At 41.4% G+C, this 52,278-nt stretch carries 54 protein-coding genes and 2 tRNA genes; 55 read left to right on the top strand and 1 reads right to left on the bottom strand.

The genetic code is table 11. The annotated features are described in order from the left end of the window. The first annotated feature begins 560 nt into the window (after positions 1 to 560). The 10 genes from PFZ69_RS20375 (at position 561) to rsmI (ending at position 7,487) form a co-directional block, all read left to right on the top strand. Positions 561 to 758 (top strand): sigma factor G inhibitor Gin, encoded by a 198-nt coding sequence (locus PFZ69_RS20375; protein WP_270182925.1) that lies wholly within the window; start codon positions 561 to 563, stop codon positions 756 to 758. Between the two features lie 148 nt (positions 759 to 906). Next, complete coding sequence (locus PFZ69_RS20370) at positions 907 to 2,343, top strand: aminotransferase class I/II-fold pyridoxal phosphate-dependent enzyme (RefSeq protein ID WP_270182924.1); 1,437 nt, start codon at positions 907 to 909, stop codon at positions 2,341 to 2,343. 4 nt (positions 2,344 to 2,347) lie between these two features. Beyond that, positions 2,348 to 2,989, top strand: coding sequence for a dTMP kinase (gene tmk, locus PFZ69_RS20365; RefSeq protein WP_270182923.1), 642 nt, complete (start codon positions 2,348 to 2,350; stop codon positions 2,987 to 2,989). A 33-nt stretch (positions 2,990 to 3,022) separates the two neighbouring features. Continuing rightward, complete coding sequence (locus PFZ69_RS20360; RefSeq protein ID WP_224885500.1) at positions 3,023 to 3,352, top strand: cyclic-di-AMP receptor; 330 nt, start codon at positions 3,023 to 3,025, stop codon at positions 3,350 to 3,352. Positions 3,353 to 3,378: 26 nt separating this feature from the next. Further along, a complete protein-coding gene (holB, locus tag PFZ69_RS20355; RefSeq protein ID WP_270182922.1) occupies positions 3,379 to 4,365 on the top strand; it encodes a DNA polymerase III subunit delta' in 987 nt (328 codons plus the stop codon). 4 nt (positions 4,366 to 4,369) lie between these two features. Then, positions 4,370 to 5,197 carry a PSP1 domain-containing protein gene (locus tag PFZ69_RS20350; RefSeq protein WP_270182921.1) on the top strand — a complete coding sequence of 276 codons (828 nt, stop codon included), beginning with the start codon at positions 4,370 to 4,372 and terminating at the stop codon, positions 5,195 to 5,197. Between the two features lie 16 nt (positions 5,198 to 5,213). Continuing rightward, on the top strand, positions 5,214 to 5,558 hold the full coding sequence (yabA, locus tag PFZ69_RS20345; protein WP_270182920.1) for a DNA replication initiation control protein YabA: 345 nt from the start codon (positions 5,214 to 5,216) through the stop codon (positions 5,556 to 5,558). Positions 5,559 to 5,634: 76 nt separating this feature from the next. Next, positions 5,635 to 6,372 carry a tRNA1(Val) (adenine(37)-N6)-methyltransferase gene (locus tag PFZ69_RS20340; RefSeq protein ID WP_270182929.1) on the top strand — a complete coding sequence of 246 codons (738 nt, stop codon included), beginning with the start codon at positions 5,635 to 5,637 and terminating at the stop codon, positions 6,370 to 6,372. Beyond that, positions 6,362 to 6,661, top strand: a complete 300-nt coding sequence (locus PFZ69_RS20335; protein WP_270182919.1) for a GIY-YIG nuclease family protein — start codon at positions 6,362 to 6,364, stop codon at positions 6,659 to 6,661. The genes PFZ69_RS20340 and PFZ69_RS20335 overlap by 11 nt, the downstream gene beginning before the upstream one ends. Further along, positions 6,621 to 7,487, top strand: a complete 867-nt coding sequence (gene rsmI / locus PFZ69_RS20330) for a 16S rRNA (cytidine(1402)-2'-O)-methyltransferase (RefSeq protein ID WP_270182918.1) — start codon at positions 6,621 to 6,623, stop codon at positions 7,485 to 7,487. The genes PFZ69_RS20335 and rsmI overlap by 41 nt, the downstream gene beginning before the upstream one ends. Positions 7,488 to 7,537: 50 nt before the next feature. On the opposite strand, the gene PFZ69_RS20325 is transcribed toward rsmI, so the two are convergent. Then, the gene (locus tag PFZ69_RS20325) at positions 7,538 to 7,819 is read right to left on the bottom strand and encodes an AbrB/MazE/SpoVT family DNA-binding domain-containing protein (protein ID WP_270182917.1); all 282 of its coding nucleotides are present in this window, start codon (positions 7,817 to 7,819) and stop codon (positions 7,538 to 7,540) included. A gap of 530 nt (positions 7,820 to 8,349) precedes the next feature. Here PFZ69_RS20325 and metG point away from each other — a divergent pair. The 45 genes from metG (at position 8,350) to lysS (ending at position 51,969) form a co-directional block, all read left to right on the top strand. After that, positions 8,350 to 10,290, top strand: a complete 1,941-nt coding sequence (metG, locus tag PFZ69_RS20320) for a methionine--tRNA ligase (protein WP_270182916.1) — start codon at positions 8,350 to 8,352, stop codon at positions 10,288 to 10,290. Between the two features lie 250 nt (positions 10,291 to 10,540). Beyond that, complete coding sequence (locus PFZ69_RS20315) at positions 10,541 to 11,311, top strand: TatD family hydrolase (RefSeq protein WP_270182915.1); 771 nt, start codon at positions 10,541 to 10,543, stop codon at positions 11,309 to 11,311. Positions 11,312 to 11,520: 209 nt separating this feature from the next. Beyond that, positions 11,521 to 12,759: a G5 and 3D domain-containing protein gene (locus tag PFZ69_RS20310; protein WP_270182914.1), complete on the top strand. Its 1,239-nt coding sequence runs from the start codon at positions 11,521 to 11,523 to the stop codon at positions 12,757 to 12,759. A gap of 146 nt (positions 12,760 to 12,905) precedes the next feature. Then, on the top strand, positions 12,906 to 13,463 hold the full coding sequence (gene rnmV, locus PFZ69_RS20305) for a ribonuclease M5 (protein ID WP_270182913.1): 558 nt from the start codon (positions 12,906 to 12,908) through the stop codon (positions 13,461 to 13,463). Continuing rightward, positions 13,460 to 14,338, top strand: a complete 879-nt coding sequence (gene rsmA / locus PFZ69_RS20300) for a 16S rRNA (adenine(1518)-N(6)/adenine(1519)-N(6))-dimethyltransferase RsmA (protein WP_270182912.1) — start codon at positions 13,460 to 13,462, stop codon at positions 14,336 to 14,338. The genes rnmV and rsmA overlap by 4 nt, the downstream gene beginning before the upstream one ends. Positions 14,339 to 14,489: 151 nt before the next feature. Continuing rightward, complete coding sequence (gene yabG, locus PFZ69_RS20295; RefSeq protein ID WP_270182911.1) at positions 14,490 to 15,368, top strand: sporulation peptidase YabG; 879 nt, start codon at positions 14,490 to 14,492, stop codon at positions 15,366 to 15,368. A 214-nt stretch (positions 15,369 to 15,582) separates the two neighbouring features. Further along, a complete protein-coding gene (gene veg / locus PFZ69_RS20290) occupies positions 15,583 to 15,840 on the top strand; it encodes a biofilm formation stimulator Veg (protein WP_270182910.1) in 258 nt (85 codons plus the stop codon). 145 nt (positions 15,841 to 15,985) lie between these two features. Continuing rightward, positions 15,986 to 16,168 carry a small, acid-soluble spore protein, alpha/beta type gene (locus PFZ69_RS20285; protein ID WP_224885480.1) on the top strand — a complete coding sequence of 61 codons (183 nt, stop codon included), beginning with the start codon at positions 15,986 to 15,988 and terminating at the stop codon, positions 16,166 to 16,168. A gap of 530 nt (positions 16,169 to 16,698) precedes the next feature. After that, entirely contained in the window at positions 16,699 to 17,565 is an 867-nt protein-coding gene (ispE, locus tag PFZ69_RS20280) for a 4-(cytidine 5'-diphospho)-2-C-methyl-D-erythritol kinase (protein ID WP_270182928.1), read from the top strand. 59 nt (positions 17,566 to 17,624) lie between these two features. Then, positions 17,625 to 18,479 carry a pur operon repressor gene (gene purR / locus PFZ69_RS20275; RefSeq protein WP_270182909.1) on the top strand — a complete coding sequence of 285 codons (855 nt, stop codon included), beginning with the start codon at positions 17,625 to 17,627 and terminating at the stop codon, positions 18,477 to 18,479. Further along, the gene (locus PFZ69_RS20270; RefSeq protein WP_270182908.1) at positions 18,476 to 18,850 is read left to right on the top strand and encodes a RidA family protein; all 375 of its coding nucleotides are present in this window, start codon (positions 18,476 to 18,478) and stop codon (positions 18,848 to 18,850) included. Before purR ends, PFZ69_RS20270 begins: the two co-directional genes overlap by 4 nt. Positions 18,851 to 18,989: 139 nt before the next feature. Beyond that, positions 18,990 to 19,280 (top strand): septation regulator SpoVG, encoded by a 291-nt coding sequence (gene spoVG / locus PFZ69_RS20265; protein WP_224885464.1) that lies wholly within the window; start codon positions 18,990 to 18,992, stop codon positions 19,278 to 19,280. A gap of 208 nt (positions 19,281 to 19,488) precedes the next feature. Then, positions 19,489 to 20,856 (top strand): bifunctional UDP-N-acetylglucosamine diphosphorylase/glucosamine-1-phosphate N-acetyltransferase GlmU, encoded by a 1,368-nt coding sequence (gene glmU / locus PFZ69_RS20260; RefSeq protein WP_270182907.1) that lies wholly within the window; start codon positions 19,489 to 19,491, stop codon positions 20,854 to 20,856. Positions 20,857 to 20,952: 96 nt separating this feature from the next. Next, positions 20,953 to 21,903: a ribose-phosphate diphosphokinase gene (locus PFZ69_RS20255; protein WP_270182906.1), complete on the top strand. Its 951-nt coding sequence runs from the start codon at positions 20,953 to 20,955 to the stop codon at positions 21,901 to 21,903. Between the two features lie 92 nt (positions 21,904 to 21,995). Then, complete coding sequence (locus PFZ69_RS20250) at positions 21,996 to 22,649, top strand: 50S ribosomal protein L25/general stress protein Ctc (protein ID WP_270182905.1); 654 nt, start codon at positions 21,996 to 21,998, stop codon at positions 22,647 to 22,649. Between the two features lie 123 nt (positions 22,650 to 22,772). Further along, a complete protein-coding gene (gene pth, locus PFZ69_RS20245; protein WP_270182904.1) occupies positions 22,773 to 23,330 on the top strand; it encodes an aminoacyl-tRNA hydrolase in 558 nt (185 codons plus the stop codon). 57 nt (positions 23,331 to 23,387) lie between these two features. Next, the gene (locus PFZ69_RS20240; protein WP_270182903.1) at positions 23,388 to 23,618 is read left to right on the top strand and encodes an anti-sigma-F factor Fin family protein; all 231 of its coding nucleotides are present in this window, start codon (positions 23,388 to 23,390) and stop codon (positions 23,616 to 23,618) included. A gap of 86 nt (positions 23,619 to 23,704) precedes the next feature. Then, positions 23,705 to 27,238: a transcription-repair coupling factor gene (gene mfd / locus PFZ69_RS20235; RefSeq protein ID WP_270182902.1), complete on the top strand. Its 3,534-nt coding sequence runs from the start codon at positions 23,705 to 23,707 to the stop codon at positions 27,236 to 27,238. Positions 27,239 to 27,383: 145 nt separating this feature from the next. After that, positions 27,384 to 27,914, top strand: a complete 531-nt coding sequence (gene spoVT, locus PFZ69_RS20230) for a stage V sporulation protein T (protein ID WP_270182901.1) — start codon at positions 27,384 to 27,386, stop codon at positions 27,912 to 27,914. A gap of 101 nt (positions 27,915 to 28,015) precedes the next feature. After that, positions 28,016 to 29,599 (top strand): putative polysaccharide biosynthesis protein, encoded by a 1,584-nt coding sequence (locus tag PFZ69_RS20225; RefSeq protein ID WP_270182900.1) that lies wholly within the window; start codon positions 28,016 to 28,018, stop codon positions 29,597 to 29,599. Positions 29,600 to 29,603: 4 nt separating this feature from the next. After that, positions 29,604 to 31,064 carry a nucleoside triphosphate pyrophosphohydrolase gene (gene mazG, locus PFZ69_RS20220; protein WP_270182899.1) on the top strand — a complete coding sequence of 487 codons (1,461 nt, stop codon included), beginning with the start codon at positions 29,604 to 29,606 and terminating at the stop codon, positions 31,062 to 31,064. A gap of 13 nt (positions 31,065 to 31,077) precedes the next feature. Beyond that, positions 31,078 to 31,338, top strand: a complete 261-nt coding sequence (locus PFZ69_RS20215) for an RNA-binding S4 domain-containing protein (RefSeq protein ID WP_270182898.1) — start codon at positions 31,078 to 31,080, stop codon at positions 31,336 to 31,338. Positions 31,339 to 31,464: 126 nt separating this feature from the next. Continuing rightward, positions 31,465 to 31,773, top strand: coding sequence for a sporulation protein YabP (yabP, locus tag PFZ69_RS20210; RefSeq protein ID WP_224885451.1), 309 nt, complete (start codon positions 31,465 to 31,467; stop codon positions 31,771 to 31,773). Beyond that, positions 31,770 to 32,360, top strand: coding sequence for a spore cortex biosynthesis protein YabQ (yabQ, locus tag PFZ69_RS21055; protein ID WP_442865234.1), 591 nt, complete (start codon positions 31,770 to 31,772; stop codon positions 32,358 to 32,360). The genes yabP and yabQ overlap by 4 nt, the downstream gene beginning before the upstream one ends. A gap of 12 nt (positions 32,361 to 32,372) precedes the next feature. Beyond that, complete coding sequence (locus tag PFZ69_RS20205; RefSeq protein WP_270182897.1) at positions 32,373 to 32,756, top strand: FtsB family cell division protein; 384 nt, start codon at positions 32,373 to 32,375, stop codon at positions 32,754 to 32,756. A 75-nt stretch (positions 32,757 to 32,831) separates the two neighbouring features. Continuing rightward, positions 32,832 to 33,284 (top strand): S1 domain-containing RNA-binding protein, encoded by a 453-nt coding sequence (locus tag PFZ69_RS20200; protein WP_270182896.1) that lies wholly within the window; start codon positions 32,832 to 32,834, stop codon positions 33,282 to 33,284. 154 nt (positions 33,285 to 33,438) lie between these two features. Next, positions 33,439 to 33,515, top strand: a tRNA-Met gene (locus PFZ69_RS20195). Between the two features lie 11 nt (positions 33,516 to 33,526). Then, positions 33,527 to 33,601, top strand: a tRNA-Glu gene (locus PFZ69_RS20190). A 388-nt stretch (positions 33,602 to 33,989) separates the two neighbouring features. Further along, a complete protein-coding gene (spoIIE, locus tag PFZ69_RS20185) occupies positions 33,990 to 36,449 on the top strand; it encodes a stage II sporulation protein E (RefSeq protein WP_270182895.1) in 2,460 nt (819 codons plus the stop codon). A 75-nt stretch (positions 36,450 to 36,524) separates the two neighbouring features. After that, on the top strand, positions 36,525 to 37,259 hold the full coding sequence (locus tag PFZ69_RS20180) for a VWA domain-containing protein (RefSeq protein ID WP_270182894.1): 735 nt from the start codon (positions 36,525 to 36,527) through the stop codon (positions 37,257 to 37,259). Then, complete coding sequence (locus PFZ69_RS20175; protein WP_270182893.1) at positions 37,228 to 38,196, top strand: serine/threonine protein kinase; 969 nt, start codon at positions 37,228 to 37,230, stop codon at positions 38,194 to 38,196. Before PFZ69_RS20180 ends, PFZ69_RS20175 begins: the two co-directional genes overlap by 32 nt. A 66-nt stretch (positions 38,197 to 38,262) precedes the next feature. Beyond that, positions 38,263 to 39,660, top strand: a complete 1,398-nt coding sequence (gene tilS / locus PFZ69_RS20170; RefSeq protein WP_270182892.1) for a tRNA lysidine(34) synthetase TilS — start codon at positions 38,263 to 38,265, stop codon at positions 39,658 to 39,660. Beyond that, positions 39,654 to 40,193 carry a hypoxanthine phosphoribosyltransferase gene (gene hpt / locus PFZ69_RS20165; RefSeq protein ID WP_270182891.1) on the top strand — a complete coding sequence of 180 codons (540 nt, stop codon included), beginning with the start codon at positions 39,654 to 39,656 and terminating at the stop codon, positions 40,191 to 40,193. The genes tilS and hpt overlap by 7 nt, the downstream gene beginning before the upstream one ends. Positions 40,194 to 40,263: 70 nt before the next feature. Continuing rightward, a complete protein-coding gene (ftsH, locus tag PFZ69_RS20160; protein WP_270182890.1) occupies positions 40,264 to 42,192 on the top strand; it encodes an ATP-dependent zinc metalloprotease FtsH in 1,929 nt (642 codons plus the stop codon). Between the two features lie 153 nt (positions 42,193 to 42,345). After that, positions 42,346 to 43,131 (top strand): type III pantothenate kinase, encoded by a 786-nt coding sequence (locus tag PFZ69_RS20155; RefSeq protein ID WP_270182889.1) that lies wholly within the window; start codon positions 42,346 to 42,348, stop codon positions 43,129 to 43,131. 181 nt (positions 43,132 to 43,312) lie between these two features. After that, positions 43,313 to 44,194, top strand: coding sequence for an Hsp33 family molecular chaperone HslO (gene hslO, locus PFZ69_RS20150; protein ID WP_270182888.1), 882 nt, complete (start codon positions 43,313 to 43,315; stop codon positions 44,192 to 44,194). Between the two features lie 87 nt (positions 44,195 to 44,281). Further along, a complete protein-coding gene (gene cysK, locus PFZ69_RS20145; RefSeq protein ID WP_270182887.1) occupies positions 44,282 to 45,205 on the top strand; it encodes a cysteine synthase A in 924 nt (307 codons plus the stop codon). A gap of 228 nt (positions 45,206 to 45,433) precedes the next feature. Then, positions 45,434 to 46,852, top strand: coding sequence for an aminodeoxychorismate synthase, component I (gene pabB, locus PFZ69_RS20140; protein ID WP_270182927.1), 1,419 nt, complete (start codon positions 45,434 to 45,436; stop codon positions 46,850 to 46,852). Continuing rightward, the gene (gene pabA, locus PFZ69_RS20135; RefSeq protein WP_270182886.1) at positions 46,849 to 47,433 is read left to right on the top strand and encodes an aminodeoxychorismate/anthranilate synthase component II; all 585 of its coding nucleotides are present in this window, start codon (positions 46,849 to 46,851) and stop codon (positions 47,431 to 47,433) included. Before pabB ends, pabA begins: the two co-directional genes overlap by 4 nt. After that, the gene (pabC, locus tag PFZ69_RS20130; protein ID WP_270182885.1) at positions 47,424 to 48,284 is read left to right on the top strand and encodes an aminodeoxychorismate lyase; all 861 of its coding nucleotides are present in this window, start codon (positions 47,424 to 47,426) and stop codon (positions 48,282 to 48,284) included. The genes pabA and pabC overlap by 10 nt, the downstream gene beginning before the upstream one ends. A gap of 64 nt (positions 48,285 to 48,348) precedes the next feature. Beyond that, positions 48,349 to 49,176 carry a dihydropteroate synthase gene (folP, locus tag PFZ69_RS20125; RefSeq protein ID WP_270182926.1) on the top strand — a complete coding sequence of 276 codons (828 nt, stop codon included), beginning with the start codon at positions 48,349 to 48,351 and terminating at the stop codon, positions 49,174 to 49,176. Positions 49,177 to 49,188: 12 nt separating this feature from the next. Beyond that, on the top strand, positions 49,189 to 49,554 hold the full coding sequence (gene folB, locus PFZ69_RS20120; protein ID WP_270182884.1) for a dihydroneopterin aldolase: 366 nt from the start codon (positions 49,189 to 49,191) through the stop codon (positions 49,552 to 49,554). Continuing rightward, entirely contained in the window at positions 49,547 to 50,071 is a 525-nt protein-coding gene (gene folK, locus PFZ69_RS20115) for a 2-amino-4-hydroxy-6-hydroxymethyldihydropteridine diphosphokinase (protein ID WP_270182883.1), read from the top strand. The genes folB and folK overlap by 8 nt, the downstream gene beginning before the upstream one ends. Continuing rightward, positions 50,023 to 50,241, top strand: a complete 219-nt coding sequence (locus PFZ69_RS20110; RefSeq protein WP_270182882.1) for a helix-turn-helix domain-containing protein — start codon at positions 50,023 to 50,025, stop codon at positions 50,239 to 50,241. The genes folK and PFZ69_RS20110 overlap by 49 nt, the downstream gene beginning before the upstream one ends. Positions 50,242 to 50,475: 234 nt before the next feature. Beyond that, the gene (gene lysS, locus PFZ69_RS20105) at positions 50,476 to 51,969 is read left to right on the top strand and encodes a lysine--tRNA ligase (protein WP_270182881.1); all 1,494 of its coding nucleotides are present in this window, start codon (positions 50,476 to 50,478) and stop codon (positions 51,967 to 51,969) included. Positions 51,970 to 52,278: the final 309 nt, after the last annotated feature.

Below are 52,278 nucleotides of genomic sequence, written 5' to 3'. Positions count from 1 at the left end.
AGAACACGGAAGTTAAGCTCGCGCGCCGATGGTAGTTGGGGGCTCTCCCCCTGCAAGAGTAGGACGTCGCTAGGCAAATGAGAAGTCAGAGCATTGAGCTCTGGCTTTTTTGTTTTGTCTGAAGGCGGTGGTGAGTTATTAGGGGTCTTGATTTGGGGTTTCGCGGATATAATCTTTGAATCGCGGATAAAAGCCCCGATTTCGCGGATATAAATCGAAAAGCGCGGATATATCATGATTATCGCGGATAAAATGAAAATTTCGCGGAAATCCCACGGATTCCCGCCCTCAAAAGGTTTTATCTAAATGTGCTTTTAACAAAGCAATCGTTACAAACAACGCTTCGCTGATAAAAGCACTTTTCCATCCCGATCAACCTCCATTACACCACTCCAGCACCCTATTTTGTTATTTTTTATCTCTTTTACCTTAAGACAGACACGGGATAGGCAGGTGTAACATATCCTTAGAAAGGAACCTTATATTCCTGCTGAGAAATGATAACTGTAATGTATATCTAACATACAATTGGGCAAAGCTTTTATCATGGAGGTGGGACGATGGAGAATTCGGTAAGACAGAGTAAGGGAGAAATCTGTCTTGTTTGTGAAGAAACGCGTTTAAAAGGAATTCATATTTGTGAGCGTTTTATTTGTTATGATTGTGAGAGAAAGGTTATTGAAACCGATACAAGTCATGCAAATTATCAGTACTACTTAGAAAAACTACGTAAATTACGACTCAGTCGTTTAGCATAAGGGGATAGCTGAAAAAGCTGTCTTTTTTTTGTTTATAAAACTGATACATACCCGTGTTATCCCTCTACCTTTACTTCTCGTCTTTGCTAGATAATGATAGAATAATAGTATATGGGTAACGATATTTTAATAGATAGAAGTGGGATAGATGAGAGACCAAAACAGAGTACCACTACTAGAAGCATTATCAGTTTGGAGCAAGAGGGATCCAATATCTTATCATGTGCCAGGTCACAAAAATGGTGCGATCATTCCAGCTATGGAACAGGCAGAAGAAGTATTTAAGCATGTGATGGCGATCGATGCAACGGAGCTTACTGGGCTTGATGATCTGCATGATGCATATGGAGTGATAAAAGAAGCTGAAGAGTTAGCTTCTGAACTATACGGCAGCGCACAAACTAGATTTTTAGTTGGAGGTTCAACAGCAGGAAATCTAGCGATGATGATGGCGGTATGTCAGCAGGGTGACACTGTTTTCATTCAAAAAAACTGTCACAAGTCTATAATAAATGGACTGAGGTTAACAAAAGCAAAGCCTGTCTTTATTTCACCGGAAATGGAACATAGGAGTCAGGTTGCGACTGGGATTACAGTTGGAAGTCTTAAAGAGGCAATAAGAATATACCCAGAGGCACGTACACTAGTGCTAACAAACCCTAATTATTATGGAATGTCGGTTGAAATAGAGAAAGTGATTGCGCTCGCTCATGAGCATCATCTTACAGTAATTGTAGATGAAGCGCACGGAGCCCATTTTGGAAAGTCTGGCTATTTCCCAAAGAGTTCGATCGCACATGGTGCGGACCTTGTTGTCCATTCTGCTCATAAGACCCTTCCTGCGATGACGATGGGAGCGTACTTGCATGTTGTGAATGAAGACTACCGTTCGAAGGTAAACGACTATTTACAAATCCTTCAGTCTAGCAGTCCATCTTATCCGATAATGGCTTCACTTGATTTAGCTAGATATCACCTTTCGTCCTTAACTCATGAACAGTTAACACAGATTGTTTCTGAGGTCGATTGGTTTAAGAAAAGTCTAAATCATATAGATGGTGTTACTGTAATCGATCATGCTACTTCATCAGTCAGTACGATTGACCCGTTGAAAGTAACGGTTCAAGTGAAGGGGTTATCAGGCTTTCAATTAGCTGATGAGTTAGAACAAGAATCTATTTTTCCAGAGCTAGCAGATTCGTTAAACGTTCTCCTCGTTTTACCACTTGCGCCAAAACAAGAAAATTATAAGAAGACGATTCAAGTATTCAAGGAAATCGCATTAAAATCTCGAACGAATCCCGTGATTTCCTACAATATAGAAATAGATAAAGAAATCTCGACTCCTGCTTATTCTTTTGAAGAATTGGAGAAAATGAGCAAACGAGAGATCGAAGTAAAGGAAGCAATAGGAAAGATTTCTGCAAAAGCAGTGATTCCATATCCCCCAGGAATTCCGGTAGTTATGCCTGGTGAACGTTTTACAAGTAAACATGTTAAGTTCCTTCTGAACGTTTTATCCGAAGGTGGTCATGTACAGGGGATGATGGGGAATACTATAACGATTGCACTAGAAGAGGAGTAAAGCATTGAAAGGTTTATTTATAACGTTTGAAGGTCCTGATGGAGCAGGGAAATCGACACAGGTCCAAAAGCTTGCCGAGTATTTAAGTGAGGAAAACATCCCTTTTATTCATACAAGAGAGCCAGGAGGAACCGCGATCAGTGATAAGATCCGATCGCTCATTCTAAATCCTGAGCATGCCGAAATGGTTGATGAAACAGAGGTATTATTGTATGCCGCTTCTCGATCTCAACATGTAAACGAAAAAATCATTCCAGCACTAGAGGAAGGTTATGTTGTGTTATGTGATCGTTTTGTTGATGCATCGATCGCCTATCAAGGTGTTGGCCTTGGTCTGGATGTCGAATCGATCAAGATGATCAATGAATTTGCGACAGGGGGGTTAACCCCAGATCGGAGTTACATGATCGATCTTCCTGTAGCAATAGGGAAAGAACGTATGGTTGCTAGGAACCAACTCGATCGTATCGAGCAAAAAGGAACAGACTATCATGAGAAAGTGCGCGGCGCTTTTCTAGAACTATACGACCAAAATCAAGAAAGAATTACACTTGTGGATGGCGATAACGAAGCGAATCAGATTTTTCAGGTGATAAAAGAGGATTTTGTAGCGCTTTGGGATAACTATTGTAGTAACAAAAAATAACGAGGTCATGCTCGCCGCCGAGGAGGGATTATCATGAAATTAGTGATGGCAGTCGTACAGGATAAAGATAGTAATCGCTTATCGAATGCCCTGGTTGACCATAATTTTCAGGCGACCAAGCTTGCGACGACCGGTGGATTTTTACGAGCAGGTAATACGACGTTCCTTATAGGAACTGAGGACCACAGGGTGCAAAAGCTTCTTGATATCATTAAGGACAATTGTCAGAGCAGGGATCAAATGGTGGCACCTGTTTCACCTATGGGTGGAAATGCTGACTCTTACGTGCCGTACCCAGTTGAAGTATCGGTTGGAGGCGCTACTGTTTTCGTATTACCTGTAGAAGCGTTCCACCACTTCTAAAATGTGTTTGGAATGAGTGATTGAAAATGACGGATTGGAAGCAATTAGAAGAGCGACAGCCAACTGTCGTACGGATGGTTATGAATAGTTTCAAGAAGGATAGGCTCTCTCATGCGTATTTATTCGATGGGGGAGCTGGCACTGGCAAAAAGGATATTGCCGTGCACATGGCAAAAACCTACTTCTGCCAAGAGAGAGATGGTATCGATCCTTGCCAAACGTGTAAAGATTGTAAACGAGTCGATTCGGGTAATCATCCAGACCTTCATCTGGTTGAGCCTGATGGCCAATCGATTAAAATAGATCAAATTCGTAAGCTTCAAAAAGAATTCTCTTATTTAGGTGTAGAATCGAATAAGAAAGTTTATATCCTTAATCATTCAGATAAAATGACGACGCAGGCTGCTAATAGCTTGCTAAAGTTTCTAGAAGAACCTGGTAAAATGACGATGGCTATCCTTTTAACGGAACAAAAGCAGCATATACTTCCAACGATTTACTCGAGGTGCCAAGTGCTGACGTTTCGACCTTTATCGGTTAGTAATATCGAAAAAGAACTAGTAAACGAAGGAATCACGTCACAGTTAGCGAAACTAGCGTCACAATTAACGAACGATAAAGGAAAAGCGAAGGAACTTGCGACCGATGACTGGTTTGCACAGGCAAGAGCGATAGTGATACAATTGACTGAAGAGTTAAAGGAACGGCCTCATCAGGTTTTTCTTACGATCCATGATAAATGGCTCGCGCATTTTAAGGAAAAATCACAGCTAGACATGGGGCTAAACCTTATGCTGTTTTGGTACAAAGATTTGATGAAGATACAGCTGCAAGATGAGCGGATTGTCTATGCAGATTATAAAGATAAGCTCGAACGTTATGCCCTTCAATTCCCAAGGAAGAGAATAAGCGAGCATATGATGGCGATACTTGATGCCAAAAGACGTCTGAGCGCCAATACGAACCCGCAGTTTGTAATGGAACAGTTAGTGCTCAGGTTACGGGAGGGATAAGTTTGTGTATGAAGTAGTCGGGGTCCGTTTTAAAAAAGCGGGAAAGATCTATTACTTTGACCCGAATAACCTCCAGGTCTCTAACAAAGAATTTGTAATTGTAGAGACAGCACGCGGAGTCGAGTTCGGAAAAGTAGTAATAGCAAATAAGAAAGTTGACGAAGAAGACGTAGTTCTTCCGTTAAAGAAAGTGATACGCATCGCTGATGAGAAAGATCGTTTAGCGGTTGAAGATAATAAGAGCGCAGCAGAAGAAGCATTTGAAGTATGCGGTGCAAAAATTGAAGAGTACAAGCTGGATATGAAGCTTGTTGATGTAGAATATACATTCGATCGCAATAAGATCATTTTCTATTTCACAGCCGATGGAAGAGTAGACTTTCGTGATTTAGTTAAAGGTTTAGCTTCAATCTTTAGAACGCGAATCGAACTTCGCCAAATCGGTGTACGAGATGAGGCGAAGATGCTTGGCGGTATCGGTCCTTGTGGCAGAATGCTATGCTGTTCGACTTGGTTAGGAGATTTCGAGCCTGTGTCGATCAAGATGGCGAAAGATCAAAATCTCTCATTGAATCCAGCGAAAATATCTGGACTATGTGGACGCTTGATGTGCTGCTTAAAATATGAGAACGATGCTTATGAATCAGGCAAAAAAGAACTTCCTGACGTTGGAAAAACGATCAACACAGGTCAGGGTAAAGGTAAGGTTGTAGGGTTGAATATTCTCGAACGCCTTGTACAGGTTGAACTTTTTGAATTAAATCGTGTGACAGAATATACATTAGATGAATTAATACAAGACGGCGCAGTGTCTACGCAAGCCACAGAGTGATTGAGGTGGAACGGAAGTGGAGAAAAAGGAAGTTTTTTCACGAGTAAGCTCAATGGAGGAACAGATTGGTGACTTATATAAACAACTTGGCGATTTAAAAGCACATCTAGCAGCGATGTTAGAAGAAAATCACCATCTCGAAATTGAGAATCACCACTTGCGAGAGCGGTTGGAGCAAACTTCTGAGCCGAGAGGGAAGTCATCTGGCAGGAAGAAGCGCGGAAAGCCTGAAGTTGGTGAGGGATATGATAACCTTGCCCGGTTGTACCAAGAAGGCTTTCATATTTGCAACCTTCACTACGGGAGTATTCGGACGGAAGGCGATTGCCTCTTCTGTCTATCGTTCTTAAATAAAAAGTAGTGGTACGGTCTTTCCTTTTCTGGAAAGACCTTTTTTTAGACGTTGTTTATCAATAATGAGTTAGGAGAACACGATGATGAAATTAAACGAAGATGAACGTTTGGATTATATTGTAGAGAACGAACTCAGTATTATTCAAAGTCCAAACGTGTTTTCATTTTCACTCGATGCCATCCTGCTTGCTAATTTTGCTTGGGTACCTATTACACGTGGCAAAACAGCTGATCTTTGTTCAGGTAATGGAATTATTCCGCTGTTGTTATCTAGGAAAAGCAAAGTAGCGATCGACGGGTTGGAAATACAAGAGAGACTGTTTGACATGGGGAAACGGAGCGTAGCACTAAATGAATTAAGTGATCAGATCACGCTTTATAATGGAGATTTGAAGGAGCTTCCGGTAGAAATGAAGCGCGAATCTTATGATGCGGTCACGTGCAATCCTCCCTATTTTAAAAGTAAGAAAACGGAGCAGCGTAATCTGAATGAACATTTAACGATCGCGAGACATGAGGTGTTATGTACGCTTGATGATGTGATTCAGGCGTGCAGCAGTCTTGTAAAACAAGGCGGGAAAGTATCCATTGTTCATCGCCCAGAAAGACTGTTGGATATTATGACAGTGATGAGGAAGTATAGAATTGAACCTAAACGGATGCAGCTCGTCTATCCAAAAGCGAACAAAGAGGCAAATATTCTTTTAATAGAAGGAATAAAGGACGGAAAGCCTGATTTAAAAGTACTTCCTCCGTTTGTCGTTTACGAAGACAATGGCAACTATACGAACGAAATGAAAGAATTATATAATGAGCTGTAAGCATGTCGTTTATATATTGAGATGCAAAGACGATAGTTTTTACACTGGGTACACAACAGACCTGGCTCATCGTATATCTCAGCATGAGAGTGGGAAGGGTGCTAAGTATACACGTGGAAGAGGACCGTTTTCACTCGTCTATCATGCCACATACGATACGAAGCGCAAGGCACTTCAAGAAGAATATCGTATTAAACAATTAACCCGAGCTCAGAAAATGTCTCTGATTGAAAAGGAAGTGTACGAGCATGTGGAGTCAACAGAGTTACAAGGAAAGCGAAACAGGTAAGTTATATCTCGTCCCAACGCCTATTGGGAATCTAGAGGATATGACGTTTCGGGCGGTGAAGATACTAAAAGAAGTAGATCTGATCGCAGCAGAAGATACGAGGCAATCGAGAAAATTAACGAATCACTTCGAGATCGAGACGGCACTTACGAGTTACCACGAACATAATAAGGATACGAGCGGTCAAAAGTTAATAGAGAAACTACGGGATGGCCAAAACATTGCCTTAGTCAGCGATGCGGGTATGCCGGCTATTTCAGATCCTGGTTATGAACTTGTCTGTGCGTGTGTGGAGGAAGAGATACCTGTTATACCATTGCCAGGTGCGAACGCAGCAACGACTGCATTGATTGCATCAGGTCTTAAAACGCAACATTTCTATTATTATGGCTTTCTTTCTAGACAGAAAAAGGAAAGAAAAAGCGAGCTTGAGCAGCTAGTACCTATTAGGTCACCAATCTTGTTCTATGAAGCACCTCACCGTTTGAAAGAAATGATCAAGGCGATCTTAGAGGTTCTTGGAAACCGAAAAATCGTTATTGCAAGAGAACTTTCCAAGCGATATGAAGAGTTTGTCAGAGGCACAGCTGAAGAAGTATTAGCATGGTGTGAGGATTCGAATGTTAGAGGCGAGTTCTGCGTGATTGTAGACGGTGGGTCTGGTGAAGATGTTACGCAAGAAGCATGGTGGGAAGGTTATTCGTTAGAAGAACATGTAACCCACTATATTAATGAAGGAACAAAGAGTAAAGAGGCGATAAAGCTAGTTTCAAAGGACCGAAATATCCCAAAACGGGACGTTTATCAAGCTTATCATGTCGATTAAAAACTCTATATCAAAATAAAAGCTCCTGCATCGCAGGAGCTTTTTTGTAATTACTTATTCGTTAGTGCTTTTTGAATTTCTTCAAGTACTTGTTCTGCACCTTCACGGCTTAGAACGATCTTACCGTTGCCGATTGCAAGGTTGTCATCAGAAACTTCTCCAGTTACTTGGCAAGTCATGTTTGGCTTATATTTCTTAAGTACGATGCGGTCGTCATCCACATAAATCTCAAGAGCATCCTTTTCAGCGATGCCAAGAGTACGACGTAATTCGATCGGGATTACAACACGGCCTAGTTCGTCAACTTTACGTACAATTCCAGTAGATTTCATGATACATTTCTCCCCTATTCCCAATTTTTTTATTAAATACGTCATGATTCGACAAATTTCTCTATTTATGGTTTATATAATACCAGTGTTTCCCATAACCGTCAATCCTTTTCAAAGGGTAAATATTTCCTAATATGAAGGTGTTTTTAACGGTTTTTGTGAACTGATACTATGAAAATACGAACTCTTCATGCTATGAAGTTTCGACATATTTTTCGAGATTCCTTCGACAAAATGGGGGTTTGTCGATTCGGTTTTGCGAATCAGTGACATTCTTGCATTTCTACCTTAAATTAGGTATATTTTGATGAAGAAGCACTACCAGTAACTAGCGATAAAGCTTAGGCTATAATGCTAATTGAATTTGTTGAAGAGAGTTGTGAATGCTCTCGTCCTGTTTGGACGGGGGCTTTTTATCCCTTATTAAAAAAGAGCTGCAAAACAGTGTTAACTAACGATCATTAGCGTAAATAAAAGGGATTGACCTTTTGTTTCACTAGATAATTGTTTGATTCAAGGAGGAAAGCGACATGGGTGACAAAACGTTCTACATTACGACCCCGATTTATTACCCGAGTGGTAAGCTGCACATCGGCCATGCATATACAACTGTAGCTGGAGATGCGATGGCAAGATACAAACGATTGAGAGGATTTGACGTACAATACCTCACAGGAACGGATGAACATGGACAAAAGATTCAAAAGAAAGCCCTAGAGCAAGGCGTTACTCCTCAACAGTATGTTGACGATATCGTCTCAGGGATCAAAGACCTTTGGGACAAATTAGATATCAGCTATGATGATTTTATTCGAACAACTGAAGAGCGCCACGAGAAAGTTGTCGAAAAGATCTTTCAAAAGATGTACGAGAAAGGTGATATCTACCTTGATCAATATGAAGGTTGGTATTGTACCCCGTGTGAATCCTTCTTTACAGAGCGTCAGTTAGTTGACGGAAAGTGTCCTGACTGCGGTAGAGAAGTAGAAAAAGTTAAGGAAGAATCGTACTTCTTTAAAATGGGTAAGTATGCTGATCGACTTTTGAAATTTTACGAAGATAACCCTGAATTTATTCAGCCTGAGTCTCGGAAAAACGAAATGGTAAATAATTTCATTAAACCTGGACTTGAAGATCTAGCTGTTTCAAGAACTTCTTTCGACTGGGGTGTTAAAGTCCCGGGCGACCCTAAGCATGTCATTTATGTTTGGATCGATGCTCTATCGAATTACATCACCTCCCTTGGTTATGGAACAGACGATGAAGAGCTGTACAATAAGTTCTGGCCAGCCGATGTTCACCTGGTAGGAAAAGAAATCGTTCGCTTCCATACGATTTATTGGCCGATCATGCTCATGTCTCTCGAGCTTCCTTTACCTAAAAAGGTATTCGCGCACGGTTGGCTCCTCATGAAGGATGGCAAGATGTCGAAGTCGAAAGGAAATGTGGTTGACCCTGTAACGTTGATCGATCGCTACGGACTCGATGCTCTACGTTACTATCTACTGCGTGAAGTTCCATTCGGATCAGATGGGGTTTTCACTCCTGAAAGCTTCGTGGAACGTATCAACCATGACCTAGCTAATGATTTAGGGAACCTCTTAAATCGTACTGTGGCGATGATCGATAAATATTTTGATGGACAAGTTCCAACGTATAGCGGGTCTGTAACGGAATTTGATGACAACCTTGTAGCACTAGTTGAACAAACGGTAGAAAAGGTTGAGCAATCTCTTGATAATATGGAGTTCTCAGTAGCATTGACGTCCATTTGGCAACTCATCAGCCGCACGAATAAGTATATCGATGAGACACAGCCATGGGTTCTTGCAAAGGATGATTCAAATAAAGAGAAACTTGGAGCTGTTATGGTTCACCTTGCTGAATCATTGAGACAGGTTGCGATTATGCTTCAACCATTCTTAACTCAGACGCCTAAGAAAATTTGGGCTCAGCTCGGTATTGAAGAAGGAGAGCGTACGAGCTGGGATTCTCTTACGTTTAAGCCTGGTTATGGTGGTACTAAGGTTCAAAAAGGTACACCATTATTCCCTCGCCTCGACCGTGATGAAGAAGTAGCACACATTGTTGAAGAGATGGGCGGCAATCAAGTTAAGGAAGCACCAGCTGTCGAGAAACCTGACCTAGATGAAATAACGATTGAAGATTTTACGAAAGTAGACCTTCGTGTTGCACAGGTATTAGAAGCTGAACCTGTTAAGAAAGCGAACAAACTTCTTAAACTTCAATTAGACCTTGGTTATGAAACGAGACAAGTTGTTTCTGGTATCGCAAAACATTACAATCCAGAAGAACTGATTGGTAAAAAAGTTGTATGCGTCTCTAACCTGAAGCCTGTAAAACTAAGAGGCGAACTGTCAGAAGGCATGATCCTTGCTGGTGAACATGACGGTGAACTGAAGCTGTCAACAATAGCTGACAGTTTACCAAATGGAACCCAAATTAAATAATTGTGTGAGACTCGGTCCTTGGACCGGGTCTTTTTTACTTTTAATTTCACAATATATTCCTTGCAATAGTTCTCTTTTACCATCAGCAATTCCTTTTTAATAACCAAAAATAGTTTTAAGTTAACAATAAAAATGGGTGTTATTTGTCGTTTGTAACGGAATTGTAATTGAATTGAAACTGTTTAGCATTAGAAAATAACTAGTACATTTGATACACTTGCTTCGTACTATACGGAAAAGGAGTTTTTTCATGCTATTCGACACGCACACCCATTTGAACGTTGAACAATTTTCCGAAGATAAGAAAGAGGTTATTGATCGCGCTCGAGAAGCTGGGGTAAGTAAGATGATTGTCGTTGGTTTCGACCATGAAACAATAACGAATGCTATGAAGCTTGTTGAAGAGTATGACTTTCTATACGCTGCAGTAGGTTGGCATCCAGTAGATGCTGTCGACATGAAAGAGGAAGACCTGGCGTGGATTGAAAAACTCGCAGAACATCCGAAGGTAGTTGCCATAGGCGAGATGGGACTTGACTATCATTGGGACAAGTCACCACATGACATTCAAAAAGAAGTTTTTCGAAAGCAAATACAACTTGCAAAGAAAGTGAAACTACCGATCATCATACATAACCGTGAAGCGACAAGGGATGTTATCGATATTCTTAAAGAAGAAGATGCATCTGAAGTTGGCGGCATCATGCATTGCTTCGCAGGCACAGTTGAAGAAGCGAACGAGTGCTTGGACATGAACTTTTATATTTCTTTAGGTGGTCCAGTAACATTCAAAAACGCAAAACTACCAAAAGAAGTAGCGAAGGAAGTGCCTCTTGAACGCCTTCTTGTCGAAACTGATTGTCCATTTCTTGCCCCTCATCCTTACAGAGGGAAACGGAACGAACCATCGTACGTTAAGCTAGTAGCTGAACAGGTTGCTGATCTAAAGGATATGGAATACGAAGACTTGGCTAAAGTAACTTTCGACAATGCGATCCGGTTATTTGGAATACAACGTTAAAAAAGAAACTGTCGATCGATGATAAGTTAGGCTTTTTGAAATAAGATATTCACCCTATAAAAGTGAAACCTATTTCTTTATGATTTCCCCTTCATTTTGCGAGGAAAATAGCGTCAAATCTATTAAACTTGCAAAGTGCGGGACTTGTGTGAGAGTGAATGAAGCTTTTCTTTATGAAACAAAGACGGTTCTAGGAGGACTCTAAAACGATGAAAACCAAGATGCAAAGTTTTTCCGCTAACACCGGAAAGAAAATTTTTATGGCGCTATTGAGCGTGGTTGTGCTAGGTTTAGTCTCCGGCTTTATCGTGTTTGAAACTACAAAAGCTTCAGTAACACTTGTCCTAGATGGGGAAGAGAAGCTAGTTAAGACGCATGCAAATACGGTTGGAGATGTGTTAAAAGAACAAGAAGTCGATGTTGGAGAATACGATTATGTAAACCGTGACCTTTCAGCTGAGTTAACTAGAGGGAATCGAATCATCTGGAAACCTGCGATGGAAGTTACGATAAAGGTGAACGGTAAAGAAGAACGTGTTTGGACTACGAAAGATACAGTTAAGGAATTACTAGCAGAAGAGAAGATCAACTTAAGTGAACATGACCAGCTATCAGTTTCGATGGGCAGTGAACTTAAGAAAGACATGGTGATTTCAATTACTGAAGCATTCCAGGTAAATGTCAATGACGGCGGGAAACAAACGGACGTTTGGACCACTTCGACTACGGTCGCTGACTTTTTAGAACAGCAGAATATTGAACTCGGAGAACTCGACCGCGTTGAGCCAGGTAAGGAGACTAAGCTTAAATCAAGATCTGACATCAACGTTGTAAGAGTAGAAAAAGTCACCGATGTAGTGGAAGAATCGATTGATTTTACAACAGTTACCAAGAATGATAGCTCAATGCAAAAGGGCAAAGAAAAGGTTATCAATTCAGGTAAAAATGGTAAGGAAAAGAAGCACTATGAAGTGGTTCTTGAGAACGGTAAAGAAGTCTCGAGAGAGCTTGTGAAAACAGAAGTAGTTGAAAAAAGTAGCGATCGTGTTGTTGCAGTTGGTACACAGGTGATCAAGCAGACAGCAGCTAAGAAAAAGACGGCTAAAACCGCTTCAACAACGAAGAAAAAATCTACTTCATCATCAAAACCTTCAAGTGGTAAGGTCTTATATGTATCAAGTACTGCTTACACAGCGAATTGCTCTGGATGCTCAGGCATCACGGCTACTGGTTTTAACTTGAAGTCTAACCCTGGTGCTAAAGTTATAGCTGTTGATCCTAGTGTCATACCTCTAGGTTCAAAAGTACACGTTGAAGGATACGGTACAGCTATTGCAGCGGATACTGGTGGTGCGATCAAAGGAAACAAGATCGACGTATTCTTCTCTTCAAAATCAGCTGCCTATGCTTGGGGACGTAAGTCAGTGAAAATTACGATTCTAAATTAGGACAAGATCTATGATATGCTAGTAACACAGAGGGGGATTTTTCTCTCTCTGTGTTTTTTATATGAAAAATAAAAGACTGTGATGGACATAGCTATTAATATAGACGAATTAGGAATCGAAAAGGTTTCATTTCTGGAGGACGTATTGTGAAAGTTAAAGAAATCATTGTAGTAGAAGGAAAAAATGATTCACTCGCTATTAAACGAGCAGTTGATGCTGATACATTAGAGACGAATGGTTCTGAGATAAGCGAAGAAACGCTTAAGAGGATCGAACTTGCTGCGAAAAAAAGAGGGGTTATCATTTTTACAGATCCCGACTATCCAGGCACTCGTATAAGACAAATTATTAGTCAAAGGCTTCCTTCCTGTAAGCATGCCTTTTTAAACAAAAAGTATGCGATTTCTGCGAATGGAAAAAAGGTTGGTATCGAACACGCCTCATCTGAAGCGATTCGTGATGCAATCCTCACGGTAAGAGAAGAGTTTGAGGCACCAGACATTTTGATCGAATGGGAAGATTTAATCGACGCTGGTCTCGTAGTAGGTCCAAAAGCTAAGGCGAGAAGGCAGGCGCTAGGTGAAAAGCTTCAAATGGGCTATATGAATGGAAAGCAGCTCTATAAAAGACTACAAATGTTTCAGATTTCAAAAGAAGAGTTTATACTCGCATTTGAAGAAGTACTACAGGAGGAACAAGAATGAATAAAGAAATCTCAACACCTGTGAGAACGAAAGCAATATTAGAAAAATACGGTTTTACATTTAAGAAAAGTCTAGGACAAAACTTTCTGATCGATTCGAACGTCCTTACAAAGATCGTTAATCAGGCAAACCTTACGGCTGGATCTGGCGCAATTGAAATTGGCCCGGGGATTGGTGCGTTAACAGAGAAGTTGGCTAAGCAAGCAAATAAAGTAGTCGCGTTTGAAATTGACCAAAGGTTACTACCGATTCTCGCGGATACGCTATCTCCATATCCGAATGTCACCATACGTCACGCTGATGTTCTAGAAGCTGATGTACACAAAGTGATCGAAGAGGAGTTTGAGAGCGGCCAAGATTTAATGGTAGTTGCAAACCTTCCTTATTATGTGACGACACCTATATTAATGAAACTTCTAGAAGAGAAGCTTCCTGTGCGTGGTATCGTCGTGATGATACAGAAAGAAGTAGCTGAGCGTATAGCGGCCAAACCAGGTTCAAAGAACTATGGCTCACTTTCTTTAGCTGTACAGTACTATGCTGAAGCAAAGACTGCACTTACCGTACCTAGTACAGTCTTTGTACCAAAGCCAAACGTAGACTCGGCGGTTTTACACTTAGAGCTAAGGAAAGAGCCTCCGGTAGATCTACTTAGTGAGAAGCACTTTTTTGAAGTGATTCGTGCAAGCTTTGGACAAAGAAGAAAGACGCTAATGAATAATCTGCAAAATAATTTATTAAGTAAAGATAAAAAGCCAATGATTGAAGAAGTTTTAAAAGAAACTGATATCGAAGGCAGTCGGCGTGGTGAAACGCTCTCTATGGAGGAGTTTGCAAAGCTGAGTAACGCTTTTTATCGTCGATTAGAAAGTTAGGACACTTCAAATGAAGTGTCTTTTTTTATGTCCATTTAGAAATTGCCCGTTTCAAGCTTTTCCTACGAGTTCATCTTTTTACTGAGCTTTCATATAGTAAAAAAAGAGTGATGCTTTAAGCAAAGAGGTAAAGCGGCCTGGGGGGAAGACAATGACAATGAAAGAAGGAGATATCGTAGCCAGGCGTTCATATGGCTGTGATTTAATTTTTAGGATCACTAAGGTGAATGAATCAACTCAAATTGTTGAGCTTGTAGGAGAAGATATGAGGTTGATCGCTGACTCGCCAGTTGATGATCTTGTGCTGATCGATACGAAGGAGCACAAGTCGAGACAAGAGCAAATAAAGGAAAAGGAGGACTATTCTTTTCGATTGTTTCGTCAAGATTATCAGCTTTTACGAATGAAGAGAGAATATACCGCAACAAACCACTTTAAGAAGGAAACAAGTTTTTTCGAAATACCAGGGAAGATCCTTCATATAGACGGCGATGCATTATATTTAAATAAATGCCTAGATATGTATAAGCGGTTAGGTGTGCCCGTCTATGGTATTTATATGAAGGAAAGTGAAATTCCTGAGAAAATCATCAAGCTGGTAAACAACGTCAGGCCAGATATTCTCGTGATCACAGGTCATGATGCATATAGTAAACATAAGGGTGAGAAAAAAGACTTACAATCCTATCGAAATTCACGATATTTTGTTCGTGCTGTAAAAGAAGTGAGAAGTGTTTTTCCAAATCTAGACCACTTAGTTATTTTTGCAGGAGCTTGTCAATCACACTTCGAATCGTTGATTCGCGCCGGTGCAAATTTTGCGAGCTCTCCTTCAAGAATTAACATTCATATGTTGGATCCGGTGTTTATCGTTTCAAAAATTGCATTAACATCGTTCACTGATCACGTAAATGTGTGGGATGCTCTCAGGAATACATTAACAGGAGAAGATGGTCTTGGGGGAGTAGAAACAAAGGGAATTCTTAGAACTGGTATGCCGATGAAAGACCACGAGGAATATTCAGAATAGGATGAAGGATGGTGATCTCACCATCCTTCAATCGCGTATTGGAAGATTTTTAAGCGCATTCACATATTTTTCGATAAACTTGCAAAGACTAAAATTACACATCTTTGATAAATAACAATTGACATAGTTTTTAATTGGTTGTTATAATTTAAGTTTTATTTGACAAAACGGCGCAAAAGATGTTATAATTTGTCTAAGTGAGGTGGATGTTCCTATGGCAAAAACGATCGTAGAGATCAAACAGACGTTACAATCCCAAGTTGGCAAACGGTTGACCTTGAAGGCAAACGGAGGTCGCAGGAAGACAATTCAACGTTCAGGCATCCTTGAAGAAACCTACCCGGCAGTGTTCATTGTTAAGCTAGACCAGGACACAAATGCGTTTGAACGTGTCTCTTACAGCTACACGGACGTACTGACCGAAACAGTACAGTTAACATTTAACGAAGAACAAGCAGCAGTAAGCGGTTAAGGCGATCGGTCTAACTGCTTTTTTTGCTTTTTTAACGAGCTATTCGTTGCAATGCTTCCCATTATTGGATACATATTAAGGGGATAGCAACTTCTTTCGATTCTAACACTAAGAGTGTCACAGGATTGAAAGGAGCTGAATTCGCATGGGCAGACATAAAGGAATCATGTCAGACCATTTGAAGGAAGAAATTGCGAAAGAGCTTGGATTTTATGATACGGTTCAGAAAGAAGGTTGGGGAGGAATCAAAGCTCGCGATGCAGGTAACATCGTGAAGCGTGCTATTGAAATGGCACAAGAACAGCTTGCAAACCAACAAAAACACTGAACCCTGTGACGAGGGACCCCGGCAAATTGTCGGGGTTTTTTGTTTGGGGTTGAGAGATTCTCTAGCGCTTGTAGAGCCTAAACGGCCACTTCCGCTTTTCGTGATATCCAGCTGCAACTCGCAGAAATTCCGATATTTCACTCTCTCATAGGAATACAAAAAACGTATTCCCATTCGAGAGTTCCAATATCTCCATTTCTAAGCGCTCGTTTCCGCCTTTCTGGTGTCCAGCTGCAGTGGCCAGGTCCTCGATCGCTTCAACTTACAACTCGAACACAAAGAACGTGTTCAATTTGTAAGTCTCCAGCGCTTGTCGGACCTAAACGGCCACTTCCGCTTTTCGTGATGTCCAGCTGCAACTCGCAGAAACTGCGATATTTCACTCTCTCAACAGAACACAAAAAGCGTGTTCTATTTCAAGAGTTCCAATATCTCCGTTTCTAAGCGCTCGTTTCCGCTTTTCGGTTGTGTTACAATTATTCGGAGAAATAAATTTGTCGAACGGTAGAACTAAAATGAAGGTGAACGAGATGAAGAAATTAAGTGTGAAGGCACCGGCGAAAATCAATTTGGCGCTTGATGTGTTGTATAAACGATCTGATGGTTTTCATGAAGTAGAGATGGTGATGACGAATGTAGATCTAGCTGATCGCTTGGAGCTTTCTGAGCTAAGGTACAATAGCATTGTTCTTGAGTCAACGAGTGGCTTCGTTCCAGATGACAAGAGAAATTTAGCTTATCAAGCAGCGGCCTTATTGAAAGAACGCTTTTCGATCAAGAAAGGGATATCGATTAAGATCGATAAACAAATTCCAGTTGCTGCGGGTCTAGCAGGTGGGAGCAGTGACGCTGCTGCGACTCTTCGTGGATTGAATGAGCTTTGGGAGTTAGGCCTCAGTTATGATGAACTTGCTGAGCTTGGATCAGAAATAGGCTCTGATGTAGCGTTTTGCGTATATGGTGGCACAGCAGTTGCGAGAGGAAGAGGAGAGATCATTACACCGATCGACGCACCTCCGCCGTGCTGGGTCGTTCTTGCGAAGCCTTCGATCGGAGTTTCAACTGCCGATGTGTATAAGAGACTAAACACATCGAATATGATTCACCCTGATATTAAAGGGATGATAAATGCAGTTGAATCAAAGGATTACGATTCAATCTGTGCTAAACTCGGGAATGTACTAGAGGATGTTACACTCGAACTTCATCCTGAAGTCCGTCAGATTAAAGAAAAGATGGAACAGCTTGGTGCTGATGGTGTCTTGATGAGTGGTAGCGGTCCAACTGTATTTGGGTTAACGAGACATGAATCGCGCATGCAGAGAATTTATAACGGATTACGAGGCTTTTGTGATCAGGTTTATGCTGTTAGGCTGCTAGGCGAGAAGAACCCTTGATAAAATCCGTATGTTAGTGGTATATTATTGTTAATTATTCGGATTTTGGAGGTTCTTCTATGAAGATGAAGCGAAGTTCTCGACTGGTGGACATGACAAGGTACCTACTTGAGCATCCGCATCGGTTAGTATCATTAACAAATTTCTCTGAACGATATGGAGCAGCTAAATCCTCCATTAGTGAGGATCTGGTAATCATCAAAGAAAACTTTGAGCAACAAGGTGTAGGCTCATTGTTAACTGTCCCAGGGGCAGCGGGGGGAGTGCGGTACATCCCATTGATCAGTCGTCCCGAAGCAGATAAAGTCGTTTCTGAACTCTGTGAGTTTTTAGAAAGTCCAGAACGGTTATTGCCTGGTGGATATTTATATTTAACAGATATTCTTGGAAATCCAGAAATGATGAATCAGGTAGGGCGCTTGTTTGCTTCTGTTTTTGCGAATCGAGACATCGACGTGGTTATGACGGTAGCTACAAAAGGGATTCCGCTCGCATACGCAGTGGCAAGTCATTTGAATGTACCAGTCGTGATCGTTCGTCGAGACAGTAGAGTTACGGAAGGTTCTACTGTGAGCATTAATTATGTCTCAGGGTCTTCGAAACGAATCCAAACGATGGCTTTAGCGAGAAGAAGCCTGCAGCCCGGGGCAAACGTATTAATCGTTGATGATTTCATGAAAGTAGGTGGAACCATTCAAGGAATGGTGAATCTTCTTGAAGAATTTCAGGCTGAAGTAGCGGGAATCGGTGTTCTCGTTGAAGCAGAAGGTGAAGGAGAAGAAAGGTTAGTTGAAGAATATGTATCGATGATGAATCTCGGTGGAGTCGATATGAAACAGCGAACCATTCAAGTAGCTCCAGGGAACTACAGAGATTTTCTCGAGAATTCAACACAAGGAGTGGAAACCGAATGAAGAACGTGTTTACGCAAGAAGCACCAGAAGCAATTGGACCATACTCTCAAGGAATCATCGTGAACAATTTATTTTATAGTTCAGGTCAAATCCCGTTAAAGCCAGATGGAACCATGGTTGGTGAAGGAATCGAAGAACAGACGCATCAAGTATTTGCTAACGTTAAAGCTGTTCTTGAAGCTGCTGGCTCTTCATTAGAAGACGTAGTGAAAACGACGGTATTTATAAAAGATATGAATCAGTTTGGCTCTATCAATGAGGTATATGGGGAGTATTTCTCAGAACATAAGCCGGCTAGATCGTGCGTAGAAGTAGCTCGCTTACCAAAAGACGCATTAGTAGAAATGGAAGTCATCGCTCTCGTTCGATAAAACACTCAATTTTTGGGTGTTTTTTTATATCTAAATAAATTTTTATAACATTTTTTATTTTTTGAAGAAGGGATTTTTGTAAATAAGTTGAATATTGCATATATGCTCTAACTAATGGAAAAAGGTGGTGTACTAACAGGTGGAAATTACAGATGTTCGCCTACGTCGTGTGAATACGGAAGGACGCATGCGCGCAATCGCTTCCATCACTATGGATCATGAATTTGTTGTTCATGATATTCGTGTTATTGATGGAAATAACGGCATGTTTGTAGCGATGCCAAGCAAAAGAACTCCAGATGGAGAATTTCGCGATATCGCTCATCCGATTTCCTCGAATACAAGGGAAAAAATTCAATCAGCTGTCCTAGCTGAATATCATCGTGTTGGAGAAATGGAATCCGCATATGAAGAAGCAGGTGCTTCTTAATAGGTGAAAGCCCGGTCAATCGACCGGGCTTTTTTATATGCAAAAAGGATCGGTCTCTACATTAATATGGAAGAGTTGTTTCAAGAAATTGACGATTATTTCGTTTGAAATGTAAAATGCTTGATATTTAGGGAACTTCCTTGAAAATAAGGGGTTTTTAAGATATAGTCATAGTGGAAAAAAAGGATACAATGGAGGTTCCATATACATGAATAGATACGCAGTGGTATTGGCAGCAGGTCAAGGTACACGTATGAAGTCAAAGCTATACAAAGTCCTTCACCCTGTTTGTGGAAAGCCGATGGTAGAACATGTCGTCGACCAACTTAATGCGCTTGAGCTAGAAAATGTTGTGACTGTTGTTGGGCACGGAGCTGAAATGGTAAGTGAACAGCTAGGGAAGCGGTCTGAGTATGTTCTTCAGGAAGAACAGCTTGGTACAGCTCATGCGGTTATGCAAGCTAAAGATATCCTTTCTGATAAGGATGGAGTAACGCTAGTTGTATGTGGTGACACCCCTTTGATTACGAAAGAAACGATGGATTCACTTCTTTCATATCACGAAGAGCAAGATGCTAAAGCTACGATTCTGACTGCGAAAGCAGATAATCCGTTTGGTTATGGCCGTATTATCCGTGATGATCATGGAAGCGTTCAGCGTATCGTCGAACAAAAAGACGCAAACGAAGCAGAACAAAAAGTAACTGAAATCAACACAGGTACATACTGCTTTGATAATAAGACACTCTTCGAGACGTTGCAGTTAGTGAATAATGAAAATTCACAAGGTGAGTACTACTTACCAGATGTCGTTGAAATTCTTCAGCAAAAAGGAGAAATTGTTGCTGCTTATCAAACGGCAGATTTCAATGAAACCATGGGAGTTAATGACCGCGTAGCACTTTCTCGTGCAGAACAAGCTATGAAAAAGCGTATTAATGAGAAACATATGCGTAATGGAGTTACTCTTATCGATCCAGATGCAACGTATATTTCTTCTGAAGCGGTAATCGGACAAGACACTGTGATTTATCCTGGTACGACTATTAATGGAGAAGTTGTTATCGGTGAAGAGTCTGCTATTGGTCCGAACAGTGAAATTAAAGATAGTAAAATCGGTAGTAAGAGTGTAGTGAAGCAATCTGTCGTTCATAATAGCGAAGTAGGCTCAGAAGTGACGATTGGACCTTTTGCACACGTGCGTCCTTCCTCTCAAATTCACGATGGCGTAAAGATCGGGAATTTTGTAGAAGTGAAGAAGTCAGTAATGGGAGAAGGAAGTAAAGCCTCTCACCTCAGCTATATCGGCGACGCTGAGATCGGTAAAGATGTGAACCTCGGCTGTGGTTCAATCACCGTAAATTACGATGGTAAGAATAAATACCTCACAAAAGTAGAAGATGGAGCGTTTATTGGCTGTAATGTAAATCTCATTGCACCTGTTAATGTAGGTAAAGGAGCTTTTGTAGCAGCAGGCTCAACCATCACAGATGATGTGCCTGAACAAGCCTTGTCAATTGCACGTTCTCGTCAAACAAATAAAGAAGACTATGCTTCGAAATCAACCGAAAAGTAATTTTTGAAACAATAAGAAAGCAACGTAGTGCGAATCAGCGCTCTGTCACTTGAGCGTTTGTACTTTTCTTATTAAATAATGGAGGGGTAACGGCCAATGGCTAATTATTTAGATCCAAACTTGAAAGTGTTTAGTTTAAACTCGAATCCTGACCTTGCGGAGGAAATTGTTGAACATATTGGTGTTCATATGGGAAAGTGTTCGGTAGTTCGTTTTAGCGACGGCGAGATTCAGATTAATATTGAAGAAAGTATTCGTGGTTGTGACGTGTATGTTATTCAGTCCACATGTTCACCTGTAAACGAAAACATCATGGAACTTCTTATTATGGTTGATGCTTTAAAGCGTGCTTCTGCAAAAACCATCAATGTCGTGATTCCGTATTACGGCTATGCACGTCAGGACCGTAAGGCAAGATCAAGAGAGCCTATTACGGCTAAGTTGATGGCAAACTTGCTCGAAGTAGCAGGTGTTTCCCGTTTGATCACGCTCGATCTTCATGCGTCTCAAATCCAGGGATTCTTTGATATTCCTGTCGATCAACTACTCGGTGTACCAACACTTGCTAAACATTTTGAGGAGAAAGATTTAGATGATATAGTAGTCGTTTCTCCGGATCACGGTGGTGTAACAAGAGCTCGTAAGCTTGCTGAACGTCTAAAAGCACCAATCGCAATCATCGATAAGCGTCGCCCGCGTCCGAATGTGGCGGAAGTGATGAACATCGTCGGAAATATCGAAGGCAAAACTGCGATCATTATCGACGACATTATCGATACTGCAGGTACGATTACGCTCGCAGCAAATGCCCTCGTAGAGAATGGTGCGAAAGAAGTATATGCTTGTTGTACACACCCTGTTCTATCTGGACCGGCAATCGAAAGGATCGATAATTCCAAAATTAAAGAATTAGCTGTAACGAATACGATCCCGCTACACGAAGAAAAGCAAATCGATAAGATCACTCAACTATCAGTTGCTCCGCTACTAGGCGAAGCGATTATCCGTGTTCATGAGCAGCTTTCTGTCAGCAAACTCTTCGATTAAGAAAAATAAGATTTAAATACAAGGTTTATTACTTACTGGATAAGGGTATTCATATAGAAGACATAAAACCTATTCAGGAAGGTGATTTCCAAATGGCAGCAACATTAAAAGCATTAGATCGTAATACAACAAAGAGAAGCGAATTAAGAGTACTACGTGAAGAGAAGGAAGGTCTTCCGGCGGTACTATACGGCAAGGATCGTTCAAGCGCACCGGTGTCAGTCGATGCTCTTGAATTTGTCAAAGTCTACCGTGATGTAGGTAAGAACGGTGTTATCGAGCTTGATTTTGAAGGACAGGGAAAATATCCTGTAATGGTGTATGACTTACAGGTTGATCCTCTGAAAAACCAAATCTTGCACGTAGATTTCTATTCAGTAGACCTTGATAAAGAAGTTGAAGCTGAAGTTCCTGTTCACTTAAAAGGAACTGCACAAGGCGACAAAGACGGTGGCGTTGTACAGCAAATGCTTCATGAAATCACAGTAAAAGCAAAACCTAATGATTTCCCAGATAGTATCGACGTTGATATTACTGAATTGAATGTAGGAGACGCTGTTCTCATCAGTGATCTTCCGACAAGTAATAAATACGAGATTGTGGTTGATGGAGAAGAACCGATTGCATCTGTCGTTCCTCCAACGAAAGAACCTGTTGAAGATGAAGAAGAAGCAGATGAAGTGGCAGAAGAGCCACCTGCTGACGAAGTTGAAGAAACAGACGATGAAACAACGAAAACAGAATAAACAGCAAAGACGTAACCTGGTCGGTTACGTCTTTTTTACAGAATTAATTTCTTCGATCGATGAATATTGAATGGTTTTTTTGATACGATAGAAGAAAAGTAACGAAAGGTAGGACGTTAACAGTTGAAACTTATAGTAGGCCTCGGAAATCCTGGTAAAAAATTTAATAACACACGCCACAACGTTGGGTTTATGGCGATAGATGAACTTTCAAAGGAGCTCGGCATCTCCGTCGACCAAAAAAAGTTTAATGGGCTATATGGAAAAGGTATGGTGAATGGAGAGACGGTCTTTTTACTCAAGCCGCAAACTTATATGAATCTATCCGGTGAATCGGTTAGACCCTTGATGGAATACTTTAATATTGAGGTGGATGACCTTCTTGTCATTTATGACGACCTCGATCTACCGACTGGTAAAGTGAGACTTCGTCAGAAAGGAAGCGCTGGTGGCCATAACGGGATGAAATCAATCATCGCTCACGTTCACACCCAAGAATTTAAGAGAGTGAGAATTGGAATTGACCGTTCTGGTAGAGACTCTGTTATCGACTATGTGCTAAAACCATTTTCAAAAGAAGAACAACCACCAATTCAAGAAGCTATTGAGCGAACAGTAAAAGCTTGCGAAGCTTGGACAACTGAGTCCTTCCCGGAAGTGATGAATCAATACAACGCTTGAATATCCGTTCTTTCTCCCGTCAATACTAAAATTAGGTAATGACAGGGAGGAAAAACGATGACTATTCATTATGTATGTCGCCATTGCGACGTGCAGGTTGGCACACTGAATCAAAACGATTGTTCAGCAGAAGGATTGGGCTTTCATCAGCTTACTCAAGAAGAGCGGCAATCGATGATTGAATATAAACAGGATGGTACAATTACAGTGAAGACAATTTGCGAGGATTGTCATGATGCGATGGAAAGAACACCATCTTACCATGAATTAGACACATTTATTCAATAAGAGGCTTTGGGCGGAAACCAAAGCATTTTTGCGTTCTTAAAAGTGATTCGCTGCTTTTAAGAATGAGAGGGGAGAATAAGCAAACGATGTTAGGCCTAAGAGAATATTTTAGTAAAGGTGATGAGTTTCAGTCTATTTTTTCCGGTGTGAAAGAAGGACTCAAAGAGCAGCTCGTAGCAGGCTTGTCTGGTTCTGCACGGATGCTTTTAATGGCTTCCCTTTACCACGAAACAAAACGTCCCCAGCTCATCATTACCCATAACTTGTTTCAAGCTCAAAAACTATATGAGGATATGAGTGAACTGGTTCCGGCGGATGAAGTCTACTTATACCCGGTAAATGAACTGATCTCTTCAGAAATTGCGATAGCTAGCCCTGAGCTCAGAGGTCAGAGAATGGAAGCCTTGAATTATTGGATCAAGAACAAGAAAGGAATCGTAATCGCACCAATATCTGGTGTTCGTCGCTATTTGCCTCCAAAAGATATTTGGGAGAAAAGTCAGGTTACGTTTAATGTTGGAGATGACATCCCTCTAGATGAAACGCTCAATAAATTTGTATCGCTTGGATATGACAGAGTACCTATGGTATCTTCTCCAGGCGAATTTAGCGTGCGTGGTGGTATCATCGACGTCTATCCACTAACAGAAAACAATCCAATTCGTATTGAACTTTTTGATACTGAAGTAGATTCGATACGGTTCTTCGATATTGAATCGCAGCGTTCTGCTAATAAAACAGAACAAATTACGATTGGTCCTGCAGAAGAAGTCGTGCTGTATCCTGAACAATTTGAAAAAGGGGCAGAGCGACTGCAGAAAGAACTACAAGCTTCCCTTAAGAAGGTAAAAGACCAGAAGGCCAAGGAAGCGATGCATCAGAACATCACATATGAAATCGATCAGTTAAAGAACAACCAAAATTTTCAAGGTATCATTAAGTACATGGACTTTTACTACGATCAACCAGCCAGTTTACTAGATTATTTACCGGATGATGGTCTGGTCGTTTTTGATGAAGTCAGCCGTATACAAGAAATGTCTTCAGACCTGGACAAAGAAGAAGCTGAGTGGCAAACTGCTTTGTTAAAACAAGGAGAAATCGTTTCTTCTGTTTCGTTATCGAGGTCTTATGATGCGTTATTTACTCAACCTGAACACGTTACTCTATACTTATCGATTTTTTTGAGGCATGTTCCTTATACAAACCCTCAAAACATCATCAATGTTTCTTGTAAAGCGATGCAGAATTTCCATGGACAGATGAAGGTGTTAACGAGTGAAATCGAGCGCTGGAAGAAAAGTGGAATGGCCATTGTTTTTCTTGCAGCTACCGAAGAGCGGCGTAAACGCTTAGAACGTGTGTTAGAGGATTATGATATCGAAGCGATGGTGGTAGAACAAGATTCACCGATCTCACATAATAAACCGCAAATGTTGATCGGCAGTCTTAATGGAGGCTTTGAGCTTCCAATGCAAAAACTTGCTGTCTTAACAGAAGCAGAAGTGTTTACTAAGCAGTCTAAAAAGCCACGTCGCTCACAAAAGATGTCCAATGCTGAACGGATTAAGAGTTATTCCGAGTTAAAAGTCGGTGACTATATTGTTCACGTAAACCATGGTATTGGAAAATACCTTGGCATAAAAACGCTTGAAGTGGGAGGAATCCACAAGGACTACCTCTATGTTAGCTATGCAGGGAATGACAATTTATACGTACCGGTAGATCAGATCGACCAGGTTCAAAAATATGTGGGGTCTGAAGGAAAAGAGCCTAAGTTATATAAGTTAGGCGGAACGGAATGGAAGAAAGTTAAGCGAAAAGTACAATCATCTGTTGAAGATATTGCAGATGATTTGATCAAGTTATACGCGGAACGTGAGGCAAGCGTCGGTCATAGCTTTGAAAAAGACACGCTTGAGCAGAAGGAATTTGAAGCTGCCTTCCCATACCAAGAAACTGATGATCAACTAAGAGCGATCCAGGAAATTAAAGAAGATATGGAAAAGTCTCGTCCGATGGACCGTCTCCTATGTGGTGACGTAGGGTATGGGAAAACGGAAGTGAGTATTCGTGCGGCATTTAAAGCAATTATGGATGGAAAACAGGTTGCTTTACTCGTTCCTACCACAATTCTTGCGCAGCAGCATTTTGAAACGATACGAGAGCGTTTTGCTGACCACCCTATTAATATAGGGTTACTAAGTCGCTTCCGTTCAAGAAAAGAGCAAAATGAAACGTTAAAAGGTTTGAAGAACGGAACGGTCGATATTGTGATCGGGACGCATCGTTTGCTCTCGAAGGATGTTACCTATAGTCAATTAGGATTGCTGATTGTGGATGAAGAACAGCGATTTGGCGTCACACATAAAGAGAAGATCAAGAAACTTAAAGCAAATGTTGATGTTCTTACATTAACTGCTACTCCTATTCCGCGAACGCTTCACATGTCGATGCTTGGAGTGCGAGATCTTTCTGTCATTGAAACTCCTCCAGAAAATCGTTTCCCAGTCCAAACGTATGTGGTTGAACATAGTGGAACGTTAGTGAGAGAAGCGATTGAGAGAGAACTTGCGCGTGGAGGCCAGGTTTACTTCCTATATAATCGCGTCGAGTCGATCGAGTATATGGCAGATCAAATCCAAACGCTCGTGCCAGAAGCAAGAGTAACGTTCGCACATGGGCAAATGGGTGAAAATGAGCTGGAATCCGTTATGATTGATTTTCTCGATGGAAACTATGACGTACTTGTAAGCACAACGATTATTGAAACGGGAGTAGATATCCCTAATGTGAACACGCTTATCGTTTATGACGGAGATAAGATGGGACTTTCACAGCTTTACCAACTAAGAGGACGTGTAGGGCGATCGAATCGAGTGGCTTACGCATACATCACGTATCAGCGTGACAAAGTCCTAACAGAAGTTGCAGAGAAAAGGTTGCAAGCGATTAAGGAATTTACTGAATTAGGTTCAGGATTTAAGATTGCGATGCGAGATCTATCCATCAGAGGAGCCGGAAATCTTCTTGGAGCTGAACAGCACGGCTTTATCGACTCGGTAGGTTTTGATTTGTATTCTCAAATGCTTAAAGATGCCATTGAAGAGCGAAAAGGAGAAAAGCCGAAAGAGCCTGAATTCACGGTCGAAATCGATGTTGAAGTCGATGCGTATATTCCAGGTACGTACATTAGTGACGAAAAGCAAAAGATCGATATGTATAAACGCTTCCGTTCAATCGAATCGTTAAAAGACATCATGGACCTTCAGGATGAGATGATGGATCGATTCGGTGATTTCCCTGAAGAAGTCGATTACTTGTTCCAAATCTCCCGACTAAAAGAAATGGCGAAAGAATTGAAGGTTGAAAAGATTAGTCGAAGTAAAAAAGATATCAAGCTTCTCTTCCATGAATCTGCACGCGATGCGATCGGGGGAGAAACGATATTTGAAGTGGCCAATGAATATGGAAATAAATTAGCCCTAGGTGCAGACGGCAATAAAGTCTCGATCACAGTTAAAGGAAGGGGTCTTGAAACTAAACCTCACCTTCAGCTCGTTGAACAAGTGCTAAAGAAAATTAAAAAAGCAATGAAGCAGCCGATGAATGCGAAATAAAGGCGATTTTGGGTGAACAACATAAATTTGACAGTTTTATGAATAGAACTCAATAGACGAAAAGATACTAATGGAAAGATATTGTAGATCAGTTAATCATCAATGGTTGAAGAAACTTACATTTCTAGAAAGCGAGGCAACTTAGATGAAAGCAACAGGTATCGTTCGTCGTATTGATGACTTAGGTCGTGTTGTCATACCAAAAGAAATTCGCAGAACCCTAAGAATAAGGGAAGGAGATCCATTAGAAATTTTTGTGGATCGTGAAGGAGAAGTTATTTTAAAGAAATACTCTCCGATTAGTGAGCTTGGTGATTTTGCAAGAGAATACGCTGAATCCCTGGCAGAGCACTCTGGGCATATTGCGTTGATCTCTGATCGAGACGTGTACATCGCTGCTGCAGGCGGTCCAAAGAAAGAGTACTTGAACAAGAGCATTGGGAGCACTGTAGAAAAGTCTATGAATGAACGTAAGTGTCTTTTGAATCCTGCTAGCGCAGAACTTATTGACAGTGTTCCCAATGACACTGGACACGTTATCGCTCCGATCATTGCGAATGGGGACCCGATCGGATCAGTTATTCTACTAGCGAAAGAAGCAGAGCAAGTCACAGAATTAGAACAAAAGCTCGCAGAAACTGCAGCTGGCTTTTTGGCCAGGCAGATGGAGCAATAGGACAAGCTATGGAGGCCGTGTTGCCTCCATTTTTTATTTGAAAAAGATGATCGTATGATATAATTCGTACATATTAAGAAGTTGTAAGCATGGCGGTGAATATGAATACAAGTAGTGTAAAAGGTTTTTGGCACGGCGCTTTTTTGTTAACTGCTGTAGCACTCTTTATGAAGGTGTTGAGCGTCGGGTATCGAATTCCTTATCAAAATATTGCAGGAGACATTGGCTTTTACGTCTACCAGCAAATTTATCCCTTTTATTCGATTACGATTATTCTAGCTACATATGGATTTCCGGTCATCGTGTCAAAGCTGGTGTCCGAGAAGGTAGCCAATAACGAGTATGAGAAAGCAGAAGAAATCTCTCGGTACAGCTTTATTACACTCGTCGTGTTTGGAGGACTAGGGTTTATCTTTCTTTTCTATGGCGCGCCTTTACTAGCAGGATTAATGGGAGACAGTGACCTTACCGTTCCTCTTAAAGCGACTTCGTTTTCCTTTCTATTGATGCCGGGAATCGCATCGATTAGAGGCTATTTTCAAGGCAATGAAAATGTACTGCCGACAGCCTGGTCTCAAGTAACAGAGCAATCCGTCCGAGTAGCAGCCATTCTTGTGATCTCCATTACGTTAGTGATGAATGGTTATAACGCGTATGCTACTGGGACAGGTGCCGCTATAGGCTCTTTAATCGGAGGATTATCAGCGCTCTTCCTTCTTGTAGTACTTAGGCTAAAACAACCGAATAGAAAGTCGGTATCGATCAATATCGCTCAATTAGTCTACGTTGGCCGCAGACTCTTATCAGAAGGTACATTGATTTGTGTTAGCGTGTTGATCATGGTCCTTTTTCAATTAATGGATGCATTAACGATCGTTCCCGCTTTAGGAGAATACGGGTTGAGTGCTTATCATGCAAAAGAAACAAAAGGAATATTCGATAGAGGACAGCCGCTGATACAAGTAGGAACCGTTTTAGCAACATCACTTTCTTTATCGATCGTCCCTGTTATCGTAAAAGCTGTTTCTCAAGAAAACCTTCAGCTGATTAGGGAAAAAACAGGCCTTGCACTAAAAATCAGCTTCGTAACAGGTGCTTCTGCATCTGTTGGCCTTGCACTTATCATGAGAGAAACAAACACGATGTTATTTACAGATGATTCGCTCTCGGTGACATTAAGCATTTTAACAGGTGCCATCTTATTCGGTGCGATTGCTATGACTGCAGCAGGCATTCTGCAGGGGCTCGGTCAAGAACGATTAGCTGCTAGGTATACGATCATTGGTGTGATGATAAAAGGGTTAGGGAATGTTGTTCTCGTTCCTGTGATCGGGATAAATGGTGCTGCATTATCAAGTGTATTAGGCTTTTTTGTAGTTGCCGCTTTAGCTACTAGAACGGTGCATGCTCAAGTTGGATTAGAGACATATGCGTTTCGCTTTTGGCGGTTCCTTTTTGCTCTTGCAGTGATGAGCGGTGCAGTAGGTTTGCTGTGTTTCATTATGCCTTCTAGTGACTCCCGACTACTTTCAAGCATTACTGCACTATCTGGGGCAACGATCGGAGTGATCGTTTTAAGTCTTACTGTTATCTGGATTCGAGTGTTTACAAAAGCAGAATTACTCCAGTTCCCAAAGGGAGAGAAGCTCATTTCTCTACAACAGAAATTCAGTAAAGGAGCCTAAAGGTATGAATAATAAAATTACAATCATAGGCACAGGTGCTGGTGATTTCGATCAGCTTTCGATTGGAAGCTACCGTACGTTACAATCAGCCGAAAGAGTCTACGCAAGAACGTTAGATCATCCAGTCATTCAGGAACTGATGAATGAAGGGTTAGAAATACATGGCTTCGATCATATATATGAAGGAAATGAATCCTTTGAAGAAACGTACCGTACGATAGTAGATAACCTGTGGGCTGAAGCTAAGAAGGGTTCACTCGTTTATGCAGTGCCTGGTCATCCGATGATGGCTGAAGCGACTGTACAATTATTATTGAATGAAAGTGTGGACCAAGGTATCGATGTAGAAGTTGCGGGAGGACAAAGCTTTCTTGATGCATTGTTCACTGCAGTGCGCATCGATCCGATCGAGGGATGCCAAATCCTTGATGCAACGCGTTTCACGCGAAATGAAGTACAGGTGAGGAATCATTTGATCTTTGTTCAAGTCTATGATCAATTTACAGCATCAAACGTGAAGTTAACCCTGATGGAATTGCTTCCTGATGACTACGAGGTAACTGTTCTGCAAGCTGCAGGTAGTAAAGAAGAGAAGGTGACCTCTGTTCCTTTGTTTGAACTCGATCGAACAGTGGAAGTGAATAATTTAACAGCCGTTTATGTACCGCCTGTGCAAGAAGAAGCACTGTTATATCGCGATTTTTCATGGTTAAGACAAGTCGTTGCAACATTACGTGGTCCTGAAGGATGTCCTTGGGATAAAAAGCAAACGCATGAGTCACTAAAGAAATACTTATTAGAAGAATCGTATGAAGTAATTGAAGCGATCGATTCTGGAGATGTCGATCATTTAGCTGAAGAATTAGGAGATGTACTGCTGCAAGTCATGCTGCATGCTCAAATCGGTGAAGATGAGGGAATGTTCTCAGTTGATGATGTTATTTATTATCTAAATGAAAAGCTTATCAGAAGACACCCTCACGTGTTTGGTGAAGAAAAAGCTCACACTGCAGAAGAAGTTGCAGGTCTTTGGAACAGCGTGAAGGCACAAGAAAAAGAATCGATGCCTTCAAAGTTAGATGGAATAACAAAAGGTCTGACAGGCTTAATGCGAGCTTCAGAACTTCAGAAGGCTGCAGCAAAAGTTGGATTTGACTGGGATGAAGCTGAACCGATTTGGGACAAGGTCAAAGAGGAGTTAGACGAGTTTCATGATGCGGTGACTCATCGAACGCACGAGTTGCGTGAAGAAGAACTTGGCGATTTGCTTTTTGCCATAGTAAACCTCGCACGATTTTATAAGATAGATCCTGAAGTAGCCGTTCATCGAACGAATCATAAATTTGAAAAACGATTTCAATACATTGAGAAGTGTGTAGAAGAGAATAACGAGAAGATTGAAGATTTAGCGCTAGAAGTGCTTGATCGTTATTGGGAAGAAGCCAAAACCAAAGGAATTAAATAAAGGGGAGATAACGATGAGATTAGATAAATTTCTAAAAGTATCTAGATTGATCAAACGTCGTTCGATCGCAAAAGAAATCTGCGACAAAGGCAGAATTGAAGTGAACGGAAACAAAGCGAAAGCTGGAACGAATGTAAAACCTGGAGACGAGCTTGTTATTTCGTTTGGACATAAAAAGGTAACTGCTCGAGTAGATGAATTGAAAGAGACGACAAAGAAAGACGAAGCAGGAAACATGTTCACGATTTTAAAAGAAGAAGCTGCAGGGGAATAAAAGGTCGAGAACGGCCTTTTTTTATTGTGAAAAAATGAGATTAATACTGTCATGATCAGAGTGATACAGCTTGTTCTAAAACATCTTTTCTACTCATAGTAATGTATCGAGAAGAGGGGGAGAGCGATGGATAATTACTATGAGTATGGCTCTTACGAAAATTCAGCGAGTACACCTGATCATGATCTTGTTATGAAAGCCCGTAAATCACTTGAGATCACGGGGGTTAAACATGTAGATAGTTTTGATAATGAGGAATTTCTTCTCGAAACTTCGATGGGATTTCTTGCGATCAGAGGGCAGCACCTCAAGATGAAAAATCTCAATGTTGAGCAAGGGCGTGTTTCGATTGAAGGCAAGATTTTTGATCTCAGCTACCTGGATCACCATGAAGGGGATAAAGCTAAAGGGTTCTTTAGCAAGTTATTCAAATGACGCTTACCGTTCAATTCTATACAATGGTTGCCATGGTGGCTATGGGGGTGTGGCTGGGAATAGCCATGGATACCTATAGCCGTTTTCTTCATCCAAGGAAGAGTAAAAGTCTATGGCTTTATCTCAATGATGTGGTTTTTTGGTTGCTGCAAGGATTATTGACCTTTTATGTATTGTTTATAGTGAACGAAGGAACGTTGCGATTATATGTGTTTTTAGCGTTATTGTGTGGGTACGCAGCATACCGTGCATTATTTCAACAGCTATACCGCAATTCATTAGAACGAATGATTATTATAACGGTGAACGTCGCTAATGTCGTTAAGTCTTTATTTACGAATCTCGTCTATCGCCCAGTATTGTTTATATTGAAACTTCTATTGAGCTTATGTATGATGTTAATTAGTATGATTACAACCATTTTTTGGTTTATTATCAAGCTCTTTTGGGTACCGGTTAAGTGGAGTTTTTTGTTGTTATGGAAATTGATTCCTCGGTCAATTCGAGCTAGGCTAATAAAAACAGCAGGAATTGCCGATACAATAAAGAACTACATAAAAAACTGGTTAATGAAATTCAGAAAGTGAGGAGGGAAGAGCTTGGTTACTGCGAATAAGCGGAAGCCTAAAGTAACAGAGGTACACTCGGATTATCATAAGGAAAAACAGCTACAAGATAAAGTCAAAGAGCGTAGACGTAGAGGTCTTATTCGCCGCCTTATAGCATTCGCGGTACCTGCTTTAGTCCTAACTATTCTATTTATCTCCGTATTCACTTCACAAGCTGCAACGATCAAGGAAAAACAAATACAGCAAAAGCAGGCAGAAGAAGAATTAGTTAAACTCGAACAACAAGAAAAATATTTGAAGGAAGAGATTAAAAAACTCAATAATCTGGATTATATAGGTGAATTAGCAAGAAGAGATTATTCGATGTCAAAACCCGGCGAGACAATATTCAAGCTTCCTTCTTCATCAAATTGACACGTTGTTTTGGAAAGAGGTATAATTAAAATACGACTGATCTTTTAAAGATTTTAAGGAGGAGCTTTTTTTAAAATGGCAATCGAAGTAGGCAGCAAGCTACAGGGAAAGGTAACAGGTATTACTAATTTTGGCGCATTTGTTGAGCTGCCAGATGGAAAGACAGGTCTCGTTCACATCAGTGAAGTCGCAGACAATTATGTCAAAGATATCAATGATTTTCTATCAGTAGGTGACCAGGTTGAAGTTAAGGTAATTCAAGTTGAAAACGACGGTAAGATTGGATTATCGATCAAGAAGGCAAAAGATCGACCTGTATCAGAACGCCCACGTAGTAGTGGCAGACCTGGTGGAGGAAGACCCGGCGGCGGTGGTTTCAAAGGAAAACCGCGCGGAGGCGGACGCCCGCAGGTAGAATCGTTTGAGGATAAGATGAGTAAATTCCTTAAAGACAGCGAAGATCGCCTTTCAACCTTGAAAAAACAAACTGAGTCTAAACGAGGTGGGCGTGGAGCTCGACGCGGCTAGACCTTGTTGTCTACTAAATATATGTGTAACAACCTAAACAGACGTGCAAAGGCACGTCTGTTTTTTTATACAAAAGATATTTAAAAAACTAGTTGACACATACTTTCTAGGCATGTATTATATATCTTGTGCTTATAAAAGCCACAGATAATATGGCGGTGTAGCTCAGCTGGCTAGAGCGTACGGTTCATACCCGTGAGGTCGGGGGTTCGATCCCCTCCGCCGCTACCATTTTTATCTTTGGCCCGTTGGTCAAGCGGTTAAGACACCGCCCTTTCACGGCGGTAACACGGGTTCGAATCCCGTACGGGTCACCATATTTTAAATACTTAAATTAATCTAAACTAATAAATATACCCTGCATTAAGAAATTAATGCAGGGTTTTTTGTGTTTTTTATCCTCTTTTCTCACTTCTTTTCGACTTTTTTATCCCCGTTAGTCTTTTCTATGAAAAAATCCAAATTAGTCTTTGTCCCACTTCATTTATTGTGGTTTGGGTGCATGGACGCTGCTTCCAAGTGTTTACAGATTTCTTCCTGTGTCTACATTTGATTGACAAGCTTCACACGAAGAAGTCGAGAACTTTTATTCGTTTCGGCTTCTTTTTTTGACAAAAAGTGAATATGCCCTGTGATTTAATGGATTACACAAACTCACTTGTAATGTTCGGAAATAAAATATGAATCATGAAAGCAGGTGTGGGAATGCAAAGCGAACTGGTTTTGGAACGATCGAGATCAAAGGTAGGTAAGTGGGTTCAAGGGTTAAAAGAAAAACTTGAACTATTATTGTTCCAAAGAGGTCTTTTATTGTTTGCAATCGGCTTTCTTCTTGGACGAGCAGTGATCCTTACGCAGGTTACACCATTTGCGCTTCCTTTTTTTGGAGCGGTATTCTTTTTGAAAAAAGAAAGAACGGTCATGATTATCATGGCTTTACTAGCTGGTGCCGTTTCAACCTCGAACCTCGAGAATACAGGTTTTATCATGATTGGAATCTTATTCTTCCTTCTCATCAATCGTTTTATCAAACTTTCATCGCTATCGCTTATAAAAACACTGCCTGTTTTAGTTTTCATAACGAGTATGGTAGGAAGGCTTATACTTAGCTTAATTATGGAAGGCACTCTCGCGAATACAAATTGGATATTGGCCGTTGTAGAAGGTGCTTTAGGAATGATCTTGACCATCATCTTCATCCAAAGCATTCCCGTTATTTCAGTTAAGAAAAGAACCCAGGCGTTAAAGAATGAAGAAATCATCAGTTTTATCATTCTTCTTGCTACGATGTTAACCGGTACGATCGGGTGGGTAGTATACGGGTTCTCGATTGAAAATATATTATCTCGCTATCTTGTATTGATATTTGCTTATGTGGGCGGCGCAGCCATTGGATCAACGGTTGGAGTTGTAACAGGTTTGATTCTTGCGCTCGCAAATGTCGCCAGCCTCTATCAAATGAGTATGCTAGCTTTTTCAGGGTTACTAGGTGGACTTCTGAAGGATGGAAGGAAAATTGGAGTTGGTTTGGGGCTCCTTATTGGAACACTATTAATTGCACTTTACGGTAGTGGTCCGGAGCTGTTGTATCCTAATTTGATAGAGTCTGGCATCGCGGTACTTCTTTTCTTCTGTACCCCTTCTCGAATTACATCACAGTTATCTAAATACATTCCTGGCACCGTTGAGCATGCGAATGAACAACAACAATATCTTAGAAAAGTAAGGGATGTTACCGCTAGTAGGGTCGAACAGTTTTCAAGCTTGTTTCAAGCGTTGTCTACGAGTTTCTCTGACTCAGATACAGTGCCTGAAGAACAGTCGGAGCGAGAAGTAGACTACTTCTTAAGTCATGTAACTGAGAAAACGTGTCAGACATGTTTTAAGAAGGAGACGTGTTGGGCAAGGGATTTCGATACAACGTACTCTCACATGACGAACATCATGGAAGAGCTTGAACATACGACTGAGCTAAATAACCATAGTTTAAAACGTGATTTTGACCAACATTGCATTAAAGCCAATAAAGTAATCGATATTATTGGAAAAGAAATGAGTCATTATCAAGCGAATCGGATGCTAAAAAAACAAGTTCGTGAAAGCAGAAAAATAGTAGCAGATCAATTGCTAGGGGTCTCACAAGTGATGGGAGACTTTGCAAAAGAAATACAAAAAGAAAGAGATAACTTGCATCAACAAGAGGACCAAATCATAGATGCAATTCAAAGCATGGGTCTTGAGGTAGGGCAGGTTGAAATCTATAGTCTTGAGGAGGGTAATGTTGACATCGAAATGAAAATCCCAGCGTGTGGAGGGCGCGGTGAGGGAGAAAAAGTCATAGCTCCGATGCTTTCTGATATTTTAAAAGAAAATATTATCGTAAAAAAAGAAGTGTGTGCCGAACATGAACATCAAACGTGTCATCTTTATTTTGGATCTGCAAGAGAATTCCTTGTTGAAACCGGCGTTGCAAATGCTGCGAAAGGTGGTGCATGGATTTCTGGAGATAGCCATTCCACAATTGAGCTTGGAGCTGGAAAGTATGCGATCGCGATAAGCGATGGAATGGGGAATGGTGAGCGGGCACATAAAGAAAGCACAGAAACGATTCAGCTTCTCCAAAAAATTCTTCACTCTGGTATCGATGAAACGGTAGCGATTAAATCAGTTAACTCGGTACTATCTTTAAGAAATACGGATGAGATCTTTTCTACCCTTGACCTTGCAATGGTAGATTTGCAAGATGCTTCAGCGAAGTTTTTAAAGATCGGATCGATACCAAGCTTTATCAAACGTGGTGATCGAGTGATGATGGTGGAATCTGCAAATCTACCGATGGGAATTATTCCAGAGTTTGATGTGGAAGTCGTCAGTGAGCAACTGAAGGCGGGAGATCTTTTAATCATGATGAGCGATGGAATTTATGAGGGAGTCAAGAATATTGAAAACCCAGAGTTCTGGATGAAGCGTAAGATCAGAGAGCTAAACACGGATAAGCCTCAAGAAGTTGCCGACCTGATCATGGAAGAAGTGATCCGTACGGAATACGGTAGAATCGATGATGATATGACTGTCGTCGTAGCAAAGGTAAAGCGTAACATACCGAAGTGGTCTACAATCCCTATCTATTCAGCACCTTCTTTCAGAAAGAAGAAAGCACAGTGATGAGGTGATCACTGATGTATAAACTTCCCTCCTAAAGGCGATGCTTGTAACAGCAAAAGGAGGGAGTAGGACGAGATGAAAAAAGGAACGCTGAGACAGATTTTGTTGATCACGGACGGATGCTCCAATCAGGGAGAAGATCCGGTAGCGATGGCTGCGCTTGCAAGAGAATACGGTATGACAGTCAATGTTATTGGAGTGCTCGATGAGAATGAGCGGACAAACGGAGGCTTAAAGGAGATCGAGAACATCGCTTTATCAGGCGGGGGTATTCACCAGTTGGTTTATGCGCGCCAACTATCGCACACTGTACAGATGGTTACTAGAAAAGCAATGACACAGACGATTCAAGGCTTTATTCATAAAGAGTTACAAACGATTTTAGGTAGTGATAAAGAGATAGAAGATTTGCCGCCTGAAAAAAGGGGTCAGGTGGTAGAGGTAGTGGATGATTTGGGGGAAACGATGGACTTAGAAGTGTTGATTCTAATCGACACAAGCGCTAGTATGCAGCATAAACTGCCTACGGTCGAAGATGCCTTGCTCGATCTTTCTATTAGTCTCCATTCGAGAATTGGTCAAAATGAATATACCCTGTATGCATTTCCAGGTCGGAAGAAACAAGTCGAACAGCTAATGGATTGGACGCCACAAATGAAAGACATTCATAAGGTCTTCCCGAAACTATCATCTGGAGGCGTAACGCCGACGGGGCCTGCATTGAAAGAAGCGATCGATGCATATCAGAAAAAGCGCTCAAAGAGAGGACTGCTAGAAGATGACGGATACATCGAAGAGTCAGGCAGTTAATGTTTCTTATGGAACAACGATAAGAGGCAAGTGGAACAAAGAGAGTTACCAAATTGAAAAAAAACTCGGCAGCGGAGCGCTCGGTACAGTCTATCTAGCAAACTCTCGAAAGGGCCATGTAGCTGTTAAAGTGGGTAATGATACCATGTCGATTTCTTCTGAGGTGAACGTTCTTAAACAGTTATCGCAGGTCCAGGGATCCGTTCTTGGGCCGTTTTTCTATGAGATGGACGATTGGGAAGTGGGTGGAAAGCGATATCCTTTTTACGTGATGGAGTACATTCACGGAGAGCCGCTTTTCTCGTTTATACAGCGGAGAGGAAAAGAGTGGCTCGGAATCCTCATGTTACAGCTGCTTAGGGACTTGTCCGTGTTACACAGAGAAGGCTGGGTGTTTGGGGATCTCAAACCAGATAATCTTCTAGTAGAAGGAGCACCTCCAAAGATGAGGTGGTTAGATGTTGGAGGAACGACAGTGATCGGTAGGTCCGTAAAAGAGTTCACGGAATTCTTTGATCGTGGGTATTGGGGATTAGGATCGAGAGTAGCAGAGCCTTCTTACGATCTTTTTGCAACAGCGATGGTCGTAATAAATGCTGCATACCCAAAGCGCTTTGAACGTCCTAAGGAGAATGCAGAGGCATACTTAATGAGTAAGGTCGATGCATCCTCTATTCTCAAACCATACAAATCGATTCTTAGAAAAGCGTTAAAAGGCAAGTATCAAAATGCGTTAGAGATGAGGAACGAACTTTTTACACTCCTGCAGGATGATAAACCTAAGGCGGCACCAAAGGTTAAAGCAACTTCAAGGGTGACCGCAAGAAAACGAACGGTTAAAGCGAAGAATAAAAGGATCAGGTGGGTAGAAACGGTGCTGTTGTTTGCTTTTATTCTAACTCTCTATACTTTATACTTAGTTGGGTATGGGTTCTAAACACAAGGAAGTAGAGAATAGACTAATTTAATCTGTAAATACCCAGCAAGAAAGGAAGACGTGATTTTGCAGCAGGATGTTGACCGATTTATCCAAAAGCATGACTTACTACATGAAGGTGATGTTGTTGTTGCAGGCGTTTCTGGAGGTCCTGACTCTGTAGCACTTCTTCATTATCTAAATAAGTTAGGACTTAAGCTCATCGCGGCTCATGTCGATCATAAGCTACGAGGCGCTGAATCCGCTGAAGACCTTTCTTTTGTAAAACGTATGTGCGAAAGAGAGGGGATACAATTTGAGTCAGCTTCCATCGATGTGGAAAAATATAAAAAGGAAAAGGGTGTTTCTACCCAGGTCGCTGCAAGAGAGTGCCGTTATGACTTTTTCCATCAAGTGATGAATAAATACAATGCAACAAGTTTAGCGCTCGCGCATCACGGGGATGATCAAATCGAGACGATGTTGATGAGGCAAGTGCACGGAAGTATTTCTGGGCTTTCTGGCATCGCAGTCAAACGGAAATTTGCTAGTGGTCTTCTTATTCGTCCTTTATTAGGGGTGACAAAAGAGCAGATTCTTTCGTACTGTGAAGAACATTCACTTCCATTTCGTATTGATCCTTCGAATGAGAGCGACAATTACATGAGAAATCGGTTTAGAAAGCAAGTTCTCCCATTTCTAAAGGAAGAAAACCCAAACGTCCACGTGAGATATCAACTTTATAGCGAACGTATGCAGAGCGATGAAGACTATTTGATGGAGCTTGCAGGCAGCCGTTTGGACGAAGTAATCATCGATCAAAATGACAAAATTGTGAAGATCGATAACAAGTCCTATCATTACTTGCCTATTCCTTTACAAAGAAGAGTGATTCATCTAATATTAAACTATCTTTACAAAAGCAATGCTCCTTTTTCTTCTATACATATTGAGGATTTGCGGTCTTTGCTCGATTCTGAGCATCCTTCAGCTTCCCTTGATTTGCCATTGGAATTAAGGGCAGTAAAATCCTATGACACCTGTTGTTTTACATTTGAAACCTTTAGGGAAGTAGAGTCGTATACAAAGCAGTTGGATAGTCCCGGTTCGGTTGAAACACCTCTAGGGACTATTACAGCTACATTAGTGGATGAGCTACCTCTAAATTTATCAGGCGAGGATTTAATCATTGAGAGTACTATGTTCCCAGTCACCGTACGTTCAAGAAGAGCGGGTGATCGAATTCAGCCAAAAGGCATGATTGGAACGAAAAAGGTAAAGGATATTTTTATTGACCGTAAAATAAACCGTTCAGAGCGTGATAGTTGGCCCATCGTGGAAAGTTCAGATGGAACGATTATCTGGGTAGCAGGACTGACCCGTTCTGAAAAAGTTACACTACCTGCAAAAAGGAAAAAGCTCGTGCATCTGCACTACGAAAAAAATTATCTACATAGGCTGGGAGGACAGGATCACAGATGCTAAATGAAATACAAGAAACATTGATCAGTGAGGAAGAAATACAAGAGAAATGCCGCGAGCTGGGTAAACAGCTTTCAGATGAGTACGAAGATCGTTTTCCACTAGTAATTGGTGTGCTAAAAGGTGCGCTGCCTTTTATGGGAGATCTAACGAAGCGTATTACGTGCCATCTTGAAATGGACTTTATGGATGTCTCAAGCTACGGCAATTCAACTGTATCTTCAGGAGAAGTTAAGATTATTAAGGATCTTGATACTTCGGTAGAAGGACGAGACGTACTGATTCTCGAAGATATTATCGACAGTGGTTTGACTTTGAGCTACCTAGTTGACCTGCTGAAATATCGAAAAGCTAAATCGATTAAAATCGTAACGCTGTTGGATAAGCCAACAGGCAGAAAGGTCGATCTTAAACCAGATGTTGCCGGATTCATCGTACCAGATGAATTTGTAGTAGGGTACGGCCTAGACTTCGCTGAAAGGTATCGAAACCTTCCGTTCATCGGTATTCTTAAACCCGAAATGTATCAAGGTTGATTTGTTGTAGTTCAATGTGCCAATATGGTAAGATAATCTATGGTTTCCTGTTCGTGGGAGGAGGTAAGGAATGAATCGTATCTTCCGAAATACAATATTTTATTTATTGATTTTCCTCGTCGTAGTAGGTGTTGTTAGCTTTTTTAACGGATCCACCAACGAAACGAATGTTTTAAATTACGGCGAATTTCAATCGAAACTTAGTAATGGTGAAATTCAAGAATTAACGATACAACCTGAACGTGGCGTTTACACTGTTCAAGGTACACTAACTGGTGAGACTGAAGAAGGTGAAGAAAACACCTTTGTAACGAACGTACCAGATTCTGAGAATGCAGTGGAGAACATCTTATCTGCTGCAGGTGAAAACACGGATGTTACTGTTGAAAAGGCTCCGGAGCAAAGCGGCTGGATCACTTTCTTCACATCCATCATTCCATTTGTAATCATCTTTATTCTATTCTTCTTCTTACTTAACCAAGCTCAAGGCGGCGGTGGCCGTGTCATGAACTTTGGTAAGAGTAAAGCAAAGCTTTATAGTGAAGAAAAGAAGAAAGTAACATTTAAAGACGTAGCAGGAGCTGACGAAGAGAAACAAGAGCTTGTTGAGGTCGTAGAATTCCTTAAAGACCCTCGTAAGTTCGCAGCAGTTGGAGCTAGAATTCCAAAAGGTGTTCTTCTCGTTGGACCTCCAGGTACTGGTAAAACGTTGCTTGCACGTGCAGTAGCAGGTGAAGCAGGAGTGCCGTTCTTCTCGATCTCTGGTTCAGATTTCGTTGAGATGTTCGTAGGTGTCGGTGCATCACGTGTACGTGACCTATTCGAGAATGCAAAGAAGAATGCTCCTTGTATCATCTTCATCGATGAAATCGATGCTGTAGGTCGTCAGCGTGGTGCAGGTCTAGGTGGCGGACACGATGAGCGTGAACAAACACTTAACCAGCTACTAGTAGAAATGGATGGCTTCAGTGCAAACGAAGGAATCATCATCGTTGCAGCTACGAACCGTCCTGATATTCTTGACCCGGCGTTACTACGTCCTGGACGTTTTGACCGTCAAATTCCGGTTAACCGTCCCGATGTTAATGGTCGTGAACAAATCCTTGGGGTACATGCCCGTAATAAGCCTCTAAGCGATGAGATCGACCTTAAGACAATTGCGATGCGTACACCTGGTTTCTCTGGTGCAGACCTAGAGAACTTGCTGAACGAAGCTGCACTTGTTGCCGCTCGTCATGACAAAAAGAAAATCGACATGAATGACATCGATGAAGCTACTGACCGTGTCATTGCTGGTCCAGCTAAGAAGAGTCGTGTCATCTCTGAGAAAGAAAAGAACATCGTTGCATACCACGAAGCTGGTCATACCATTATTGGTACCGAGCTCGATAATGCAGACATCGTTCATAAAGTAACAATCGTACCACGTGGCCAGGCTGGTGGTTATGCCGTAACGCTTCCTAAAGAAGATCGTTATCTCATGACGAAGCCTGAGCTAGAAGATAAGATCATCGGCCTACTTGGCGGTCGTGTAGCAGAGGAAATTACTTTCGGTGAAGCAAGTACCGGAGCAAGTAATGACTTCCAACGCGCAACGGCTATCGCTCGTAGTATGGTGACGGAATACGGAATGAGCGAAAAACTTGGACCGATGCAATTTGGTTCAAGCCAGGGCGGCAATGTCTTCCTTGGTCGTGATATCCAGAACGATCCTAACTACAGTGATTCGATCGCACATGAAATCGATCTTGAGATTCAGAAGATCATCAAAGACGCTTATGATCGCTGTCGTCAGATTCTTACTGACAACCAGGATAAGCTTAATCTAGTGGCAGAAACGCTTAAAGAAGTTGAAACGCTAGATGCAGAACAGATTCGCTCTCTTGTTGAAGACGGAAAATTACCTGAAGGTCATCATGCTACAAGTTCAGACGATGACGTGAAAGTAAACATTTCTAAAAAAGAAGAGAAAGATTCTGAAGAAGAAGATTCAGAGTAAGTCATAAAAGCAGGATGTCGTTCAGGCATCCTGCTTTATTTTATGCGTTAAACCTGGTAAGCGCTTTCCAAAAAGTGCTTCGTGTTTACGGTCAATCTGTGGTATAACTATAGAGAGCATGACCAAAGCTAAATATTTAAATAAGGTGATAATATGATACTTGTGCTTGATGTAGGAAACACGAACATCGTTCTCGGTGTATACGAAGGTGATGAACTAACGCATCATTGGAGAATCGGAACGAGCAAAAAGCAAACGGAAGACGAATATGCAATGGTCATTAAGGGGCTATTCTCTCATGAGGATCTAACTTTTGATGATATAGAAGGGATCATTATCTCTTCAGTCGTACCTCCAATAATGTTCGCTCTGGAACGAATGTGCCAGAAGTATTTTCATCATAAACCATTAGTTATTGGGCCTGGGATTAAAACAGGGTTGAACATAAAATATGATAATCCAAAAGAAGTTGGTGCAGATCGTATTGTAAATGCGGTAGCTGGGATTCATCAATATGGATCACCCCTGATCATCGTTGATTTCGGAACGGCGACTACGTATTGCTACATCAATGAAAATAAACAATACGTTGGTGGTGCCATCGCGCCGGGTATTAACATTTCTACTGAAGCATTATATATGCATGCAGCAAAGCTTCCTCGTATCGAGATTGCAAAACCAGACCACATCGTCGGAAAGAATACCGTTAGTGCAATGCAAAGCGGTACACTTTATGGATATGTAGGTCAGGTAGAGGGGATCGTATCGAGAATGAAGAAACATGCGACGAAAGAGCCGACTGTTATCGCAACTGGAGGTCTTGCATCGCTGATTGCTGAAGAGTGTGACCTAATAGATGTGGTAGATCCGTTTTTAACGTTAAACGGTTTACATCTAATCTATAATAAGAATAAAGAAGAATTAAACGCATACCGCTAAGGGATGCGTTTTTCAATTGCTTTACTTTGTAAAAGGCACATAAGATAGCATAGATGGTACTAAGCAAGGGGAGTTTAAATAAAATAGTGAAGAGCACGCAGGTTTCCATAATGGAAGTTCTGATTAAAATCATGTATGTTGTAAGTGGGCATATGCTCATTTGAAAGGAGATTCAAACGAAATGAATGATTATTTAATTAAAGCACTAGCGTTCGATGGGAATGTTAGAGCTTATGCGATATCAAGTACAGAAATGGTTGCAGAAGCACAGAGGCGTCATACGACATGGCCAACTGCATCTGCTGCAATGGGGCGCGCAATGACCGCTTCAACAATGATGGCTTCCTCATTAAAAGGAAAAGAAAAAATCACTGTTAAAATAGAAGGTGGCGGACCGATCGGCGCAATTATCGTCGATGCTAATGCACAGGGAAACACGCGTGCATACGTGAGCAATCCTCATGTGCACTTTGATTTAAACGAGCACGGCAAATTGGACGTAGCAAGTGCAGTCGGTCGTGACGGTTTCCTATCAGTCGTTAAGGATATTGGTATGCGCGATAAGTTTACTGGTCAAGTTCCAATCGTATCTGGTGAACTTGGAGAAGACTTCACGTACTATCTTGTAACATCAGAGCAAGTTCCTTCTTCTGTTGGTGTTGGCGTATTGGTGAATCCTGATAATTCAATCCTTGCAGCTGGAGGCTTTATGATTCAACTTCTGCCTGATGCTGCAGAAGAAACGATCAAATTCATCGAGAAGCGCATTCAAAACATTCCTCCTATCTCAAAATTAATTGAGAAGGGTTATACACCTGAAGAAATCCTCGCGGAACTGTTAGGTGAAGATAATATAAAAATTTTAGATAAAATGCCTGTCTCATTCGAATGCAGTTGTTCGAAAGAACGTTTTGCGAATGGAATTATAGGGCTTGGTAAAGAAGAGATCAATAAAATGATCGAAGACGATGGCGAAGCAGAAACGGTTTGTCATTTCTGTAACGCTCACTATCACTTTTCTAAGGAAGAGCTAGAAGAATTATCTGCAGAAAGTAAGGTTTAAGGGTTTTGGATTGACGCTTTTTCCCCTTGATGCTATCTTTAAGGAAATTATTCCTATAAAATCACTTGGGATTGGGAGGCGAAAGAGATGAGAGTTGCAAATTCAATTACAGAATTAATCGGTCAAACTCCAATCGTTAAGCTAAACCGTCTAACTGGAGAAGATCATGCAGATGTATACTTGAAGCTAGAATTTATGAACCCGGGAAGCAGTGTCAAAGATCGAATCGCATTAGCTATGCTTGAAGCTGGCGAAGAGAAAGGTGAACTTAAACCAGGTGACACGTTTGTAGAACCTACAAGTGGAAATACTGGTATCGGTCTTGCTATGGTAGCTGCAGCAAAAGGGTATCAAGCCGTTCTTGTTATGCCTGATACAATGAGTATGGAACGCCGAAATCTTTTAAAAGCTTATGGCGCAAAACTCGTATTGACCCCTGGGTCTGAAGGAATGGGCGGCGCGATTCGTAAAGCTGAAGAACTGTCTAAAGAACATGGCTACTTTATGCCTCAGCAGTTCCAAAACGTAGCGAATCCAGAAATACACCGTCGTACGACAGGTAAAGAAATTGTAGACCAATTTGATGATCTCGATGCTTTCATAGCAGGTATTGGAACTGGTGGGACAATTACTGGTGCTGGAGAGGTGTTAAAGAAACACTTCCCTTCAATTAAGTTATACGCAGTTGAACCGACGGATTCACCGATTTTATCAGGAGGTAAGCCTGGTCCGCATAAAATTCAAGGAATTGGAGCTGGGTTTGTACCATCGATCCTAGACACGAATATTTACGATGAAGTGATTCAAGTGGAGAATGAGCAAGCGTTCGAATGGGCAAGAAAGGCTGCAAGAGAAGAAGGTGTTCTTGGAGGCATCTCTTCAGGTGCTGCAATATACGCTGCACTTGAAGTTGCTAAAAAGCTAGGGAAAGGTAAGAAAGTACTCGCAGTTATTCCAAGTAACGGTGAGCGCTACTTAAGCACCCCGCTTTTTCAATTCGATGATGAATAACAGTCAATAACAGGCAGTCCTTTTCGGGCTGCTTTTTTCTATAAAAAATTTTCATGAGAGGGATCGTGTGCGGTTATCCTACTGAATAGATGGAGAACAAACTCTATACAAAAAGGATGAAGGATTTTTCGTCTTCATGTAAAATAGAGGCATAATCCGAAGGAAGTGTTGATACTTCCGAATAGGGGTGTAACGATAGTGGCGCAACACCAAGAAAAAACAACCCGCATTCCAATATTTGAAACGCTACATTTATCAGGAGATGAATGGTTTTCAAAATATAAACGGTTTGTATCCGACCTTTCTGAACACACCCTTTTAGATAGCACAAGAGGAGGCCGCTATAGCATGTTCGGCATCCTGCCGATGGCTAGTCTAGAAGGTAAGGAACGTACCCTTTCAATAACTGAGAATGGTATAACAAGAAAGCTTGAAGGGAACTTGCTCGATTTAATGCGCGATTACATGCAACAACATGTAGCGGAAACAGATGATCGGCTCCCAGACTTTCAGGGGGGAGCGATGGGCTTCTTAAGTTACGATATTGCCCGTCAGATTGAAGAACTTCCACATCATGCTGAAGACGACTTAGGACTGCCTGAATTATCGTTTATTGTCTATGAAGATGTTGGAGTTTATGATCATGAAGAGCAAGTGCTGTGGTTTATTTCTCAAGTAGAAGAAAGCAAGTCAGAAATTGCTCGTGCCCGATTGAAGCAGTACAAGAATGAATGGCTCGAGGCTAGTGTGACTACAACACATCATTCAATTAGTACAACGAAAGAAGATGAACGTCACTTCTCAATGGATGAGGACTCATTTGGGTCAGCAGTTAAAAAAGTGCAAGAATATATCTCAAGTGGAGACGTATTTCAAGTGAATCTTTCTCTTAGAGAAACGAGGACGCTGCATGCAGAGCCCCTTCATGTATACGAAACGTTAAGAACGTTGAATCCTTCACCTTATATGTCGTTCATTCACTCAGAGCGATTCGATCTTGTAAGTGCATCACCAGAGCTTTTGGTAAAGAAGAAAGGCAGCGAGCTCAGTACTCGACCAATAGCTGGTACACGATCACGTGGTAAAAATGATGCACAAGATCAACAGCTCGCTAGAACGCTGATCGAAAATGAAAAGGAACGTGCAGAGCACGTTATGCTTGTAGACTTAGAGCGTAACGATCTTGGCAGAGTATGCCGATACGGATCCGTAGAAGTAGACGAGTTCATGGTGATCGAAAAGTATTCTCATGTTCAGCATATTGTTTCGAATGTCCGAGGAGTTTGCGCTCCTGAATACGATGCTTTCGATGCGATCAAAGCGACGTTTCCCGGAGGCACGATCACAGGTGCTCCAAAGATCAGGACGATGGAAATAATCGAGGAACTTGAGCCTGTTCGCCGTGGCATATACACTGGGTCTATCGGATGGATAGGATTTAATGGCGATATGGAATTAAACATCGCCATCCGGACGATGGTGATCAAAGATGGTTTTGCCCACGTCCAAGCTGGTGCTGGAATCGTAATCGATTCCGATCCAGAAGCAGAGTATAAGGAATCGTTAAAGAAAGCTAGAGCCCTTTGGAAAGCCAAAGAGTTGAGTGAAGAGCCTAGAAGAGTTGAGCAGAGGAGGAATAAAGTATGATATTAATGATTGATAACTACGATTCATTTACGTATAACTTAGTACAGTACCTTGGTGAGATGGGGGAGGAGCTTGTCGTTAAGAGGAACGATGAGGTCACAATCGACGAAATTGAAAGCATGAACCCTTCATTCCTCATGATTTCCCCTGGACCGTGCAGTCCAAATGAAGCTGGGATCAGCATGGATGCTGTTAGGCATTTTGCTGGCAAGATTCCGATCTTTGGCGTTTGTCTTGGCCATCAATCAATCGCGCAAGTATTCGGTGGAGATGTTGTGAAAGCTGAGCGGTTGATGCACGGGAAGACATCTGAAATGCATCACGATGGAAGAAGTGTTTTTAAAGGAATGGAGAATCCATTCACCGCTACTAGGTACCACTCTTTAATCGTGAAGAAAGAGACACTTCCTGAATGCTTTGAGGTAAGTGCTTGGACAGAAGAAGGAGAAATTATGGCTATTCGCCATAAGGAGCTTGCAGTAGAAGGGGTTCAATTTCATCCTGAGTCTATTATGACAGCAGTAGGCAAAACGCTTCTAAAAAACTTTATCGATACACATAAAAACGAGCTATGTATATAAACGTAAATGGCGAACTGATGCGTGAAGAGGACGCTGTGATATCGGCATACGACCATGGTTTTTTATATGGATTAGGTGTATTTGAAACATTCCGCACCTATGACGGTCACCCCTTTTTGTTCAACGATCATATCGATCGCCTGCAAGCGTCATTAGAAGAACTGCAGATTGAGCTTGAAACGAATTCAGATGATTTGCTGCATGAGGTGAAGCGAACCCTTGCAGCAAACAATATGAGAGATGGTTACATTCGTCTTAATGTTTCAGCAGGTGCAGGGAATATAGGGCTGCAGACTGAACCTTATCAATCACCTACACGGATCATCTATGTTAAGTCGCTTGGTGCTCCTGTTCGAAATGAAAAGGACGGGACACTTTTATCATTAAGAAGAAACACACCCGAAGGAAACTATAGATTAAAGTCACATCATTATCTGAATAACATACTCGCCAAAAGAGAGATTGGAAATGATCCAAAAACTGAAGGGATTTTTTTAACAGAAGAAGGTTATGTAGCAGAAGGGATCGTTTCAAACTTATTCTGGGTAAAAGGAGATACCCTTTTTACTCCCTCTTTAGGGACAGGCATTCTTAACGGGATCACTCGTCAATATGTGATCCGTACTGCAGAAAAGCTACGTATCTCTGTTGAAGAAGGGTACTATAAGAAAGAGTGCTTACTCGACGCGGATGAAGTATTCGTAACGAACTCTATTCAGGAAATTGTCCCATTGCGAAGCGTAGATCGTGTCTCTATGCCAGGTAAAAATGGTACTGTTACCAGCAAGCTTATCCTGCACTATGAGAAAGACCGCACTTCGTTATTCAGCAGCAAAGATGTAACGAGATGATTTTATGCAATAAAAAGGAGTGAGCTTGGTGGCTACGGTAATCAAAAAGCAAACAAACCACCCGATGATAATGGAGTGGCGGGACAAAGTAATCGACTGGAACAAGAAAACCTGGGTCATGGGGATTTTGAATGCAACCCCTGATTCATTTTCTGATGGGGGGAAGTATGATACGCGTGACAGAGCGGTGGAACATGCTGTGCAGCTTGTGCAGGAAGGTGCTGACATCATTGATATCGGTGGTGAGTCTACACGGCCTGGAGCTGTTCCTGTTTCTCTCGAAGAAGAACTTGAGCGGGTTATCCCTGTGATCAAAGCAGTACGTGCAGCAGTTGACGTTCCGATCTCAATCGATACGTACAAAGCGGAAGTAGCTGATCAGGCCGTATTAGCAGGAGCGGATATCATCAACGATGTTTGGGGTGCAAAAGCTGACCCGCTGATGGGGCAAGTTGCTGCAAAGCATGAGGTGCCTATTATCTTAATGCATAATCGCCTAGGTACAAACTATGATGATATTATGGAAGATATCAAAGTGGATATCGAGGAAAGCATCGCCATTGTAAAACGTGCAGGCGTACTTGATCGTAACATCATCTTAGATCCAGGCATCGGCTTCGCAAAAACATATGAACAAAACCTCGAGGTTATGCGCAGGTTGGACGAGTTCTCAGCATTAGGATATCCCGTATTATTAGGAACTTCTAGAAAGTCACTTATAGCAAAAACATTGAACACACAAGCGAATGATCGTGTAGAAGGTACGGGAGCAACAGTGTGCCTCGGCATTGAGCGTGGGTGTCAAATCGTTCGCGTTCATGATGTGAAACCGATCGTTCGAATGGCAAAAATGATGGACGCAATGCTAAAACAAGATATCATCACTAACTAGGAGCGTGGTTGGATGGATAAGATTCACCTGAACGGAATGGAGTTTTATGGTTACCATGGTGTTTTCCCTGAAGAAAACAAGTTAGGTCAACGATTCTATGTAGATCTTGTATTGGAAGCGGACCTCTCTAAAGCGAGTGCGTCCGATGATCTTAACTATACGGTGAATTACGCAGATGCGTACAATACCATTAAAGAAATCGTTGAGGGTGAGCCTAGAAAGTTAGTCGAAACAATCGCAGAAGAAATTCCAAAAGCAATGTTCGAAGCGTTTGAAATTGTGAAGGTCTGTACAGTGAAGGTAATTAAACCGGATCCTCCTATCAATGGACACTATGATTCAGTTGCGATCGAGATGAAGAGGGAACGTAATGAATAGCGTATATGTTGGGATTGGTTCCAATATTGGAGATCGCGAAAATTATATAAAGACTGCGCTTGAGAGAATTGAAGAGTATCCAGATATCACTGTTGCAGACGTCTCGTCGCTATACGAAACTGAGCCTGTAGGAGTAACGGAACAAGCTGCATTTTTAAATATGGTCGCACTTCTACAAACAGATATGAACGCTTTTCAAGTACTTGAAATCCTACAGGGAATCGAACAAACTTTGGGTAGAGAAAGGGATATACGTTGGGGGCCGAGAACGATAGACCTTGACATATTACTTTATAATCACGAAAACATTGTAGCTGAAGGCCTTGTTATTCCACATCCACGACTTATTCAAAGAGGATTTGTTATCATCCCATTACATGAACTAAATCCTGAAGCAGTCATACCTACTACGAATAAACGAATAGAGTCGTATATTGATCATATAGAAGACAAAGAAGGTGTACGTCTATGGAAGCAGAGATCTACGGGAGGCGTATTCGAGCTTTTCGAAAGCTGAAAGGTTTTACTCAAGAAAGATTAGCAAGAGACTTAGGTGTCTCAGTGTCCGTCCTTGGAGAGATAGAGCGGGGAAACAGGGCGCCATCATATGACTTTTTGCTGCATGTCGCGAAACAACTTAATGTTTCTCTTGAAGAACTATTCCCAATAGACCAGTTAAGGAAATAAATGAAGACACATTGAAATTATAAATCTGTAGTTTGACTTTCTAACTACCATTTTTTATACTACACCTATGATTAAACCAACTGCCAGGATCGTTGACTGGCAGTTTTCTTCTTATAATGAGCGACACACCCGGCGCATTTGTCAATGAAAACCATGCCGTGAATACTTGCTATTCATGCTGCTTTCAGATAAAGTTATAGCGGGATAAACCTAGATTTGACAGGAGTGATAGTGATGAGTCAGGAGCTAGAACTAAATGATCTTCTTCGTGTAAGAAGAGAAAAGCTCGATACACTTAAAAGTAACAACATAGATCCGTTCGGTCATCGTTTTGATCGTACTCATACAGCAACACAAATGGTTGAGGAGTTTGATTCCTTCTCAAAGGAAGAGCTTGCCGAAACAGAGAAGACGGTTTCTCTTGCAGGTAGAATCATGACGAAGCGTGGAAAAGGAAAAGCTGGATTTGCACATATGCAGGACCTTACAGGTCAAATCCAGATGTATATTCGTAAAGATACTGTTGGCGAAGAGCAGTATGACTTATTCGACTCGATGGACATTGGAGACATTGTCGGAGTTACGGGAGTAGCTTTTAAAACGAAAGTAGGAGAGCTTTCTATTAAAGTAAGCGATCTTCACTTGTTATCTAAGTCCCTTCGTCCACTCCCAGATAAGTTCCATGGTCTTAAAGATGTTGAACAACGTTATCGCCAACGTTACTTGGATCTCATCATGAGCCCTGAATCGAAAGAAACGTTCATCTCTCGAAGCCGCATCATTCAATCCATGCGACGTTATTTAGATGACCAAGGCTTTCTTGAAGTAGAAACACCGATGATGCATTCTATTCCAGGTGGAGCTTCAGCCCGTCCATTCGTTACTCATCACAATGCTCTTGATATGGAGCTTTATATGCGTATTGCGATTGAACTTCATCTAAAACGCCTTATTGTCGGTGGACTTGAAAAAGTATACGAAGTAGGTCGCGTATTTAGAAATGAAGGTGTATCTACACGTCATAATCCAGAATTCACAATGCTTGAACTTTATGAAGCATACGCTGACTATAAAGATGTGATGTCTCTAACAGAGAATTTAATCGCTCATATCGCAAAAGATGTGACTGGTTCAACTACGATTACGTATGGTGACCAAGAAATCAACTTAGAGCCTGAATGGAAGAGACTTCATATGGTAGATGCGGTAAAAGAAGCGACTGGAGTAGACTTCTGGAAGGAAATGACTGATGAAGAAGCTCGTGCTCTTGCGAAAGAACATGGCGTCGAAGTCAAAGAGACAATGGAATTCGGACACGTTGTTAATGAATTCTTTGAACAAAAAGTTGAAGAAACATTGATACAACCAACGTTTGTATATGGACATCCAGTTGCCATTTCTCCATTGGCTAAAAAGAATCCAGAGGACCCTCGCTTTACGGATCGCTTTGAACTATTCATCGTAGCTCGCGAGCACGCAAATGCATTTACCGAGCTTAATGACCCGATCGATCAAAGAGAGCGATTCGAAGCTCAACTTGTTGAACGTGAACAAGGTAACGATGAAGCTCACATGATGGATCATGATTTCATTGAAGCATTAGAATATGGTCTTCCTCCAACAGGTGGACTTGGAATCGGTATTGATCGCCTCGTTATGCTATTAACGAATTCTCCATCTATCCGCGACGTACTGCTATTCCCACAAATGAGAAATACGGAACGATAGAAAAGAAGCCTTCGGGCTTCTTTTTATTATTTTTTACGAAAAACCATTGCGCTACTTTGGAGTACATGGTATATTAATACTCGCCGTTAAAAACACGGCAACACACGAAATAAAAAAACAAAAAAGATGTTGACTTCGGACAAGTTAATGTGTTACATTAATAAAGTCGCTGAAAACGACATTGAAAGAAACAAATCGATCTTTGAAAACTGAACGAAACGCCATGCAAGATATTGTTTCTACGGAAACAAACATTGTTTTAAAGCTAGATTGAACTTTTCTATCGGAGAGTTTGATCCTGGCTCAGGA

Origin of the sequence: Alkalihalobacillus sp. CinArs1 (assembly GCF_947387515.1) — a bacterium.
Lineage (GTDB): Bacteria > Bacillota > Bacilli > Bacillales > Guptibacillaceae > Guptibacillus.
Note: the sequence above shows the minus strand (reverse complement) of the source record. Positions and strands in the feature narration are given on the sequence as shown.

What these genes read in the sequence shown, in the direction of transcription:
- PFZ69_RS20375 (WP_270182925.1), top strand. Translation starts at nt 561, where the DNA reads ATGGAGAATTCGGTAAGACAGAGTAAGGGAGAAATCTGTCTTGTTTGT.
- PFZ69_RS20370 (WP_270182924.1), top strand. Translation starts at nt 907, where the DNA reads ATGAGAGACCAAAACAGAGTACCACTACTAGAAGCATTATCAGTTTGG.
- PFZ69_RS20360 (WP_224885500.1), top strand. Translation starts at nt 3,023, where the DNA reads ATGAAATTAGTGATGGCAGTCGTACAGGATAAAGATAGTAATCGCTTA.
- holB (WP_270182922.1), top strand. Translation starts at nt 3,379, where the DNA reads ATGACGGATTGGAAGCAATTAGAAGAGCGACAGCCAACTGTCGTACGG.
- PFZ69_RS20340 (WP_270182929.1), top strand. Translation starts at nt 5,635, where the DNA reads ATGAAATTAAACGAAGATGAACGTTTGGATTATATTGTAGAGAACGAA.
- PFZ69_RS20335 (WP_270182919.1), top strand. Translation starts at nt 6,362, where the DNA reads ATGAGCTGTAAGCATGTCGTTTATATATTGAGATGCAAAGACGATAGT.
- rsmI (WP_270182918.1), top strand. Translation starts at nt 6,621, where the DNA reads ATGTGGAGTCAACAGAGTTACAAGGAAAGCGAAACAGGTAAGTTATAT.
- PFZ69_RS20325 (WP_270182917.1), bottom strand. Translation starts at nt 7,819, where the DNA reads ATGAAATCTACTGGAATTGTACGTAAAGTTGACGAACTAGGCCGTGTT.
- metG (WP_270182916.1), top strand. Translation starts at nt 8,350, where the DNA reads ATGGGTGACAAAACGTTCTACATTACGACCCCGATTTATTACCCGAGT.
- PFZ69_RS20315 (WP_270182915.1), top strand. Translation starts at nt 10,541, where the DNA reads ATGCTATTCGACACGCACACCCATTTGAACGTTGAACAATTTTCCGAA.
- PFZ69_RS20310 (WP_270182914.1), top strand. Translation starts at nt 11,521, where the DNA reads ATGAAAACCAAGATGCAAAGTTTTTCCGCTAACACCGGAAAGAAAATT.
- rsmA (WP_270182912.1), top strand. Translation starts at nt 13,460, where the DNA reads ATGAATAAAGAAATCTCAACACCTGTGAGAACGAAAGCAATATTAGAA.
- yabG (WP_270182911.1), top strand. Translation starts at nt 14,490, where the DNA reads ATGACAATGAAAGAAGGAGATATCGTAGCCAGGCGTTCATATGGCTGT.
- veg (WP_270182910.1), top strand. Translation starts at nt 15,583, where the DNA reads ATGGCAAAAACGATCGTAGAGATCAAACAGACGTTACAATCCCAAGTT.
- PFZ69_RS20285 (WP_224885480.1), top strand. Translation starts at nt 15,986, where the DNA reads ATGGGCAGACATAAAGGAATCATGTCAGACCATTTGAAGGAAGAAATT.
- ispE (WP_270182928.1), top strand. Translation starts at nt 16,699, where the DNA reads ATGAAGAAATTAAGTGTGAAGGCACCGGCGAAAATCAATTTGGCGCTT.
- purR (WP_270182909.1), top strand. Translation starts at nt 17,625, where the DNA reads ATGAAGATGAAGCGAAGTTCTCGACTGGTGGACATGACAAGGTACCTA.
- PFZ69_RS20270 (WP_270182908.1), top strand. Translation starts at nt 18,476, where the DNA reads ATGAAGAACGTGTTTACGCAAGAAGCACCAGAAGCAATTGGACCATAC.
- glmU (WP_270182907.1), top strand. Translation starts at nt 19,489, where the DNA reads ATGAATAGATACGCAGTGGTATTGGCAGCAGGTCAAGGTACACGTATG.
- PFZ69_RS20255 (WP_270182906.1), top strand. Translation starts at nt 20,953, where the DNA reads ATGGCTAATTATTTAGATCCAAACTTGAAAGTGTTTAGTTTAAACTCG.
- PFZ69_RS20250 (WP_270182905.1), top strand. Translation starts at nt 21,996, where the DNA reads ATGGCAGCAACATTAAAAGCATTAGATCGTAATACAACAAAGAGAAGC.
- PFZ69_RS20240 (WP_270182903.1), top strand. Translation starts at nt 23,388, where the DNA reads ATGACTATTCATTATGTATGTCGCCATTGCGACGTGCAGGTTGGCACA.
- mfd (WP_270182902.1), top strand. Translation starts at nt 23,705, where the DNA reads ATGTTAGGCCTAAGAGAATATTTTAGTAAAGGTGATGAGTTTCAGTCT.
- spoVT (WP_270182901.1), top strand. Translation starts at nt 27,384, where the DNA reads ATGAAAGCAACAGGTATCGTTCGTCGTATTGATGACTTAGGTCGTGTT.
- PFZ69_RS20225 (WP_270182900.1), top strand. Translation starts at nt 28,016, where the DNA reads ATGAATACAAGTAGTGTAAAAGGTTTTTGGCACGGCGCTTTTTTGTTA.
- mazG (WP_270182899.1), top strand. Translation starts at nt 29,604, where the DNA reads ATGAATAATAAAATTACAATCATAGGCACAGGTGCTGGTGATTTCGAT.
- PFZ69_RS20215 (WP_270182898.1), top strand. Translation starts at nt 31,078, where the DNA reads ATGAGATTAGATAAATTTCTAAAAGTATCTAGATTGATCAAACGTCGT.
- yabP (WP_224885451.1), top strand. Translation starts at nt 31,465, where the DNA reads ATGGATAATTACTATGAGTATGGCTCTTACGAAAATTCAGCGAGTACA.
- yabQ (WP_442865234.1), top strand. Translation starts at nt 31,770, where the DNA reads ATGACGCTTACCGTTCAATTCTATACAATGGTTGCCATGGTGGCTATG.
- PFZ69_RS20200 (WP_270182896.1), top strand. Translation starts at nt 32,832, where the DNA reads ATGGCAATCGAAGTAGGCAGCAAGCTACAGGGAAAGGTAACAGGTATT.
- spoIIE (WP_270182895.1), top strand. Translation starts at nt 33,990, where the DNA reads ATGCAAAGCGAACTGGTTTTGGAACGATCGAGATCAAAGGTAGGTAAG.
- PFZ69_RS20180 (WP_270182894.1), top strand. Translation starts at nt 36,525, where the DNA reads ATGAAAAAAGGAACGCTGAGACAGATTTTGTTGATCACGGACGGATGC.
- PFZ69_RS20175 (WP_270182893.1), top strand. Translation starts at nt 37,228, where the DNA reads ATGACGGATACATCGAAGAGTCAGGCAGTTAATGTTTCTTATGGAACA.
- hpt (WP_270182891.1), top strand. Translation starts at nt 39,654, where the DNA reads ATGCTAAATGAAATACAAGAAACATTGATCAGTGAGGAAGAAATACAA.
- ftsH (WP_270182890.1), top strand. Translation starts at nt 40,264, where the DNA reads ATGAATCGTATCTTCCGAAATACAATATTTTATTTATTGATTTTCCTC.
- PFZ69_RS20155 (WP_270182889.1), top strand. Translation starts at nt 42,346, where the DNA reads ATGATACTTGTGCTTGATGTAGGAAACACGAACATCGTTCTCGGTGTA.
- hslO (WP_270182888.1), top strand. Translation starts at nt 43,313, where the DNA reads ATGAATGATTATTTAATTAAAGCACTAGCGTTCGATGGGAATGTTAGA.
- cysK (WP_270182887.1), top strand. Translation starts at nt 44,282, where the DNA reads ATGAGAGTTGCAAATTCAATTACAGAATTAATCGGTCAAACTCCAATC.
- pabA (WP_270182886.1), top strand. Translation starts at nt 46,849, where the DNA reads ATGATATTAATGATTGATAACTACGATTCATTTACGTATAACTTAGTA.
- pabC (WP_270182885.1), top strand. Translation starts at nt 47,424, where the DNA reads ATGTATATAAACGTAAATGGCGAACTGATGCGTGAAGAGGACGCTGTG.
- folP (WP_270182926.1), top strand. Translation starts at nt 48,349, where the DNA reads ATGATAATGGAGTGGCGGGACAAAGTAATCGACTGGAACAAGAAAACC.
- folB (WP_270182884.1), top strand. Translation starts at nt 49,189, where the DNA reads ATGGATAAGATTCACCTGAACGGAATGGAGTTTTATGGTTACCATGGT.
- folK (WP_270182883.1), top strand. Translation starts at nt 49,547, where the DNA reads ATGAATAGCGTATATGTTGGGATTGGTTCCAATATTGGAGATCGCGAA.
- PFZ69_RS20110 (WP_270182882.1), top strand. Translation starts at nt 50,023, where the DNA reads ATGGAAGCAGAGATCTACGGGAGGCGTATTCGAGCTTTTCGAAAGCTG.
- lysS (WP_270182881.1), top strand. Translation starts at nt 50,476, where the DNA reads ATGAGTCAGGAGCTAGAACTAAATGATCTTCTTCGTGTAAGAAGAGAA.